This window comes from Actinocatenispora thailandica (assembly GCF_016865425.1).
In the GTDB taxonomy this organism is placed as follows: Bacteria; Actinomycetota; Actinomycetes; order Mycobacteriales; family Micromonosporaceae; genus Actinocatenispora; species Actinocatenispora thailandica.
Genome location: NZ_AP023355.1, coordinates 7,163,607 through 7,220,517, shown reverse-complemented (window position 1 = coordinate 7,220,517; position 56,911 = coordinate 7,163,607). Strand labels below are relative to the sequence as shown.

At 73.5% G+C, this 56,911-nt stretch carries 52 protein-coding genes and 2 pseudogenes (2 of these 54 only partly in view); 20 read left to right on the top strand and 34 right to left on the bottom strand.

The window, feature by feature from the left end:
* From Athai_RS32705 to Athai_RS32680, 6 genes are all read right to left on the bottom strand, one after another.
* Positions 1–363 carry the beginning of a methyltransferase domain-containing protein gene (locus Athai_RS32705; RefSeq protein WP_203965043.1) on the bottom strand. The gene continues 435 nt to the left of window position 1, outside the view, so 363 of the gene's 798 nt are visible here — the first part of the coding sequence; its start codon is at positions 361–363; its stop codon lies beyond the left edge, outside the window.
* A gap of 83 nt (positions 364–446) precedes the next feature.
* The gene (locus Athai_RS32700) at positions 447–2,828 is read right to left on the bottom strand and encodes a polysaccharide lyase 8 family protein (RefSeq protein WP_203965042.1); all 2,382 of its coding nucleotides are present in this window, start codon (positions 2,826–2,828) and stop codon (positions 447–449) included.
* Between the two features lie 256 nt (positions 2,829–3,084).
* Positions 3,085–3,822, bottom strand: coding sequence for an enoyl-CoA hydratase/isomerase family protein (locus Athai_RS32695; RefSeq protein ID WP_203965041.1), 738 nt, complete (start codon positions 3,820–3,822; stop codon positions 3,085–3,087).
* Between the two features lie 104 nt (positions 3,823–3,926).
* Positions 3,927–4,793, bottom strand: a complete 867-nt coding sequence (locus Athai_RS32690; RefSeq protein ID WP_203965040.1) for a 3-hydroxyacyl-CoA dehydrogenase family protein — start codon at positions 4,791–4,793, stop codon at positions 3,927–3,929.
* 161 nt (positions 4,794–4,954) lie between these two features.
* Complete coding sequence (locus Athai_RS32685) at positions 4,955–6,517, bottom strand: PrsW family intramembrane metalloprotease (protein WP_239157305.1); 1,563 nt, start codon at positions 6,515–6,517, stop codon at positions 4,955–4,957.
* The gene (locus Athai_RS32680; RefSeq protein ID WP_203965039.1) at positions 6,514–7,050 is read right to left on the bottom strand and encodes a hypothetical protein; all 537 of its coding nucleotides are present in this window, start codon (positions 7,048–7,050) and stop codon (positions 6,514–6,516) included. The genes Athai_RS32685 and Athai_RS32680 overlap by 4 nt, the downstream gene beginning before the upstream one ends.
* A gap of 276 nt (positions 7,051–7,326) precedes the next feature.
* On the opposite strand from Athai_RS32680, the gene Athai_RS32675 reads away from it, so the two are divergent.
* Positions 7,327–7,935: a nitroreductase family protein gene (locus Athai_RS32675; protein ID WP_203965038.1), complete on the top strand. Its 609-nt coding sequence runs from the start codon at positions 7,327–7,329 to the stop codon at positions 7,933–7,935.
* 239 nt (positions 7,936–8,174) lie between these two features.
* Here the strand turns inward: Athai_RS32675 and Athai_RS32670 are convergent, their stop codons facing one another.
* Both Athai_RS32670 and Athai_RS32665 read right to left on the bottom strand, forming a co-directional pair.
* Positions 8,175–8,384 (bottom strand): BldC family transcriptional regulator, encoded by a 210-nt coding sequence (locus Athai_RS32670; protein WP_030448411.1) that lies wholly within the window; start codon positions 8,382–8,384, stop codon positions 8,175–8,177.
* Positions 8,385–8,548: 164 nt separating this feature from the next.
* Complete coding sequence (locus Athai_RS32665) at positions 8,549–9,418, bottom strand: DUF8083 family protein (protein ID WP_203965037.1); 870 nt, start codon at positions 9,416–9,418, stop codon at positions 8,549–8,551.
* A 185-nt stretch (positions 9,419–9,603) separates the two neighbouring features.
* Between Athai_RS32665 and Athai_RS32660 the strand changes: the two genes are divergently transcribed.
* Together Athai_RS32660 and Athai_RS32655 are read left to right on the top strand one after the other, a co-directional pair.
* A complete protein-coding gene (locus tag Athai_RS32660) occupies positions 9,604–10,677 on the top strand; it encodes a Glu/Leu/Phe/Val family dehydrogenase (protein ID WP_203965036.1) in 1,074 nt (357 codons plus the stop codon).
* A 314-nt stretch (positions 10,678–10,991) separates the two neighbouring features.
* Positions 10,992–11,198 (top strand): DUF3073 domain-containing protein, encoded by a 207-nt coding sequence (locus Athai_RS32655; RefSeq protein WP_203965035.1) that lies wholly within the window; start codon positions 10,992–10,994, stop codon positions 11,196–11,198.
* 261 nt (positions 11,199–11,459) lie between these two features.
* Here the strand turns inward: Athai_RS32655 and Athai_RS32650 are convergent, their stop codons facing one another.
* On the bottom strand, positions 11,460–12,407 hold the full coding sequence (locus tag Athai_RS32650; protein WP_203965034.1) for a ferritin-like domain-containing protein: 948 nt from the start codon (positions 12,405–12,407) through the stop codon (positions 11,460–11,462).
* Between the two features lie 279 nt (positions 12,408–12,686).
* Here Athai_RS32650 and Athai_RS32645 point away from each other — a divergent pair, with 279 nt between their 5' ends.
* Both Athai_RS32645 and tgmB read left to right on the top strand, forming a co-directional pair.
* The gene (locus tag Athai_RS32645) at positions 12,687–12,950 is read left to right on the top strand and encodes a hypothetical protein (protein ID WP_203965033.1); all 264 of its coding nucleotides are present in this window, start codon (positions 12,687–12,689) and stop codon (positions 12,948–12,950) included.
* Entirely contained in the window at positions 12,947–13,948 is a 1,002-nt protein-coding gene (gene tgmB, locus Athai_RS32640; RefSeq protein ID WP_203965032.1) for an ATP-grasp ribosomal peptide maturase, read from the top strand. Before Athai_RS32645 ends, tgmB begins: the two co-directional genes overlap by 4 nt.
* Positions 13,949–14,217: 269 nt before the next feature.
* Here the strand turns inward: tgmB and purM are convergent, their stop codons facing one another.
* The 3 genes from purM to Athai_RS32625 all read right to left on the bottom strand — a co-directional run bounded on the left by purM (position 14,218) and on the right by Athai_RS32625 (position 17,598).
* The gene (purM, locus tag Athai_RS32635) at positions 14,218–15,378 is read right to left on the bottom strand and encodes a phosphoribosylformylglycinamidine cyclo-ligase (RefSeq protein ID WP_420829810.1); all 1,161 of its coding nucleotides are present in this window, start codon (positions 15,376–15,378) and stop codon (positions 14,218–14,220) included.
* A 41-nt stretch (positions 15,379–15,419) separates the two neighbouring features.
* Positions 15,420–17,012 carry an amidophosphoribosyltransferase gene (purF, locus tag Athai_RS32630; protein ID WP_203965031.1) on the bottom strand — a complete coding sequence of 531 codons (1,593 nt, stop codon included), beginning with the start codon at positions 17,010–17,012 and terminating at the stop codon, positions 15,420–15,422.
* Between the two features lie 214 nt (positions 17,013–17,226).
* On the bottom strand, positions 17,227–17,598 hold the full coding sequence (locus Athai_RS32625; protein WP_239157304.1) for a sterol carrier family protein: 372 nt from the start codon (positions 17,596–17,598) through the stop codon (positions 17,227–17,229).
* A 148-nt stretch (positions 17,599–17,746) separates the two neighbouring features.
* On the opposite strand from Athai_RS32625, the gene Athai_RS32620 reads away from it, so the two are divergent.
* A complete protein-coding gene (locus Athai_RS32620) occupies positions 17,747–19,663 on the top strand; it encodes a carboxypeptidase-like regulatory domain-containing protein (RefSeq protein WP_203965030.1) in 1,917 nt (638 codons plus the stop codon).
* A gap of 79 nt (positions 19,664–19,742) precedes the next feature.
* Here the strand turns inward: Athai_RS32620 and Athai_RS32615 are convergent, their stop codons facing one another.
* Both Athai_RS32615 and Athai_RS32610 read right to left on the bottom strand, forming a co-directional pair.
* Positions 19,743–20,513, bottom strand: coding sequence for a hypothetical protein (locus tag Athai_RS32615; protein WP_203965029.1), 771 nt, complete (start codon positions 20,511–20,513; stop codon positions 19,743–19,745).
* Entirely contained in the window at positions 20,510–20,821 is a 312-nt protein-coding gene (locus Athai_RS32610; protein ID WP_203965028.1) for a PadR family transcriptional regulator, read from the bottom strand. Before Athai_RS32610 ends, Athai_RS32615 begins: the two co-directional genes overlap by 4 nt.
* Before the next feature lie 130 nt (positions 20,822–20,951).
* Here Athai_RS32610 and Athai_RS32605 point away from each other — a divergent pair, with 130 nt between their 5' ends.
* From Athai_RS32605 to Athai_RS32595, 3 genes are read left to right on the top strand one after another with little or no spacing between them, the layout of a single operon-like run.
* Positions 20,952–21,929 (top strand): hypothetical protein, encoded by a 978-nt coding sequence (locus Athai_RS32605; protein WP_203965027.1) that lies wholly within the window; start codon positions 20,952–20,954, stop codon positions 21,927–21,929.
* Positions 21,926–22,657: an ABC transporter ATP-binding protein gene (locus Athai_RS32600; RefSeq protein ID WP_203965026.1), complete on the top strand. Its 732-nt coding sequence runs from the start codon at positions 21,926–21,928 to the stop codon at positions 22,655–22,657. Before Athai_RS32605 ends, Athai_RS32600 begins: the two co-directional genes overlap by 4 nt.
* Positions 22,644–23,441 (top strand): ABC transporter permease, encoded by a 798-nt coding sequence (locus Athai_RS32595; RefSeq protein WP_203965025.1) that lies wholly within the window; start codon positions 22,644–22,646, stop codon positions 23,439–23,441. Before Athai_RS32600 ends, Athai_RS32595 begins: the two co-directional genes overlap by 14 nt.
* A gap of 19 nt (positions 23,442–23,460) precedes the next feature.
* Here the strand turns inward: Athai_RS32595 and Athai_RS32590 are convergent, their stop codons facing one another.
* The 5 genes and pseudogenes from Athai_RS32590 to Athai_RS32570 form a co-directional block, all read right to left on the bottom strand.
* A complete protein-coding gene (locus tag Athai_RS32590; RefSeq protein ID WP_203965024.1) occupies positions 23,461–24,228 on the bottom strand; it encodes a 2-phosphosulfolactate phosphatase in 768 nt (255 codons plus the stop codon).
* A 711-nt stretch (positions 24,229–24,939) separates the two neighbouring features.
* Positions 24,940–27,276 carry a phosphoribosylformylglycinamidine synthase subunit PurL gene (gene purL / locus Athai_RS32585; RefSeq protein ID WP_203965023.1) on the bottom strand — a complete coding sequence of 779 codons (2,337 nt, stop codon included), beginning with the start codon at positions 27,274–27,276 and terminating at the stop codon, positions 24,940–24,942.
* A gap of 7 nt (positions 27,277–27,283) precedes the next feature.
* Positions 27,284–27,985 (bottom strand): phosphoribosylformylglycinamidine synthase subunit PurQ, encoded by a 702-nt coding sequence (gene purQ / locus Athai_RS32580; protein WP_203965022.1) that lies wholly within the window; start codon positions 27,983–27,985, stop codon positions 27,284–27,286.
* A gap of 236 nt (positions 27,986–28,221) precedes the next feature.
* Positions 28,222–28,455 (bottom strand): annotated as a pseudogene (gene purS / locus Athai_RS32575) (phosphoribosylformylglycinamidine synthase subunit PurS); the annotation flags it as partial.
* A 152-nt stretch (positions 28,456–28,607) separates the two neighbouring features.
* Positions 28,608–28,928 (bottom strand): annotated as a pseudogene (locus Athai_RS32570) (phosphoribosylaminoimidazolesuccinocarboxamide synthase); the annotation flags it as partial.
* 77 nt (positions 28,929–29,005) lie between these two features.
* Here Athai_RS32570 and Athai_RS32565 point away from each other — a divergent pair.
* Complete coding sequence (locus Athai_RS32565; protein WP_203965020.1) at positions 29,006–29,500, top strand: hypothetical protein; 495 nt, start codon at positions 29,006–29,008, stop codon at positions 29,498–29,500.
* On the opposite strand, the gene purB is transcribed toward Athai_RS32565, so the two are convergent.
* The 6 genes from purB to Athai_RS32535 all read right to left on the bottom strand — a co-directional run bounded on the left by purB (position 29,476) and on the right by Athai_RS32535 (position 36,966).
* Positions 29,476–30,951: an adenylosuccinate lyase gene (gene purB, locus Athai_RS32560; protein WP_203965019.1), complete on the bottom strand. Its 1,476-nt coding sequence runs from the start codon at positions 30,949–30,951 to the stop codon at positions 29,476–29,478. The genes Athai_RS32565 and purB overlap by 25 nt on opposite strands.
* 43 nt (positions 30,952–30,994) lie before the next feature.
* Complete coding sequence (locus tag Athai_RS32555; RefSeq protein ID WP_203965018.1) at positions 30,995–31,777, bottom strand: gamma-glutamyl-gamma-aminobutyrate hydrolase family protein; 783 nt, start codon at positions 31,775–31,777, stop codon at positions 30,995–30,997.
* A 246-nt stretch (positions 31,778–32,023) separates the two neighbouring features.
* Entirely contained in the window at positions 32,024–33,514 is a 1,491-nt protein-coding gene (locus Athai_RS32550) for a hypothetical protein (protein WP_203965017.1), read from the bottom strand.
* The gene (locus tag Athai_RS32545; protein WP_203965016.1) at positions 33,511–33,996 is read right to left on the bottom strand and encodes a SigE family RNA polymerase sigma factor; all 486 of its coding nucleotides are present in this window, start codon (positions 33,994–33,996) and stop codon (positions 33,511–33,513) included. The genes Athai_RS32550 and Athai_RS32545 overlap by 4 nt, the downstream gene beginning before the upstream one ends.
* Positions 33,997–34,317: 321 nt before the next feature.
* A complete protein-coding gene (purD, locus tag Athai_RS32540) occupies positions 34,318–35,580 on the bottom strand; it encodes a phosphoribosylamine--glycine ligase (RefSeq protein ID WP_203965015.1) in 1,263 nt (420 codons plus the stop codon).
* A gap of 99 nt (positions 35,581–35,679) precedes the next feature.
* On the bottom strand, positions 35,680–36,966 hold the full coding sequence (locus Athai_RS32535) for an adenylosuccinate synthase (RefSeq protein WP_203965014.1): 1,287 nt from the start codon (positions 36,964–36,966) through the stop codon (positions 35,680–35,682).
* 265 nt (positions 36,967–37,231) lie between these two features.
* On the opposite strand from Athai_RS32535, the gene Athai_RS32530 reads away from it, so the two are divergent.
* Positions 37,232–38,230, top strand: coding sequence for a diacylglycerol kinase family protein (locus Athai_RS32530; protein ID WP_239157303.1), 999 nt, complete (start codon positions 37,232–37,234; stop codon positions 38,228–38,230).
* A gap of 130 nt (positions 38,231–38,360) precedes the next feature.
* Positions 38,361–40,445, top strand: coding sequence for a MinD/ParA family ATP-binding protein (locus Athai_RS32525; RefSeq protein ID WP_203965013.1), 2,085 nt, complete (start codon positions 38,361–38,363; stop codon positions 40,443–40,445).
* Positions 40,446–40,447: 2 nt separating this feature from the next.
* On the opposite strand, the gene Athai_RS32520 is transcribed toward Athai_RS32525, so the two are convergent.
* Positions 40,448–40,792 carry a winged helix-turn-helix transcriptional regulator gene (locus Athai_RS32520; RefSeq protein WP_239157302.1) on the bottom strand — a complete coding sequence of 115 codons (345 nt, stop codon included), beginning with the start codon at positions 40,790–40,792 and terminating at the stop codon, positions 40,448–40,450.
* A 60-nt stretch (positions 40,793–40,852) separates the two neighbouring features.
* Between Athai_RS32520 and Athai_RS32515 the strand changes: the two genes are divergently transcribed.
* Positions 40,853–41,167 (top strand): putative quinol monooxygenase, encoded by a 315-nt coding sequence (locus Athai_RS32515; protein WP_203965012.1) that lies wholly within the window; start codon positions 40,853–40,855, stop codon positions 41,165–41,167.
* A 202-nt stretch (positions 41,168–41,369) separates the two neighbouring features.
* Here the strand turns inward: Athai_RS32515 and Athai_RS32510 are convergent, their stop codons facing one another.
* From Athai_RS32510 to fbaA, 3 genes are all read right to left on the bottom strand, one after another.
* The gene (locus tag Athai_RS32510; protein ID WP_203965011.1) at positions 41,370–41,801 is read right to left on the bottom strand and encodes a DUF3151 domain-containing protein; all 432 of its coding nucleotides are present in this window, start codon (positions 41,799–41,801) and stop codon (positions 41,370–41,372) included.
* 370 nt (positions 41,802–42,171) lie between these two features.
* Positions 42,172–43,281, bottom strand: a complete 1,110-nt coding sequence (locus tag Athai_RS32505) for a histidine phosphatase family protein (RefSeq protein ID WP_203965010.1) — start codon at positions 43,279–43,281, stop codon at positions 42,172–42,174.
* Positions 43,282–43,601: 320 nt separating this feature from the next.
* Complete coding sequence (gene fbaA / locus Athai_RS32500; protein ID WP_203965009.1) at positions 43,602–44,627, bottom strand: class II fructose-bisphosphate aldolase; 1,026 nt, start codon at positions 44,625–44,627, stop codon at positions 43,602–43,604.
* Between the two features lie 420 nt (positions 44,628–45,047).
* Between fbaA and Athai_RS32495 the strand changes: the two genes are divergently transcribed.
* Positions 45,048–45,284: a hypothetical protein gene (locus Athai_RS32495; RefSeq protein WP_203966812.1), complete on the top strand. Its 237-nt coding sequence runs from the start codon at positions 45,048–45,050 to the stop codon at positions 45,282–45,284.
* A gap of 127 nt (positions 45,285–45,411) precedes the next feature.
* On the opposite strand, the gene amrB is transcribed toward Athai_RS32495, so the two are convergent.
* Together amrB and amrS are read right to left on the bottom strand one after the other, a co-directional pair.
* The gene (gene amrB, locus Athai_RS32490; RefSeq protein ID WP_203965008.1) at positions 45,412–46,203 is read right to left on the bottom strand and encodes an AmmeMemoRadiSam system protein B; all 792 of its coding nucleotides are present in this window, start codon (positions 46,201–46,203) and stop codon (positions 45,412–45,414) included.
* Positions 46,200–47,417: an AmmeMemoRadiSam system radical SAM enzyme gene (amrS, locus tag Athai_RS32485; RefSeq protein WP_203965007.1), complete on the bottom strand. Its 1,218-nt coding sequence runs from the start codon at positions 47,415–47,417 to the stop codon at positions 46,200–46,202. Before amrS ends, amrB begins: the two co-directional genes overlap by 4 nt.
* Before the next feature lie 152 nt (positions 47,418–47,569).
* On the opposite strand from amrS, the gene Athai_RS32480 reads away from it, so the two are divergent.
* On the top strand, positions 47,570–48,562 hold the full coding sequence (locus Athai_RS32480) for a hypothetical protein (protein WP_203965006.1): 993 nt from the start codon (positions 47,570–47,572) through the stop codon (positions 48,560–48,562).
* Positions 48,563–48,695: 133 nt separating this feature from the next.
* Here Athai_RS32480 and Athai_RS32475 read toward each other — a convergent pair whose 3' ends face one another.
* Entirely contained in the window at positions 48,696–49,322 is a 627-nt protein-coding gene (locus Athai_RS32475; protein ID WP_203965005.1) for a TetR/AcrR family transcriptional regulator, read from the bottom strand.
* Between the two features lie 112 nt (positions 49,323–49,434).
* On the opposite strand from Athai_RS32475, the gene Athai_RS32470 reads away from it, so the two are divergent.
* Positions 49,435–50,427 carry an aldo/keto reductase gene (locus tag Athai_RS32470; protein ID WP_203965004.1) on the top strand — a complete coding sequence of 331 codons (993 nt, stop codon included), beginning with the start codon at positions 49,435–49,437 and terminating at the stop codon, positions 50,425–50,427.
* A gap of 89 nt (positions 50,428–50,516) precedes the next feature.
* Here Athai_RS32470 and Athai_RS32465 read toward each other — a convergent pair whose 3' ends face one another.
* The gene (locus Athai_RS32465; RefSeq protein WP_203965003.1) at positions 50,517–51,569 is read right to left on the bottom strand and encodes an esterase-like activity of phytase family protein; all 1,053 of its coding nucleotides are present in this window, start codon (positions 51,567–51,569) and stop codon (positions 50,517–50,519) included.
* Positions 51,570–51,757: 188 nt separating this feature from the next.
* Between Athai_RS32465 and Athai_RS32460 the strand changes: the two genes are divergently transcribed.
* The 4 genes from Athai_RS32460 to Athai_RS32445 all read left to right on the top strand — a co-directional run bounded on the left by Athai_RS32460 (position 51,758) and on the right by Athai_RS32445 (position 56,403).
* Entirely contained in the window at positions 51,758–53,110 is a 1,353-nt protein-coding gene (locus Athai_RS32460) for a CehA/McbA family metallohydrolase (protein ID WP_239157301.1), read from the top strand.
* Between the two features lie 94 nt (positions 53,111–53,204).
* A complete protein-coding gene (locus Athai_RS32455; protein ID WP_203965002.1) occupies positions 53,205–54,359 on the top strand; it encodes an ABC-2 transporter permease in 1,155 nt (384 codons plus the stop codon).
* A 131-nt stretch (positions 54,360–54,490) separates the two neighbouring features.
* The gene (locus tag Athai_RS32450) at positions 54,491–55,225 is read left to right on the top strand and encodes a DedA family protein (RefSeq protein ID WP_203965001.1); all 735 of its coding nucleotides are present in this window, start codon (positions 54,491–54,493) and stop codon (positions 55,223–55,225) included.
* A gap of 140 nt (positions 55,226–55,365) precedes the next feature.
* Positions 55,366–56,403, top strand: a complete 1,038-nt coding sequence (locus Athai_RS32445; RefSeq protein WP_203965000.1) for a hypothetical protein — start codon at positions 55,366–55,368, stop codon at positions 56,401–56,403.
* Between the two features lie 140 nt (positions 56,404–56,543).
* Here the strand turns inward: Athai_RS32445 and Athai_RS32440 are convergent, their stop codons facing one another.
* On the bottom strand, positions 56,544–56,911 hold the 3' portion of the coding sequence (locus Athai_RS32440) for an ArsR/SmtB family transcription factor (RefSeq protein WP_203966626.1). 1 nt of this gene lie beyond the right edge of the window; only the last 368 of its 369 coding nucleotides appear in the window; the start codon is cut by the window's right edge — 2 of its three bases fall inside, at positions 56,910–56,911; the stop codon is at positions 56,544–56,546.

The following is a 56,911-nucleotide window of genomic DNA, read 5'->3' as shown; positions in this document are numbered from 1 at the left end:
CACGTCGAAGCTCGCCGGGGCGAACGGCCCGGCGGTGTCACCCGGCGGCTCGCTCCACCGCGCGATGTCGTCGTGCAGCAGCGTGACCCGGTCGCGTACCTCCGCGGGTTCGGCGGCCAGCGCCGTCGCGAAGTCGGCCAGCAGCCGGTCGGACGCGTCGAGCCCGGTGACCCGGTGCCCGCGGCGGGCCAGCCGCAGCGCCTGGGTGCCCTGCCCGCAGCCGACGTCGAGCACCCGCCGCGGCGGCGTGTCCGGGATCTGCTCGGCGAGCTGCCGGGTGACGAGCTCCTGCCGTACCTCCTGGCGCAGCGTCCCGAGACGTTCCCGCCAGACCTGCTCGCCCTGTTCGAACCGTGTGCCCACCGTGCCTCCGCCGCGTCCCGCAGGGCGCCGGCGGCGCCCCGGTTCGACGGTACCGAGGCTCCGCCGGCCGACCCGGTCGAGGGCTACCGGTGAAACGTCACCGCATGGCTGGCGCCGTCGTGCGCGCTGGTGTCGACGCGGAACGTGAGCGCGCGACCGGTGGAGGTCACCGTGACGGAGTCGTCGGCCCGCCAGGCGGTGTAGCCGGCCGCGACGACCCGGACCGTCAGCCGGTCCGACCGGTGCGTCGGATCGGCGACGACGACGGTCAGCGCGTCCGCCGCCTGCCTGAGCAGGACCGCGGCGGGGCCGTCGACCGTCGTCGGCAGCGCTCCCTGGCCGCGTACCGTGCCCGGCCGGTACAGGTTGGCCGCGGTGATGCCGAGCCGCGGCACCCGGATCGCCTGGGCGCCGGTGTCGTTGGCCAGTACGAGGATGCCCGGCTGGGCGGCGACCCGGCTGGTGCGCGCGGCGGACGCGCCGGGCAGCAGCAGGTACGCGTACCGGCTGTCGCTCGGCCCGGTGCCGTGGTCGAGCCAGAGCGTCAGGTAGCGCCGGGTGATCGGATCGGTCGGTCCGCCGGCGTTGATGTCGCGCCACCGGCCGGTGCGCTCCTCCCGCTTGGCCGACAGCGACACCGGCCCGTCGAGGAACACGTACCCGGCGACGCCGGCCAGGTGCGCCCACCGGACCCCGTCGGCGACGGTCGACCAGCCCTGCCGGGACGGCTGCGCGGATCCGTCGAGCAGCAGGGTGTTCGTGCCGTCGGTGTGCAGGTTGCGGTTCTCCACGATCGTCTGCACCGCGGCGGTGCCGCCGGAGATGCCGGCGCCGAGCGCGACCACGTACTCGTCGAGGCAGAACCACGACTTGCGCGCGGTCATGGTCGACTGGAAGCCGGCGACGTCCTGCCCGACGACGGCGTACGTGCCGTCCAGCACCGCACCGCCGGCGTAGCTGGTCGACGGGGTCGCGCCGCCCCACGCCGGGCCGGCGCCGTCGGCCAGCGGCGCGGTGTCCACGGTGGTGCCGGGCAGCCGGTACGGGTCGACGGTCGGCCAGAACGCGTCGGTGAACTGGGCGTCGTCGGCATGGTCGTACAGGTAGCCCATGCCCTCGCCCTGGTGCCAGCCGTGCAGGTTCTCGCCGTTGCCGTGCTCGTAGTAGCAGATCCGCTCGGAGGCCATCGCGATCGTGTAGCACCAGCCGTCTCGCCGGTGCACCGCCCGGTCCATCTGCGCGAACAGGTCGTGCCGCACCGGCTCCGGCGCCGGGGCGACGGTGCCGTCCGCGCGCAGCGCCTTGATCAGCGCGATCTGCGGTACCGACATGGTGGCGAGCGGATTGTCGAAGTGGTCCCGGTCGAGCCAGCCGGCGCAGCGCGCCTGCCACCTGGCCGCGGTCGACGCGTCGACGCTCGGCGCGAGGGTCAGGATGTCGAGCACCGCGGTGTGCCCGTCGGTGTGCTCGCTCTCGGAGTAGCGGGAGACCGCGCGGCCCCGCACGCTGTCCATCATCTGATCGTCGAACACGACCGGCGCGTAGGTCCGCTCGACCGCGTCGAACAGGATCTGCCGGTTCGGGTCGGTCACCTCCCAGGTCGAGCCGGCCAGCAGGGACAGCAGCTTCGCCATCCCGCCCAGCAGCACCAGACCGTAGGTCCCGGTGTACGCCACGTGCGTGTGCTGCACGAACGAGCCGTCCCGGTAGAACCCGTCACCGCTGTCGACGTAGCCGAAGACGGCGGACAGCGCGTCCCGGGCCTGGGTGATCTTGTCCGCGTTCCGGTCCAGGATCCCGCGGATCAGCACGACCTGGCACTCGTCGACCCGGTTGGCGCCGGTCGAGGTCGTCTCGTTGCCGCCCGGCGCCATCTTCGTCGGATCCGGTACGAAGTGGTCGACGGCGGCGACCGTCTGCGCCAGCCGGTCGGCGGTCAGCTGGTCGTACAGCAGCACGGCGACGTCGTTGAGCAGCTTCGGCGCACCGATCTGCCAGTCCCACCAGTTGCCGTACATGGCCTGCGCGTCGTTGTACGCGCCGTCGTGCACGGCGGCCAGCCCGGCGGTGATGCCGGCCAGCAGCGCGGCGTCGCCGTGTTTCGCCGTACCGGGCGTCACGTACCCGGTGGCCATCGCGTGCAGCCGCCGGTAGGCGCTGGTCACGTGGGCCGAGTTCGAGCCCAGCGGCAGGTCGGTGAAGCCGCCCGTACTGTCCTGTGTGGACAGTGCTGCGTCCACGGCGGAGTCGATGGCGGCCAGCGCGGCGGCGTAGTCGGGATCGGTCGGGTCGACGTCGCCGCCGGTGGTCGCCGCGTACCAGGAGGCACGGAGCCGGTCGAACTCGTCCCCGCTGGAGTCCGACGCCGGTGCGGCGTCGGCGGCGGGGGGAGCGACCAGCGCACCCGCGGCGGCAGCGGCCACCGAGGCGACGAGGAAGGTACGGCGGTTCAGCTGAGGGGTCATCGCTTGCCTCCGGCGCGCGAAAGTGCTTGGTAACCGCTTTCCACATGCAGTGGTGGACAGCCTAGGCCGCCCGGGGCTCCGTACTCAAGACCGCCGTTCTCGATCGGAGCCACCGGAGGGCGGCCCCAGGCCGGAGGGCGGCCCCAGGCCGGAGGGCGGCCCCAGGCCGGAGGGCGGCGCCAGGCCGGAGGGCGGCGCCGGGCCGGAGGGCGGCGCCGGGCCGGAGGGCGGCGCCGGGCCGGAGGCCGCCGAAGGGTCAGCGGTCCAGGAACGCGGTCATCCGGCGGCGCTTCTCGTCGTCCTCGAACAGCACCGCCTGGGCCAGCTGCTCGACCTGCGGGTGCGCGTCGGCCGGCGCGTCCACGGCGAGCTTGGTCAGCCGCAACGCGAGCGGCGAGACCCTCGCCATCCGGTCCAGCAGCGCGTGCGCGGTCGGCAGCAGCTCGTCCGGCGCCACCACCTGCGACACCAGCCGTACCGCGAGCGCGTCGGCGGCGCTGAGCCGGCGCCCGGTGTACAGCAGCTCCTTGGCGAGCGACTCGCCGACCAGCTGCGGCAGCCGGTAGAGGGCGCCCGCGCCGGCAACGATGCCCAACCGCACCTCGGGCTGGCCGAAGAAGCTCCGGTCGGTACAGATCCGCACGTCGCAGGCGTATCCGAGCTCGGCGCCGCCGCCCAATGCCGGCCCGTCGATCGCGGCGACGCTGGGCATCGGCAGCGACCGGATGTGCTGCATGATGCCGTGGTTGATGCCGGCGAGCGCGTCGTACCGGTCCCGGTCGCGCAGCTGCGCGATGTCGGCACCGGCCGCGAAGATGCCGTCGGTACCGCCGGTCAGCAGCAGCAGCTTCGGCGCGCGGGTCAGCCTGTCGCACACCGCATGCAGCTCGTCGACCATCTCGGCGTCGATCGCGTTGCGCTTGTCCGGCCGGTGCAGCGTGACGACGACCCGGTCGTCCTGCTCCGCCACCAGCAGCGTCCGGTACTCAGACACCGGCGTCCTCCGTTCCCGTGCCGGGGCCGACGATGCCGGCCGGCCGGGCGTGTGCCACCCCGACCGTCGCCGCCGGCGGGCCGGCGGGGTGCGGCGCCGCGAGTTCAGTCATCCAGCACCTTCTTTCCGTCGACCCAGCGGTAGAAGCCCTGGCCCGACTTGCGGCCGAGCTTCCCCTCGGCGACCATCCGCTGCAGCAGGTCGGGCGGCGCGAACCGGTCCCCGTACGCCTCGCGCAGCGTCTCGGCGATCGCCAGCCGCACGTCCAGCCCGACCACGTCGGTCAGCTCCAGCGGCCCCATCGGATGCCGGTACCCGAGGGTCATCGCGGTGTCGATGTCGGCCGGGCTGGCGACCTTCGTCTCGACCATCCGGATCGCCTCCAGGCCGAGCGCCACGCCGAGCCGGGAGGAGGCGAACCCGGGCGCGTCGGCCACCACGATCGGCTCCTTGCCCAGCCGTACCGCGAGGGCCAGCGCCGCGTCCCTGGTGGCCGCCGCGGTGTCCGGGCCGACCACGACCTCCAGCAGCGGCATCGACCACACCGGGTTGAAGAAGTGCAGCCCGCAGAACCGGTCCGGGCTGGCCAGCACCGCGGCCAGCGCGCCGATCGCGATGCTGGACGTGTTGCTGGCCAGCAGGCTCGGCCGCAGCCGCTCCGCCTCGCGCAGCACCTGCCGCTTCAGCTCGACCCGCTCCGGTACCGCCTCGATCACCGCGGCCGGCTCGGGCGCCAGGTCGGCGAGCGCGGTCGCGGTGGCGAGCCGGTCGCGGGCCGCCGCGGCGTCGGCGGCGTCCTGCCGGCCGGTGCGCACCGCCTTGTCCCAGCGGGCCTCCAGCGCCGCGGCCGCGGCGCTCGCCCGATCACCGTCCACCTCGACCAGGGTCACCTGGTATCCGGCGTTCGCGGCGACGTAGCCGATCCCGATGCCCATCGTGCCGCCGCCGATCACCACCAGCCGCTCGGCCACCCGTACCTCCCACCGCTCGACGACGTTGTCGAGCCGACCCTACGGCCTGCCGCCCGCAGTCTCCAGGCAGCCGGGTTGATCATGGTGTCAACCGGTTGGCAAACGCTTGCCAACCGGGACGAGACCATGATCAACGCGGTGGGGCCGGGCGGGCGGGCGGGTCAGCCGCTGCTGAAGCCGTGCAGCAGGTAGACGACGATCCACAGGGCGGTGGCAAGGACCGCGATCGAACTCGCCATGCCGAGCCGGTTGTCCGGGCTGATCCGCTGCCGGCGCGCGGCCACGGTACCGATGCCGACCAGGATCAGCGCGACCACCGAGGCACCCGGTACCAGCAGGCCGGCGATCGCCAGCGCGCAGGACCAGCCGCCGAGTGCGGTGCGCTGCTCCCGGCCGTACCGGCCGGCCACCGGGATGCCGAGCGCGACCAGGCGCTGCCGGGCGAGCAGGATCTCCCGGACGCACCGTTCCAGCGCCGGTGTCCGCGGGTTCGGGTTGCGGGCCGCCTCCCAGTACGACGGGTACCCGCTGCGGCTGATCTCCACGGCCAGCCTCGCCTGGGCGCGCTGCAGTCGCCGTACGGTCCGGTCGGCGCGCAGGCCCGCCTTGGCCGCGGCGCGCTTCCGGGCGGCGCTCCGGCCCCGCGCGGTGACCAGCGCGTCCATCTCCTCCGGGTCGACCAGGATCGGCTCGATCCCGTTCAGCCGGCCCAGGTAGTACCCGGCCTCGTGCCGGCGGGCCACCCGCAGCATCAGCAGCACCGCGACGAACCCGGGGATGCCCTTGATCAGCAGGCCGCCGATCAGCCCGCCGACGCCGATGCCGAACCCGTCCCGCAGCAGCGGCGAGTTCCAGACGAAGTGCAGCGTCCAGGCGCCGAGGTAGGCGAGCACGGCGACGCCGACCCGGATCCGCAGCGACCGGTCGGTACGAACCACCGCATAGCCGACGCCGGCCCCCACCAGCGCGGTGAACAGCGTGTGGCTCCACAACCCGCCCAGGAAGCCGCGGACCAGGAAGGTCGCCACGACCGGGGTGACCGCGTCGCCGTTCCCGGCCAGTACCACCGAGTTGATCGAGTAGACGAAGTCCTCGACGACCTGGAAGCCCAGCCCGACGAGCGCCCCGTAGACGAAGCCGTCCACCACGCTGTTCACGTGCCGCTTGGCGAGCAGCACGATCGCGACCACCCCGAGCGCCTTCAGGGTCTCCTCGTTGGTCGGGCCGACGAGCGCCGGCGCCCAGCGGTCGGCGAAGCTCGGCGAGAACACCTTGGCGAGGATCTCCTGGGCAGCGGTGTTGCCGATGTTGGCCATCGCCGTCGCTACCAGCCCACCCCAGCAGAACGCGGTGGCGAGCAGCACGAACGGTTCCCGTTCCAGCCAGTCGACCTCGCGCACGACCCAGATGAACGGCACCGCGTACGCCGCGAACAGCACGAACGCGACCGCGGAGGCGCGCGGGTAGAGCCGGACCGCGTCGGCGAAGATCAGCCCGATCCGCCAGGCGCCGATCGCGACCAGCACCGCGACCATCCACACCGCGGGCATCCGCAGCTGGACGGCGGGGCCGGACGCGGCCGGCGGCGGCGCCACCGGCGGGCGCTCGGCGATGCCCGCCCGGTGTCGCCCGTCATGGCTGGACAGCGCGCGACGCGCACCGAGCCGTTTGGTGATCTTGCGAGTCGGCTCGGCACCGTCCTCGGGTACCGCGCCGGACGTCACGACGCACCGAACCGCACGCTGCGGATCATGCCGGTCAGGTCCGCGCCCTCCGTGCGCAGGTCCGAGCCGTCCCCGGCCATGCTGATCTCGACGCCGACGCCGTGGTGGCCGAACACCGCGTACGTCCCGTTGCGGCCCGGCGTGGAGTAGCTGCCGGCGAGTCCGGCGACACCCGTCTCGGTGGAGGTCGGATGTTCCTGCTGCGACGTCTGGTACCCGGGATTGCTCTGGATCTTGCGGCGCAGCCGCTCGCTCAGCCCGTCCAGCTTCCCGGAGTACCTGCTGGCCTCGACGACGACCCGGACGCTGCGCACCGAGAACACCAGCCGGTACAGCGACGGCTGCGTCTTGGTGACGTCCAGGACGGCGTCCGCCGGCGCGGCGAGGGACACGCCGAGGCCGACGTCGAGCCGTTCGCCGGCGCGCAGCGAGCGGCCGGCGGGCAGCGCGTCGTCGATCGTCGGCAGGCCGATCGCGATGGCGGCAACGACGGCGAGTACGGCGAGGCTGCCGTACAGATTCGGACGGAGCACGGCAATCCCCACCTCACTCTGAGTCGGTGGTGACCAGCTGAAATGTAGCGCATCGCGCCGAATGGTGCGGTCTCGCACCGCGCTCGGTGACGGCCCGGCTCCGCATCGCCCCACCTCCACCACCGCCGGCCGCGCCCGACGGCACCTCTTATGGTCCGTCCCCCGGCCCAGTTGATCAAGGCGTACCGGTGGGCAACTCCCCCATCGTGTTCGGCGGCGTGTGTCACAGAATGCACGCACCGTAGTCGTGACTCGGGAGTCGTAACCTGCGATGTCATGGAGTTCGCCGAAGTGGTCCGCCGTCGCCGGATGATCCGCAACTACGACCCCGACCGCCCGGTGCCCGCCGAGGTACGCGATCGGATCCTGCGGCACGCGCTGCGTGCACCGTCCGCCGGGTTCTCCCAGGGCTGGGCGTTCCTGGTGCTCGAATCGCCCGAGGACCGGGCCCGGTTCTGGGCCGCCACCGCTCCGGACGACTCGACGCCCGAGGCACCGTCCCGCTGGCTCGCCCGGATGTCCACCGCGCCGCTGATCGTGGTGCCGCTCGCGCACCGGGACGCCTACCTCGACCGGTACGCGGAGCCGGACAAGGGCTGGACCGATCGGGACGAGGCCCGCTGGCCGGTGCCGTACTGGCACATCGACACCGGGTTCGCCGCACTGCTGATGCTGCTCACCGCGGTCGACGAGGAACTCGGCGCGTGCTTCTTCGGCATCCCGCCGGAACGCACCGACGCGTTCCGTGCCGCGTTCGGGGTGCCGGGCCCGTACGCGCCCATCGGCGCGATCACCATCGGCTACCGGGCGCCGGACCCGCGCTCGCCGTCGCTGCGCCGCGGCCACCGCCCGTTCACCGACGTCATCCACTTCGGCCGCTGGTAACCGCCACCCCGGTACTGTTGATCATGGTCGTCGCGACGGGGAAGCGCCGTCTCCACGGATGACCCCAGGGTCGACAGGGGCTACCGGGTGGGATGCGAAAGGACGCACCCCGGTGGGGGTGCGTCCTGGTTGCGCGGTTTCTGCAGCGTGCCGCCGGTGCCGGGTCCTCCTCGCCGCCGCTCGGGGGTACGCGGTACCGGCCTCGCCACCATCCGCCGCCGTGGCGGCGGAACGTCGTGCTACTCGCCCTGTCGCTGCGTCGGGATCTGACCCTGCAGCAGAGCCCGAACCTCAGACTCGCGGTAGCGACGGTGGCCACCGAGCGTCCGGATGGCGCTCAGCTTGCCGGCCTTCGCCCACCGGGTCACGGTCTTCGGGTCGACCCGGAACATCGAGGCCACTTCGGCCGGGGTGAGCAGCGGCTCGGATTCGTGCGTACGCGATGCCATCGGTAATTCCTCCTGATTACTCTCAGCCATCGACCGGGGTCCCGCCGGCCGACGCTCTTCCATGGTCCGTCCTGTCCGCGATGTCCGACATGGGCCGAACGGATGAACTGGGCTGGACAACAGGTGGAGCTAAGTCCGATGTATCCCCATTAACTGGCCTGCGGTCAGTTGCGGCGTTCCCGCAGCTGCACCTTCCGCCAGCGTTCCAGCAGGTCGGAGTAGAGCTCGCCGGCGACGTCCGTGTCGCCACGGGCCAGTGCGGCGAGGGTGTCCGCCACCACCCGGGGCGAGTCGTCGTCCAGCAACTCACGGTCACCCATCAGGTAGACGAGACCGCCGTAATCCAGCTCGACTACCGAGCGTGGATGGAACTTCTCCAACCAGCGCGCGTCGTTCTCCACCGCCAGCGTCATCGGCGCGTGCTCGCCGACGGTCCGGCGCATCACCGCGAGCGCCCGGTGCGCCCGCCGCCGGGCCCGCGCCATCGACGTCCGGTACCGGACGTGCCGCTCCGTCGGGGCCAGTGCGGCGCGGCGCTCGTCGTACTCCACGAACGCGAACCAGCGGGCCGGCACCACCCAGCCGGACACCAGCTCGTGCAGCAGCTGGTCGTGCTCGGTCAGCGCGGCGCCGCCGGCCCGCAGGTCGCCGAGCGGGTCGGCAGCGGTCCGCCAGTCGGCCACCACCCGCTCCGCCACCGCGGTCAGCGCCGGCGGGACGAACGCGTCGGCGAGCGCCGCGGGCACCCCGCGACGCGCGGACAGCACCCCCTGCGCCACCTGAACCCGCAGGTCCCACGGGCAGACCAGGGTCACCTCGCCGTCGGTCACCGAGTACGCCTCGTCCGGCAGCTCGGGCAGCTTGGTCCAGCCGGCGCCCAGCGCCTCCAGGACCGTGCGCCGTTGCCGCGCCGGGCCCAGCGCCTGCGGTACGGCACGGTTCGCCGCCAGGTAGCGCCGCCAGTGCTGCTGGCGGGCACGCTCGAACGCGATCAGCGGTTCGTAGACGCGAAGGTACGACGCGAAGGGCGGCACGGCGCCGATCGTGCCACGTCTCGGCCCGCCGCGGCCGACGCGGTGTCCGCGAGTTGGGATGCACCGCACCTGTCGCCCCGTACCGGGCGAGCGCGCGCACTACGCTCAGTTGTACCGGCAGACCAGCCGGCAGCGCGCCGCCGCCCCACAAGGACGCGGCCGAGGACAAGTAGGAGTGACGAAAGATGGGCGTATTCACCGCCGACACCGGACATGAGCAGGTGGTCTTCTGCCAGGACAAACCGTCCGGGCTGAAGGCGATCATCGCGATCTACTCCACCGCGCTCGGTCCGTCCCTCGGCGGCACCCGCTTCTTCCCGTACCAGAACGAGGCCGACGCGGTCCACGACGCGCTCGAACTGTCCCGCGGCATGGCGTACAAGAACGCGCTGGCCGGGCTGGACCTCGGCGGTGGCAAGGCGGTGATCTGGGGCGACCCGAACACGGTCAAGTCCGAGGCGCTGCTGCGCGCGTACGGCCGGTTCGTCGAGTCGCTGGCGGGGCGCTACGTCACCGCCTGCGACGTGGGCACCTACGTCGCCGACATGGACATCGTCGCCAAGGAGACCCGGTACGTGACGGGCCGTTCGGTCGAGCACGGCGGCGCCGGCGACTCGTCCATCCTCACCGCGTACGGCGTGTTCCAGGGCATGCGCGCCGCCGCCGAGCACGCCTGGGGCAGCCCGACGCTGCGCGGCCACCGGGTCGGCGTGACCGGCGTCGGCAAGGTCGGCCGGTACCTGCTCCAGCACCTCACCGAGGACGGCGCGGACATCGTCGTCACCGACCCGAACGAGGCCGCCGTCGAGTGGGTGCGCACGACCTACCCGCAGGTCGACGTCGTCGCGGACACCGACGCGCTGCTCGCCGCCGACATCGACGTGTACGCGCCGTGCGCGATGGGCGGCGCACTGAACGACGAGACGGTCGGCGCGCTCCGCGCCAAGATCGTCTGCGGCGCGGCCAACAACCAGCTCGCGCACCCCGGTATCGAGAAGGTGCTCGCCGACCGTGGGGTGCTGTACGCGCCGGACTACGTGGTGAACGCCGGTGGTGTGATCCAGGTCGCGGACGAGATCGACGGCTTCAACTTCGACCGCGCCAAGTCGCGGGCCAGCCGGATCTTCGAGACGACCAAGGAGATCCTGACGCTGTCGGACACCGACGGGGTGCCGCCGGCGGTGGCCGCCGACCGGCTCGCCGAGCGCCGGATGGCCGAGTGCGGCCGGCTGCGCGGCATCCTGCTGCCCGGCCGCTAGCTGGTGCGGCTCGGCACAGCCGACCACGAGTTTGTCTGCGGCCGGTGCCCAGCCATCGCACGGCCGGCTCCCAGCGGGGGCCGGCCGCCAGCGCCGTTCGGTAGCGGCCGGTAACCGCCTGTACCCATTACCCGGCCCACCCCGGTGCGGCCCCGCGCCGGGGCCACTGTGTGGTCCGCCACCGACGTCTCACTCAGGGGTGGGGCGAGGTGCCGAATCCCGGACCGGCGCTGTACCGTATTAGCCACGAGAGATGCCTAAGTCACCGGGGTCGCCTCCGGCACCCCGTCATTACCGCGTGAGGGGGTCGAGCCATGGGGCGCGGCCGAGCTAAGGCCAAGCAGACAAAGGTGGCCCGGCAGCTGAAGTACCACACCCCTGATACCGACCTCGGGGCGCTTCAGCGCGAACTGGGGAGCGGTCCTTCCGATGGGGACGATCTCAACAGCGTGGACGAATACGGCGACTCGTACGACCCGTACGAGGAGGAGTCGGGGCAGCGCGCCGCCAACGGCCGCTGATCGCCTCGCCTTTCGTCCGCACCGACACGGGCCGGTCTTCCCGGCCACCTCGCCGGTCCTCACCCAGCTGTGAGGGCCGACCGCGTGCCAGCACGGTTCCGACGTGTGCCACCCGCCGTCGACCGTGTCCGGGTGCCGGGTCGCGAGGCACCGGTCGGTGATGTGAGATCGACAGCATGAACGGGCCACCCGGTCGACGAGGACCGGGTGGCCCGTTGTGTGCCTGCCTGTAGGCGCTCCGCGCCGGAGCCCGCCCGCCGATCAGGCGGTCGCGGTGTGCTCACCCGAACTCGGCGCCGACGGCGGGACCTCGATCGGACGGGTCAGCGCGCCGGCGACGGTGCGGGCCCGCGGTGCCGCCGCGGCACGCAGCCCGCTCAGCCGGTGCAGCAGCGACTGCTGCCGCTCCGCGACACCCGGACCGACGCCGAACTTCGCGACCGCCCGGCGGACCAGGTCCATCCCGCCGAGACCCGGCAGCTCGTCCATCTTGCGGTCGATCCGCTCGATGTGCTTGGCGCCCTCCGCGCCACCCAGCAGGTAGCTGAGCACGAACGCGGTCTCCCGCTTCGGCTCGATCGTGGAGCCGACCGGGCCCCAGAACGCCTTCATCGCGAACCGGGTCAGCTTGCGCGCCTTGGCGGAACGCTCCAACCGGTCCTTCGCCTGCGAGGCGTAGAAGGCCAGATGCCGGGTCTCCTGCTTCTGCACCCGCTTGAGCAGCTTGGTCAGCTCCGGGTGGTCCTCCCGCTGCATCATCCGCGCGTACGCGGCGTGCGCCGACCACTCGTTGATCGCGCCCCAGGACATGTGCACGGCGACAAAATCCTCCCCGATGATGTTCGCCGCGAGCGCCTGGTTGATCGGTGCCAGCCGGTCCTTGATGCCCTGCGCGAGCCGCACCTCACGAATGTGCGCGTAGTCGGCCAACACGCCGTGCACCCGCAACACCTCGTCGAGCGCCTCGCCGTGCCAGAACTCCTCGTACGCCCAGTGGGTGAGGAACGCGGTCACCTCCGGGTCCTTGTGCGAGGGGGTGACGAGCAGGTCGCGCAGATAGCAGATCGTGTGGCTCTCTACGTCGGACATGTAACGCAGAGTGCGCAGCGCCGCCGGGGTGAGCGGGCGTTCCCGGAACGAGTCGTAGTCGACGTCGTCGAACTTGACCCGCACCGAGTTGTTCTTGTAATTGCTGATGTCGAAGGCCACGTAGGTATTCGTATCCTGTACCGGCGCGGATCGCTAGCGGCGGAGCGTGCCGAATCTGACCGATCGCCCGCAAACCGTACCGTGAGCTTGACCAACTCACGGCCACCGCTGCGCAGCGTGAGCGGTACGACCGAGGCGGTTTACGCCCGGCTTGCCGGCGAGAGACACTGACGGGCGGATTGTTCGTCCGGCGCCGCGGAACCGTCTGTCACCACGCCGGAAGACCGCAGGGCACCACCGCATCCGCGACGGTGGCACACAGTGAGCAAGGGGTCTGGTATGGACAGCAGGGCAGTCATCGACGACGATCGGACCACTCCGGACGCGACCGGCACGCCGTTCGGACTCCGCTTCGCCCGCACGCCGCGCGCCGGCGTCGCGCTCGACCTCGACCACGTCCGCTACGACGAACACCGCCAGCGCTCCCTCGCCGCCGACGGCGACCGCTGGCTGCCGCTGATCGACCACCGGCTCGCCCAGACCCTGCAGACCAGTGGTGAGAGCCCCCGGGAGGACGAGATATTCGACAAGTCGTTCGCGTGACCGCGCCGGACACGGTGCTGGTGCTCACCGGCCGGCTGGACGCCACCGCCGACCTGGTGATCACCGAACTCGACCGCCGGGGCGTACCGGTGTTCCGGTGCGACCCGGCCGACTTCCCGGACCGGATCGCGGTGTCCGCGCGCTTCGACACCGCGGCCGGCTGGTCCGGCACGCTGCGCACGCCGTACCGGTCGGTCGAGCTGGGCCGCATCGTCGGCGCCTGGTACCGGCGGCCGGGACGGATCGCCGTCCGTACCGACCCGGCCACCGCAGACCAGCCCGAGGCGGCCGGGGTCGACACCGCGGGCGCCGGGGTCGACGAGTGGGCGAGCGCGGAGGCGCGCGGCGGCTTCGGCGGGCTGCTCGCCGCGGTGCCGCGCTGGCTCAACGATCCCGGCCGGATGGAGCACGCCGAGTACAAGCCGGTGCAGCTCGCCGCCGCGGCGCGGGCCGGCCTGGCGGCGCCGCGGACGCTGATCACCACCGATCCGGCGGCCGCCCGGGAGTTCGTCGCCGGGCTGCCGCACGCGGTGTACAAACCGTTCCGCGGGTCGCTGCGGGCGGCCGACGGCACCCGGTTCATCTACACCAGCGCGGTCACCGCCGCCGAGATCGACGACTCGGTCCGGTACACGGCGCACCAGTTCCAGGAGTGGATCGACAAGGACCACGAGGTGCGACTCACCGTCGTCGGCGACCGGTACTTCGCCGCCCGGCTCACCGCACGATCCGAGGCCGCGCGCACCGACTGGCGATCCGACTACGACTCGGTCGACTACGCCGTCACCGAGGTACCCGACGGGGTGCGCGCCGCGGTGGCGCGGATGCTCGCCGAGCTGGGGTTGCGGTTCGCGGCGATGGACTTCGTGGTGCGCCCGGACGGACGGTGGTACTTCCTCGACCTCAACCCCAACGGGCAGTGGGGCTGGATCGAACACCACACCGGCCTACCCATCTGCGCCGCCATCGCCGACGAGCTCACCGCCTCTGTGCGCTGAGGTGACCCCGAAGCGCTCGGGTCGGGCTGGGTTGCCGCCGGGGCACCGGAGACAAGATCCTGACCCCTTGAGCGTGGAGGGAGCGCGAGAGAGGAGCGGAGCTCTTCTCTCGCACGCACCCCACGGCGGGCGGCCGACAACCGTGAAGGGCGAAGCGAACCGGGACCAGACGACCCACGCCGTGCAAGGGGTAACCGCAACCAGGGCGAGCGCGTCGCAGTGAACGCAACCCACGCGAGCGACGGTGGCCGCGCCCGCACGGGGTGGCGTCAGCCGCGGGTGTGTTCGCCGAGCATCTGGACGCGCCCCTCGCCCTCCACGACCTCACCCAGCACCCAGGCGTTGACGTCGTGCGCGGCCAGCAGCGAGATCGCCCGGTCGACGTCGGCGGGCCCGACGATCGCGACCATGCCGACCCCCTGGTTGAAGGTCCGCTCCATCTCCTCGGCGTCGATCCGCCCCTTGGTGGCGATCAGGTCGAAGATCGGCTGCGGTCGCCAGGACGACCGGTCCACGATCGCGTCCAGGTCCTCCGGCAGCGACCGGACCAGGTTGCCGGGGATGCCGCCGCCGGTGATGTGTGCGAACGCGTGCACGTCGCACTCCTGGATCAGCGACAGGCAGTCCTGCGCGTAGATCCGGGTGGGTACGAGCAGTTCCTCGCCCAGCGAGCGCTGCTCGCCGAGGTCGTCCACGACCGTGTCGAGCTTCATCCGGCCGGCGCCCAGGAGCACGTGCCGGACCAGCGAGAACCCGTTCGAGTGCAGGCCGGACGAGCCGAGCGCGATCAGCGTGTCACCGAGCTGCACCCGGTCGCCGCCGAGCACCTTGTCGGCGTCGACGACCCCGATGCCGGTGCCCGAGATGTCGTACTCGTCCGGGCGCAGCATCCCCGGGTGCTCGGCGACCTCGCCGCCGACCAGCGAACACCCCGCGTACCGGCAGCCGTCGGCGATGCCGGCGACGATCTCGACGATGCGCTCCGGGACCACCTCACCGCAGGCGACGTAGTCCTGCAGGAACAGCGGTTCGGCGCCGCACACGACCAGGTCGTCGACCACCATCGCGACCAGGTCGACGCCGACCGTGTCGTGGATGCCCATCTGCTGCGCGATCAGCAGCTTGGTCCCGACGCCGTCGGTGGAGGAGGCGAGCAGCGGCTTGCTGTACTTCGTGGTGTCCAGCGCGAACAGGCCGGCGAAGCCGCCGATGCCGCCGACCACCTCGGGCCGGAAGGTCTTGTGCACCTTGCTCTTCATCAACTCGACGGCCTGCTCACCGGCCTCGATGTTGACGCCGGCCTCCGCGTAGCTGGAACCGCGCTTGCGGCCGCGGCCGGCGGAACCGGACCACGGAACGGTTCCCGCTCGCTGGCCGGTCTCGCCGGTGGCGCCGTCGGTCGTACCAGCTCGCTCGGTCACCTGGGTCACCGAATCTCCCCTCAGGTGGGCCGCCTCGCGACCCACGTCGTTCACGGACGCCGGAGGGCGTCCGCCCCACCCGGGCCGGCGGACACCGGGTCGGCGTCCGCTGCCGGTGGCCGCGCCTCGTTCGGGCGGCCGGAACCATCGTCGGCGGCCGGTGGGCCGGACGTGGCGGTCGAACTGTCGGCGCGGCGGCCGATGCCTTCCAGGACGTGCTTGCCGACCAGCGTGTCGGCCGGCAACTCGACCGGGTAGACCCCGTCGAAGCAGGCCCGGCAGAGCCGGTTGCGGGGCTGCTCGGTCGCGGCGATCAGGTTGTCCAGTGACACGTACCCGAGGGTGTCGGCGCCGACGGACCGGCGGATGCCCTCGGTGTCCAGCCCGTTCGCGAGCAGCTCGGCCCGGGTGGCGAAGTCGATGCCGTAGAAGCACGGCCACTTGACCGGCGGCGACGCGATCCGGACGTGCACCTCCAGCGCACCGGCCTCGCGCAGCATCCGGACGATGGCGCGCTGGGTGTTGCCGCGCACGATCGAGTCGTCCACCACCACGACCCGCTTGCCGCGGATCTGCTCGCGCAGCGGGTTGAGCTTGAGCCGGATGCCGAGTTGCCGGATCGTCTGCGACGGCTGGATGAACGTGCGGCCGACGTAGGCGTTCTTGACCAGCCCCATGCCGTACGGAGTGCCGGACTCGTCGGCGTAGCCGATCGCCGCCGGGGTGCCCGACTCCGGGCTGGGGATCACCAGGTCGGCCTCGACCGGGTACTCCTGGGCCAGCCGGCGGCCGATCTCGACCCGCGCCGCGTACACGTTGCGGCCGGCGATGGTGGTGTCCGGCCGGGCCAGGTAGACGTACTCGAACAGGCAGCCCTTGGGCTCCGGGTTGGCGAACCGCTCGCTGCGCAGCCCGTGCTCGTCGATCGCGAGCAGCTCGCCCGGCTCGACCTCGCGGACCACCGAGGCGCCGACGATGTCCAGCGCGGCGGTCTCGGACGCGACCACCCAGCCGCGTTCCAGCCGGCCGAGCACCAGCGGGTGGATGCCCTGCGGGTCGCGGGCCGCGTAGAGCGTGTCCTCGTCGCAGAACACGAAGCTGAACGCGCCGCGCAGGGTCGGCAGCAGCTCCAGCGCGGCGGCCTCGACGGACAGGTCGGGCCGGCTGGCGAGCAGCGTGGTGACCAGCGCGGTGTCGTTGGTGGCGCCGGCGTCCAGGCCGAGCTTGGCGGCCCGGTGCGCGAGGTCGACCGCGTTGACCAGGTTGCCGTTGTGGGCCAGCGCGATCGTGGTGCCCGCCGAGGTGGACCGCAGGGTGGGCTGCGCGTTCTCCCAGCCGGGGCCACCGGTGGTGGAGTAACGGCAGTGGCCGACCGCGATGTGCCCGTACAGGCTGGCCAGGGATGCCTCGTCGAACACCTGGGAGACCAGGCCGAGGTCCTTGTACACCACGACGCCGGAGCCGTCGCTGACCGCGATGCCGGCCGCTTCCTGGCCGCGGTGCTGCAGTGCGTAGAGACCGAAATAGGTGAGTTTGGCGACCTCTTCGCCCGGTGCCCAGACACCGAAGACGCCACATGCGTCCTGCGGGCCGGGGCCGTCCGGGTCGAGATCGTGGGTCAGCAGCCCGTCGCCTCGGGGCACTGCCGCTCCTCGCTAGCCGGGGAAAGCCGTCGCCGGCAAGTGTACGCGAGCCGACGGCGATGACATAGAGGCGTCGTTTGATCACTTCTGGTCATCATCGCCTGTCAGGCGGTGGTACGCGTGGCGTCCGCCGCTGCCCGACCCGGTGCGGCGAAGGTCCGGAACGCCCCGATCCGGACCGCCGCGCCTCTCACCGTGCGAGCGGCAGCTCGTGTCACCGTGCGAGCGGCAGCTCGTGGCTGAGGTCGGCCCGCACGCCGCTGGCCCGGACCGCGCCGGAGGCCACCGCGTCGGCCCAGACGACCCGTCCGGTGGCCAACCGCACCCAGGTCAGCGGGTCGGTCTCGATCACGTTCGGCGGGGTGCCACGGGTGTGCCGCGGGCCACCGATGCACTGGACCGCGCCGTACGGCGGGACGCGGACCTCGACCGCATGCCCCGGCGCCCGCTCGGCCAGCGCGTTCAGCAACACTCGGGTCGCGTCACGCAGCACCGACGCGGGCGGGATGGCGCCGGCATCCAGCTCGGCGACGGCGGCCGCGACGGCGGCCGGGTCCGGTCCGCGGGAACGAGTACGGGCGGTCACGGCCGGGACGATACCGTCACGGTACGACGCGACCGCCGAGAGACATCCGCAACTCGGTTGACAGGTCGGGTCGCCAACGCACAGGGAGACAAGGCATAGTTCCGGCGTTGGGACGGACGCAGCTCACAGTGCACCGGAGGCGGTGGAGATGGCAACGCCAGCGCGCACCCGCGGGCGTCGACACCGGGCAGGACTGGCCACGGCGGTCGGCGTCACCGTCGGCCTGCTGCTGGCCGGAGTCGCGGCCAGCCCGGCCGCGGCCGCACCCACCCTGTCCGTCAGCGCCAGCCCGGACACCGTCGACCTGAAGGTCGGCGGCGACAACCGGACGATCAGCATCAACATACAGGCCTCGGAGCCCGCGGAGAACGTCTCGGCGCTGGTGAGCGTGCCGCTCGGCGACTCCGGCGTGACGATCAAGGGTTCCCAGGGCACCGACTGCGTCGCCACCGGGCAGAACCAGCTGAACTGCCCGGTCGGCCACATGGACCCCGGCAAGGCGAAGGCGATCTACGTCACGGTCGCCGCCCCGCAGCAGAGCCAGATCGCGGCCGGCGACAGCCGCAGCGGTACCGGCCAGGTGCAGGTCACCGCGGACGGCGCGCAGCCCGGCTCGGCCTCGTTCAACATGACCCTGTCCAACGACGCGCCGCAGTCGGTCGGGCAGATCTCCGGCTCGGTGGTGTCCGCCAAGGACGGCTCCGCGATCCCGAACGCCAAGGTCACGCTGACCGACAGCGCCGGTACCAGCCGGCAGGCCACCACCAACGGCAACGGCGAGTTCAGCTGGACGCCGAGCAACGACCAGACGCTCGCCGAGGGACAGATCACCGCGACCGTCGAGGTCGACGGGTACAAGCAGGGCAAGCAGAGCCAGAACGGCACCAACGGTCAGCCGCTCGCGTTCCCGCCGTTCAAGCTGGACAAGATCGCCAAGCCGAAGCCGACGAAGACGCACGCCAAGGCGGCCTCGCCGACGCCGAGCGAGGCGCCGAAGGACGACGGCGGCGGGCTCGGCACGATCGTCTGGGTGCTGATCATCCTCGGCGCGTTGCTGGTGGTCGGCGGCATCGTCGCGATCGTCCTGCTGATGCGCAGGAAGGACGACGACGACGGGCCGGGCGGGCCTGGCGGTGACGGGATCCTGCCGTTCGACGACGGCCCGGAACCCACCGGGTACCCGCAGCGCGGCGCCGGTGAGACCTCGGTGATCAACCGGGTGCCGGGCGGCGACGACGCGCCGACGATGGTGCACAACGGGCCGCTGGTCCGCGACGACGGCTACCCGCCGTACGGCAACGCCGGCCAGACCCAGGTCTACGGCGCCGAGGCCGGGCCCACCCCGGGCTACGGCGCGGGGCCCGGGCAGACCCAGGCGTACGGCGCGGACGCCCCCGGCGGCGCGACCCAGGTGTACGGCGGGGAGACCCAGGTGTACGGGGCGCAGCCGCCCGCCGGTCCGCCGGCCGGCGACGCGACCAGCACGTACGGCAGCACCCCGCAGGGACCGACCCAGCCGTGGCAGCAGTCCGACCGCGGCGTCGGCGGAAACTACGAGGGCACCATGTACGGCCGCGGCTCCGGCGCGGCGCCCACCTCCGGTGCGGCCCCGGCCTCCGGCGCGCCGACCAGCGGGTACCCGGGTTCCGGCGCGGCTCCCACCAGCGGCTACCCGGGCGGGCAGCCGACCAGCGGCGCGGGTCCGGCGAGCGGCGGCGGGTACCCGCAGTCCGGCGGCGCGCCGGCCGGCGGCTACGGCCAGGGCAGCGGCTACGGCCCGCCGGCCGGGCAGTACGGCCAGCCGGCAGCCCAGCCGTACGGGCCGGGACAGCAGCAGTACGGGCAGCCGAGCGGCCCGGGCCAGCCGTACGGGGCGGGTCGACAGCAGTACGGCCAGCCGGGGCAGCAGTACGGCCAGCAGCGGCCGGAGCTGAACGAGCCGACCGGCGTCTGGCAGCCCGGCCAGCAGCAGCAACAGCCCCGGCAGCAGCCGCAGCGGCCGGCGCCGCCGTCCGGCGACGAGACTCGGCTGGACCGCAACGACGGCGTCGACTGGCTCGACTGAGCCCGGCTCGCCGCTCCCCGGCGGCCGGCCGATCGTGGCGCGGTCCCGGTGGGTCCACCGACCCGCCGGGCATCGGGGCTCAGCGGGACGCGCGGTGCCGGCGCAGGTCGTGGCCGGCGGTCAGGGTGCCGGCGGCCAGCACGGCGAGCACCACGGCCACCGCGATCGTGCTCGGGTGCACGCCGCTGCGAGCCTCGACGAGCAGGCTCTGCCCGGCGGCCAGGGTCAGCCCGAGGCCGAAGAACAGCAGGGCCACGGACAACCGGCGGGTGCTGGGCAGCGCGGTGGCACCGGAGATGCGGGCCACCAGGGTGCAGCAGCGGAGGGCGACGAACGCGAGCGTGCCCCAGTAGTAGCCGACCAGCACCCCAGCGGCGGGACCGGTGACGTGCCCGGCCACGCCGCTCCAGGCGAGCGCCAGCAGCGCGGCGACCGCGACGGCGGGCGCGGCCAGGGTGCGTACCGCGACGGCGGCGAGGTACCGCAGCGAGGCGGGCCGGAACCGGGGCAGCGGCGAGCCGAGGGCGATGCCGATCAGCAGCGGGACGAGCCACAGGCTGGTGGCCGGGCGGGACGGGTCGGCGGTCCACGCGGTCGACGGGGCGGCAGTACGCAGGGTGAGCACCGTGGCGGCGACGACCGCAAACAACGTGACGGTCAGTACCCGTCGGGTCTGGCCGGCGCGGGTCTCTCCCCAGTCGCTCGGGTGCAGCCAGAGCCGGACCGCGCCGACGAGGGTGTCCGGCCAGGACCGGATGCCCGCTGTGGACACCTCGTGGCTGATGTCGGCGCCCCAGCGTTCCTGGACGGCCGGCGGGTACAGCCGGGTGAGCAGCGTCGCGGCGCTCATGTCGGCGTCGCTCCGAGCGCCCGCAGGCCGGCGGCGGAGACGCGGGCCATCCGCTGGAGTTCGGTGCGCAGCAGGTCGCGGCCGGCGCCGGTGATCTGCATGGTGCGGTGCCGTTCGGTGCCGTCGCCGGCGTCGTCGAGCGGCTGGATCAGCTCGCGCGTCTCCAGCCGGGACAGCGCGCCGTAGAGGCTGCCGGGGCCGAGCCGGCTGCCGGTGAGCTGCTCGATCGCGGCGTTGATCGCGTACCCGTGCAGCGGCCGGTCGGCCAGCACCGTGAGTACGAGCAGCTGGGCGTCGTTGCTGTGCATGACCCTCCTCGGAGGCCCGGGCGGAGGGAGCTGTCGGGCCTCTCGTCCGTCACCCAGCATAGTACGACCCTCGTTGCTACTCGCCTCGTTGCTACTTGCTTCGTACTACGAGGCGCGTACTATGGCTGCCATGGAACCCGCGTACCGGAGGGACCGCGCCGCCGTGGCCGCGATCTGCGCCAGCCTGCTCGCGGCCGGCGCGTTCGAGGCACCGACCGTGCTGGCCACCCAGGACAGGACCGTGTGGGCGGCGAGCCCGTGGCGGGACGACCCGTACCACGCGGTGCTCGGGCTGGCCGAACTCGCCGTCCCGGCGCTCGGACTGCTGATCGTGCTGCGGCTGTTCGGGTGGCGCGCACCCGGCAGGTCCGACCGCGGCCAGCAGACGGTGCGCGCCGCCGGCACCATGACCGCGCTGGCCGGCGCCGCGCTGGCGTTCGAATGGGCCGCCGTGCTCGCCGGCGCGCACGCCGCCGCCCGGACCGGCTGGACGTCCCTGCTGATCGCCGGGCTGGTGGTGACCTCGCTGCTGACGGCCGCGGCCGGGGTGCTGCTCGCGCGGTGCCGCTGGCCGCGCGGGTCGGCCCGCCGGTGGCGGCACGACTGGCTCGGTGACGCCGCCCTGCTGTGCCGGTGGACACCCCTGCCGCGCCGCTGGATCGGCCCGGCCGCCGTCGCCGCCGTCCGCCGGCACGCGCTCACCGGGTTCGTCGCGGCGAGCGCGCTGGCCGCGGCCGGCGTCGCCGGCGCCCAGGCGATCGGCGAGCAGCTCACCGACCCGCTCCTCGTCGCCTGGTACTTCGTCGTCGAGGCGACCAGCCTGATCGCCTTCTGCCTGGTCAGCAACGCGATCGCGGGGTTCGTGGTGCGACCGGCGCGCGGCCGGGTCCGGCGGGCGGCCGAGGCGGCGCTGGTCACCGGCGGCCTCGCGACCATCCTCGCGGTGGCGTTCCGCGACGTCGCCCGGGCCGCGCTCGGCGCCGGCCCGGTCGCCTCGGTACCGACCCTGGTCGGGCTCACGCTCGGGGTCGGGCTCGGCGTCGCCGTGCTCACCACGGCCGTGCTGCTCGTCCGTACCCAAGACTCCAGCGAAAGGGCAACCGGATGACAGCCATGATCAGCGCCGAACACCTCACCAAGCGGTACGGGCGGCACCCGGCCGTCCGCGACCTCGACCTCGCCGTCGAGGCCGGGCAGGTCTGCGCGCTGCTCGGACCGAACGGCGCCGGCAAGACCTCCACCATGCGGATGCTGCTCGGTCTGTCCACACCGGACAGCGGTCGGGCCCGGATCCTGGGCGAACCGGTACGGCTCGGCGCCCCGGTGCTGCGCCGGGTCGGCGTACTGATCGACGGGCCCGCGTTCGTTCCGCACCTGTCCGGAACCGCCAACCTGCGGCTGCTGTGGTCGGCGGCGGGCCGGACCTGGCCACCGCCCGGCCTCGACGCCGCACTGGAGCTGGCCGGGCTCGGCGCCGCGCTGGACCGGAAGGTACGCGGCTACTCGATGGGGATGCGGCAACGGCTGATGCTCGCGCAGGCCCTGATGCGGCAGCCGGACGTGCTGATCCTCGACGAGCCGGCCAACGGACTCGACCCGGCCGAGGTCCGCGCGCTGCGCGAACACCTCGCCGCGCTCGCCCGGCAGGGCGCCGCCGTCCTCGTCTCCAGCCACCAGCTCGCCGAGGTGCAGCAGCTCGCCACCCACCTGGTGGTACTGAACCGCGGCCGGCTGGTGGCGGCCGGGCCGATGGCCGACCTGGTCGGCACCGCCGGATCGCTGGAAGAGGCGTTCCTGACCATGACCGGAGAAGAGGACGAGCGTGCTGCGCGTTGAACTGACCACCCAGCTGTGGCGCATCCGTACCCTGATCGCGCTGGCCTGCCTCGCCGCGGTACCGGTCGCGGCCGGGGTGGCGACCGCCGGCAACGCCGGGCACCGCAACGGCGGGTCGACCGGCCTGTTCGGCGCGGCCAGCTACTCCGCGCTCAACCACGCCGTCGCCAGCCTGGCGTTCCTGGAACCGTTGCTGCTGCCCGTCGTGGTCGCGCTGCTGGGCAGCGCGATCGGCGCCGCGGACCGGGACTGGGGGACGCTGCGCTACCTCTACGTCGCGCCGGTCAGCCGGCGGCGGCTGCTCACCGGCAAGCTCGCCGCGCTCGGCGTCGCCACCGCCGCCGCGACGCTGTGCGTACCGCTGGCGGGCCTGCTGACCGGCCTCGTCCTGTTCGGCTGGCACCCGTTCCACGTGGTCGGCGCGGCGAACCTCACCGCCGGCGAAACCGCGGTACGGGTGTCGATCGCCTGCGGCTACAACCTGCTCTGCATGCTGAGCATCGCCGCGATCGCGTTCGCGCTGGGCATCCTGCTGCCCCGCGGCGCCGAGGCGCTCGGCGCGTCCGTCGCCTTCGTGATCGCGGCCAGCGTCCTGAACGGCACCCACCTGCTGCGCGCCGTCCAGCAGGTGCTTCCGGTGCACTACTGGCAGCTGTGGACCACGCTGTTCGATCCGGCCGGCACCGCGCACCTCGGTACCGGCGTGCTGGTCCAGCTCGGCACCATCGTGCTCGCCGTCGGGGTCGCGCTGCTCGTCCTGTTCCGCCGCGACCCAGCCGCCTGACCACCGGCGACCGGCGGCCTCAGCGGGCGCGGGGGACCCGGCCGCCGGTGAAGACGCCGGACCGCAGCACCGGCACCTCGGCGCTGACGTCACGCTCGACCGCCAGCTCGACGTCGGCGCCGAAACCGTAGTCGGCCAGTTCCCGGCCGGAGGCACAGCCCCGGACGGCGGCCGGCACGTCCGGCATCCCGTACAGCACGGCGACCGCCGCGGCGGCCTCGACGGACAGCTCACCGCCGGTCAGCCCGTCCAGTACCGCGGCGGCGCCGAGCAGGTCCTCCACGCTCGGGCGGAGCGTGCCGTCCGGCCAGCGCTCCCCGGCGGCGATCACCCCGATCGGGGCGTCCGGCGTCCCGTACCCGTCGGAACGCAGCAGGTCGGCGACCGCACCCGCGTTGCGCAGGCACCCGGCGAGCACCGGGATGCCGCTGGACTGCGCCGCCGCACAGATGGTCGCGCCGTTCGGCGACGGCAGCACCAGATCGGGCACCACCGGCGCGGTACGCAACGCCGACGGCGACAGCGACCACGGGCGCTGCGGTGTCGTCGCCGAGCGGCCCACCGCGACCGCCGCACCGATCCGCTGCGCGTACTGCTCGGCCTGGTCGTTCCACGGGAACGGGTGCACCCGGAAGCCGCGCTCGACCGCGACGGTGACCGACGTGGTGAACGACAGCACGTCGACGACGACCAGCACCGCGCACACCCGGCTCAGCTCGGCCGCGCCCGCCAGCCCCCACTCGAACCGGACGCCCGCACCGGGCTGGGTGAACACCGACTCGGTCATGCCGCGAAATTACCGCCGGTCATGGGGGGTCGCGCGGGGATTTCCGGTGCCGTCGATCACGGGAGTATCCGTAGCTGGGGCTGCGGTGCTCCCGGGTGAACGCTCGCCGTCCCGCGGGTGGTGCGGTGGTGCGGCCACCTTCGTGCGCCGGGCTCCGGGGGTGCGGGTGTGAAGGCCACCTCTGTTCGCCGGGCTCCGGGGTGCGGGGGTGAAGGCCACCTCTGTTCGCGCTTTGACCCCGCGTGGGGGAGCGTGGGGAGGGGGACTTCGCCCCCTCCCCACACCCCTCCCCCGCTAAGGGGGCCGTCGCCCCCTTAGCGATCCCCCGCCGGACAAACAGAGACGAGATCCGGACCCCGCCTGGCCCGCTTCGGAAGGTCGGGGCCCGGTGCCCGGGGCCTGACCCCGCCTGGCTCGCTTCGGAAGGTCGGGGCGTGGCGGGTGGGGCGGTGGTGGGAATGCCGGACCGGACCCCGCCCTTGTTCGACGGTTGCTCGGCGGCGAGGGGCAGCCGTTCCGGGGGCTGGGTGGGGGATCGCCAAGGGGGCTTTTCCCCCTTGGCGGGGAAGGAGCGCGAGGAGGGGGCGAAGCCCTCTCCTCGCATCCCCCCACGCGGGGTCCAGCCGCGAACAGAGGTGGCCTTCACCCTCCAGCCACCAGCGAATCAACGCCAGTCGCCAGCGAATCAGCGCCAGTCGCTAGTCGCCAGCGTCAGTCGTCAGCAGCCAGCACGGCCGCCTCCGCCGCGGCACCGAACAGCGCCGGAAGCGTCCCCGACCAGGCGGTCCGCAGCTCCTCCAGCGGCACGCTGAACTGGTCCGCCACCGCGAGCGCCCGGCTCTCCGGGTCGATCATGCCGATGCCGGTCCACGGCACCCGATGCTCGGCGCAGAGCGCGGTGAACGCGGCCTGCATGCCCCGCGGTACCGACACGACCACCCGGCCGGACGACTCGGAGAACAGGAACACGAACGGGTTCGAGCCGTCGGTGAAGCCGTCCGGGAGCCGCACCTGGATGCCGGTGTCGTGCCGCAGGCAACCCTCGACGAGCGTCATCGCGAGGCCGCCGTCGGACACGTCGTGCGCCGCGGTGATCAGCCCGTGCGAGCCGGCGGAACGCAACAGCTCGGCGAGCCGCCGCTCGTGGTCGAGGTCGACGGTCGGCGGGGTACCGCCGAGGTGACCGTGCACGGTCGCCGCCCACTCCGAGCCGGACAGCTCCGGCTTCGTTTCGCCGAGCAGGATCAGCAGGTCACCGCGGCCGTCCGGGCTCGGCGCGAGCCCCATCGGGATGCGCTGCCGGACGTCCGGCAGCAACCCCAGCACGCCGAGAACCGGCGTCGGGTCGATCGGGGTACGCCCGGTCTGGTTGTAGAAGCTGACGTTGCCGCCGGTGACCGGGATGCCGAGCTGCTGGCAGCCGTCGGCGATGCCGCGGACCGCCTCGGCGAACTGCCACATCACCTCCGGGTCCTCCGGGCTGCCGAAGTTGAGGCAGTCGGTCACCGCGATCGGTTCCGCACCGGTCACCGCGACGTTCCGGTACGCCTCGGCCAGCGCCAGCTGCGCCCCGGAGTACGGGTCGAGCCGGGCGTAGCGCCCGTTGCCGTCGGTGGCGAGCGCGATGCCGAGGTTCGACTCCTCGGACAGCCGCAGCACGCCGGCGTCCTCCGGCTGCGCCAGCACGGTGGAGCCCATCACGTACCGGTCGTACTGCTCGGTCACCCAGGTCTTGTCCGCCAGGTTCGGCGCGGCGACCATCCGCAGCAGCGTGTCCCGCAGCTCGTCCGGGGTGGACGGCCGGGGCAGCGTCTCGGCCACGTCGGCGGTGAGCAGCACCCGGTCGGCCGGCTCGCGCAGCGGGCGCGCGTACACCGGGCCGTCGTCGGCGAGGCTGGCCGGCGGGGCGTCCACCACGGTCTCGCCGTGCCAGCGGATCGTCAGCGGGTCGCCGACGCCGGTGACGGTGCCGAGCGCGGTGGCGAGCACGCCCCACTTGGCGCAGACGGCGAGCACCGCGTCGAGCTTCGGCGGCTCGACGACGAGCAGCATCCGCTCCTGCGACTCGGAGGCCAGCACCTCGTGCGGGTCCATCGACGCCTCGCGCAGCGGCACCCGGTCGAGGTCGATCAGCATGCCGGTGTCGGCCGCCGCGGCGGTCTCGGACAGCGCGCAGGTCAGGCCGGCGCCGCCGAGGTCCTGGATGCCGGCGACCAGACCCGCGTCGTACAGCTCCAGGCAGGACTCGATCAGCAGCTTCTCCATGAACGGGTCGCCGACCTGCACCGACGGGCGGCGCTGCTGGCTGGTCTCGTCGAAGGTGGCCGACGCGAGCACCGAGACGCCGCCGATGCCGTCCCGGCCGGTCTTCGCCCCGACCAGCACGACGATGTTGCCCTCGCCCTCGGCTTCCTTGCGCTGCAACCGATCCACCGGCAGCACCCCGACCGACAGCGCGTTGACCAGCGGGTTGCCCTGGTAGCAGGAGTCGAAGACCAGCTCGCCGCCGATGTTGGGCAGCCCGAGGCAGTTGCCGTAGGTGGAGATCCCGGCGACGACGCCGGGCAGCACCCGGGCGGTGTCCGGATGGTCGGCCGCGCCGAACCGGATCTGGTCCATCACCGCGATCGGCCGGGCGCCCATGGCGAGGATGTCGCGGACGATGCCGCCGACCCCGGTCGCCGCGCCCTGGTGCGGCTCGACGTAGCTCGGGTGGTTGTGGCTCTCCACCTTGAAGGTGACGGCCAGCTCGTCGGAAACCCGCACCACGCCGGCGTTCTCGCCGATGCCGGCGAGCATCCGGGTGTTCTGCGGCGCCTTCTCGCCGAACTGTCGCAAGTGGACCTTGCTGCTCTTGTACGAGCAGTGCTCGGACCACATGATCGAGTACATCGCGAGCTCGGACTGGGTCGGCCGGCGGCCGAGGATCTGCCGGATCCGCTCGTACTCGTCGTCGGCGAGGCCGAGTTCCGCGTACGGCTGGGGCTGCTCCGGCGTGTCGGCCGCGTGCGGCACGGTGTCCAGCACGGGCTTCTCGCTGTCAGTCATCGTTCTCCTACCGCCGATCCCGACCCGCCGCGGGCACCGCCGCGCCGAGGTGCGCCAGGACGGCCGTGAAGAGGCCGAGGCCGTCGGTGGACGGGCCGGTCAGCGCCTCGACCGCGTGTTCCGGGTGCGGCATCAGGCCGACCACGTTGCCGGCCGCGTTGCGCACCCCGGCGATGTCGTGCTGCGAACCGTTCGGATTGCCCCGCAGGTACCGGAAGACGACCCGGCCGGTGGTCTCCAGCTCCTCCAGGGTGGCCGGATCGGCCACGTAGCAACCCTCGCCGTTCTTCACCGGGATGAGGATCTCCTCGCCCGGCTGGTACGCGTTGGTCCAGGCGGTGTCGGTCTGCTCGACCCGCAGCCACTGGTCCCGGTTGCGGAAGTGCAGGTGCTGGTTGCGGGTGAGCGCACCGGGCAGCAGGTGCGCCTCGCACAGGATCTGGAAGCCGTTGCAGATGCCCAGCACCGGCAGCCCGGCGTTCGCGGCGTCCACGATGGACATCATGGCCGGGGAGAACCGGGCGATCGCGCCGCAGCGCAGGTAGTCCCCGTAGGAGAAGCCGCCGGGCAGCACGACCGCGTCGACCCCGTGCAGGTCCGCGTCGTCGTGCCAGAGCGCGACCGGTTCGGCCCCGGACAGCCGGATCGCGCGCTGCGCGTCCCGATCGTCCAGCGAGCCGGGGAACGTGACGACCCCGATCCGGCTCACTGCCCGTCCCCGCCCTCGCCCTCGGCCGCGGCGGCCGGTGGTACGGCGTCCGCCGCGGCAGCGCCGTCGGCGGGTGCGGCCGCCCCGGCCGGCGCGGCGGCCTCGACCGGGCGGGCCGGCACCAGCGGGGTACCGGGGTCGAGCCGGCGCGGCGCGACCACCGCCGGCACGTCCGGCTCCACCGGGTCCAGGCCGGAGATCGCGTCGATGGCGCCGGCCGGTGCGGCCCGCCCCGCCTCCTCGACCCGGACGGTGAAGTCCTCGATCACCGGGTTGGCGAGCAGCGCATCGGCGAGCTGCCGGGCCTTCGCCAGGTCCGGCTCACCGGTGAACTCGATCTCGACCCGCTTGCCGATCCGCACCGAGGCGACGTCGGTGACACCCAGCCGGGGCAGCGCGCCCGCGACCGCCTGACCGGCGGGATCGAGAATCTCGGGTTTGAGCATGACGTCGACGACCACGCGAGCCACGCGACGCTCCTGTCGAAATAGTTGCCGGGCACGAGCGCGCTCAGCGTATCTCGCCGGCTACCTCGCCCCGTCGCCGGCCGACCCGGGAAACCGGCCGATACGGTGCGGCAACGCCGGAAACGCCGGGCCCGCCGCGGCGAGGGTCGGGCGGCTCACTCGGACCTGGCGCCGGTGATTCGCTCGAAACCGCCCACGTAGCGGTCCCGGGTGGCAGCGACGACCTCGTCCGGCAGTTCCGGCCCGGGCGCCTTCTTGTCCCATCCGGACGACTCCAGCCAGTCCCGCAACGGCTGCTTGTCGTACGAGGGCTGCGCCCGGCCCGGCCGCCACGTCTCGGCCGGCCAGAACCGCGACGAGTCCGGCTTCGGTACCTCGTCGGCGAGCCGCAGGGCGCCGTCCGCGTCGCCACCCCACTCGACCTTCGTGTCCGCCAGGATGATGCCGCGCGGCTCGCAGACCGCCGCACCGCGGCGGAGCCGTTCGTCCGCGTCTGTCCGATGTGTTGCGCCTCGCTGAGAGACTTGCCTGGACCCCGCGACGAGGAAGTGACATGGCACCGCTAAGAAACGAACTGACGGTTGCGGCGGCGTGGATCCGCGTGGCGTACGGGGTCGGCGCGGCCGGCCTGGTGACGCTGAGCTTCCGCCCGCCGTTCGGCCCCAGCGCGGAGCGGTTCGACGGCGAGGTCACGGTCACCCGGCATGGCAGCCTCTGGCACGACGCGCACGACCGGTACAGCTGGGCGGTGCCGATGCTGCTGTGCCTGCTGGCGGCGGTCATGTTGCTGGCCGTCGCGGTGCCGCGGCGGGCGCCGAACCGGGGTCACCTGGTGGCGATCCTGTTCCCGACCGGGTTTCTCGCCGCGATGCTCTTCGGCCGGGCCGGCACCTGGACCCTCGACGGCAAGTGGGCACCACTCACGCCCACCGGCGTGCTCACCGCGTTGCTGTCCAGCAGCCTGTTCGTGTTGGCGTTCGCGCACATCATGATCGTCTGGCGGCAGTCTGTGCGGGCGGAGCGTCAGAGGATCGGGGCGGGGGTGTAGGCGGCGGCCTCCGGATGCGCGTCGAGGATCGGCCGGACTCGCGCCAGTACCGCGTCGACCTGGGCGACCGCCGCCCCGGTGAACGCGGCCGGGTCGGCGACCAGCGCGTCGATGTCGGCGCGGGTGAGCGGCAGCCGGTCGTCCGCGGCGAGCCGGTCGAACAGGTCGTTGCTGCTCGCCTCGCCGCGCAGCGCGAGCGCCACCGCCACCGCGTGCTCCTTGATCACCTCGTGCGCCTGCTCCCGGCCGACGCCCCGGCGTACCGCGGCGACGAGGATCTTGGTGGTGGCCAGGAACGGCAGGTACCGGTCGAGTTCGCGGGCGACGACGGCCGGGTAGGCGCCCAGCTCGTCCAGCACCGTCAGCAGCGTCTGGAACAGCCCGTCGGCGGCGAAGAACGCGTCCGGCAGCGCGACCCGGCGCACCACCGAGCAGGACACGTCGCCCTCGTTCCACTGGCCGCCGGCCAGTTCCGCGGTCATCGAGGCGTACCCGCGGAGGATGACGGCGAAGCCGTTGATCCGCTCGCAGGAGCGGGTGTTCATCTTGTGCGGCATCGCCGAGGAGCCGACCTGGCCCTCCTTGAAGCCCTCGGTGACGAGCTCCTGGCCGGCCATCAGCCGGATCGTGGTGGCCAGCGACGACGGCGCCGCGGCGGCGTGCACCAGCGCGGACACCGCGTCGTAGTCCACGGAGCGCGGGTAGACCTGGCCGACCGAGTCGAACACGTGCGCGAAGCCGAGGTGCGCGGCGACCCGGCGTTCCAGCTCGGCGAGCTTGCCGGGGTCGCCGTCGAGCAGGTCGAGCTGGTCGGCGCCGGTACCGACCGGGCCCTTGACGCCGCGCAGCGGGTACCGGTCGAGCAGCTCGGTCAGCCGCGCGTACGCCCCGAGCAGTTCCTCGGCGGCGCTGGCGAACCGCTTGCCCAGCGTGGTGGCCTGCGCCGGCACGTTGTGCGAGCGGCCGACCATGACCAGCGTCTGGTACTCCGCGGCGCGGCGGGCCAGCCGGCCCAGCGCGGCGACGACCCGATCCCGGACCAGCGCGAGCGAGTCGCGCACCTGCAGCTGCTCGACGTTCTCGGTCAGGTCGCGGCTGGTCATCCCCTTGTGCACGTGCTCCAACGAGGATCGCGAGTCGCTGGTCGGCGACTCGCGACCCTCGCCGGCCAGCGCCACGAACTCCTCGATGCGCGCCTTGACGTCGTGCCGGGTGACCCGCTCGCGCTCGGCGATCGAGTCGAGGTCCACGTCGTCGAGCACCTTCTGGTACGCCTCGACGACGCCGTCCGGCACGCTCACGCCGAGGTCGCGCTGCGCCTTCAGCACCGCGAGCCAGAGCCGCCGTTCCAGCGTCACCTTGTACGCCGGGGACCAGAGCCGGACCAGCTCCGCCGACGCGTACCGCGCCGCCAGCACGTTCGGGACCTGGGGTTTCGCCGCTGAAGTCACGGCCCCATTCTCCCCGACCCGCGGGTCGCGCCGACGCCGGGAGTCAGTTCAGGGCGAGTACCTCGTCGGCGGCGACGGCACTGGCCAGCTGGTTCGCCAGCCACCGGAACGGGGCGATGCCGGCCTGGTCGGCGGCGGTGTGCATCTCGGGGTGCCACTGCACGCCGAGCAGTGGCCGGTCGACTCCGACGACCGCCTCGACCAGGCCGTCGGACGCGTGCGCGGCGACGGACAGTCCCTCCCCGAGCGCGGCGACGCCCTGGTGGTGGTAACTGTTGGTGCTGATCTGCTCGGCGCCGGCCAGCGCGGCCAGCGCCGGGTCGGTGATCGTGACCTCGTGGTACGCCGGCTGCCACATGTCGTCGGGGTGCCGGCGGCCGTCCCGGAACTCGCTGGAGTGCACCAGCTCCTCGGAACGTTCCGGCAGGTGCTGGTGCATCGAGCCGCCGAGCGCGACGTTGAGCACCTGCATGCCGCGGCAGATGCCGAGGATCGGCAGGCCGCGCTCGAACGCGGCGCGGACCAGCCCGAACTCGAACGCGTCCCGGTGCGGTTCCAGCTTGGCCAGCGGGTGCGCCGGCGCGCCGTACAGCTCCGGTCCGATGTCCGCACCGCCGGTCAGCACCAAACCGTCCAGCATGGACAGATAGTCGTCATGCAGTTGCTCAGAGTGCGCAGGAATCGGGACCGGCAGCATGCCGCAGTCGCGCACCCAGCCGAGATACGTACCGGGAGTGATGTCGAGGTGGCGCGGGCCGAAGCCGAGTTCGCGGGACTTCTGAGCCCCGACGGTGTATCCGGTGACCCCAACGACCGGCCGACGCACGGCACTACCTCCGACACCTGGTTCGATTTGTAGATAAGCAAAGCAGCGCCAGCGACGATACCGCGCCTGGGAAGATTCGCCACCCACACTCTGAGAACACTTCACCAGAACGTGGAAGGGCGGGGTGCGTCCCGGTCACCAGCGGAAATCTCCGGACACGAGTTCGTCACTCGACGTGATGCGGGAGACATGTTCGGGTCGCCCTTGGAGGTACCGGCAGGCAGGGGCCCAGCCCGCTCGCCGGGCTCAGGTTCGCAGCGCGGGATCGGTGACGACGCCGGCCAGGTCGGCCGCGGCGAACGGGAAGTCGACGCTGGCCAGCACCGACTCGGTCAGCAGCACCCGCGACCCGTCGGGGCGCAGCAGCGCCGCGGCTCGCTCCACCGCACCGCCGGCCGGCACCTCGTACGAGACCAGCTGGCCACCCTTCGCTTTCGCAGCGTGACAGTACGAGGTCGGGCCGGCGGCGGCGCACAGCTGCCGCGCGTCGAGACGGTCGCCGCCGGGCAGCGTCACCAGCAGCGCCAGCCGCGGCGCACCGGGCTGGCCGGGCACCGTCCAGTCCGCGTACCAGGCGTCCGCGGCGCCGGCCCGCGCGTCCGGCAGCCGGCTCGGCCCGGCCGCCGACACCGCCAGCGGCACCGGCGCCCGGTACGCCCGCAGCGCGGCGCCGCCGGGCAGGTCGGCCCGCAGCGCGGTGTCCAGTGCTGCCCGCCGGGTGCCCGCCGCTGGGCCGTGCCGGTGGGGCCGGGCCGACCGCAGCGCCGCCGGTACCGGCGCGGTGAGCGCGGCGCTCGTCGCCGCCCGGGTGAGCGCGGCGCGGTCGTAGCCGTACCGGCCGGTCGTGCTGCGGTCGCCGACCCGCACCGCGAGATGCGCGCCGCGCAGCTGCGTCGCCCACCGCGTGTCGCCGGCGGTGTAGGTCGCGACCCGCGTCCCGTACGGCCCGGGTGCGACCCGGCACCGCTGCCCGGCCGGGCACACCGGCAGCGGCCCGGTCGAGTAGGTCAGCGCCAGCCGGACCTCCTCGGTCCGGCCATCCACAGTGGACTCCCAGGTGCCGTACCAGGCGGTCGCCGAGCCGGCCGCGGTGGCCGGCAGCGCCGTGTTCCCGTCGGCCGGGTACAGACTGCGTAGCGTCAGACCCGATCCGTGCGGCAAGGCCGCCCGCAGCGCCGCGTCCAGCCGGTCCGCCGTCGAGCCGCCCCGCTCGGCCGGAGCCGGCCGGGACCCGGTGCGGTACCAGGTGCCGACCACCGCACCGGCCAGCACCAGCACCATCAGGGCGGCGGTGCCGACCAGCGCGCCGAGCCGGCGGCGCCGGCGGTCCCGCCGGCCGGCGACGATCAGGCTGGCGGAGCTGACCCGCATCGGCGGCTCGCCCGCACGCACGTAGTCGTCCAGCGCGTCCCGCAGCGGCTCGTCCCCGGCGGGCCAGGGTTCGCCGACGGCGTGCAGCGGCTCTGCTCCGGAGTACGACGGTTCACCGGCGGCGTCCGGCGGCTCTGCTCCGGAGTACGACGGTTCACCGGCGGCGTCCGGCGGCTCGGCCCCGAGGTGCAGCGTCGACCGCTCCTCCGCTGGGCGCCACCGGCTCGACATCCGGCCCGTCGGATGCCACCGGCTCGACATCCGGCCCGTCGGATGCCACCGGCTCGACATCCGGCCCGTCGGATGCCAGCTGCCCGGCGGCGGGTCACCGGCTCGGTCGTGCGGCAGGTCGTCACGCATCGTCATCGTCCGGACAGCACCCGATCACCGAGCGCGGTCCGCAGCGCCTGCACACCGCGCGCGGTCTGGCTCTTCACGGTGCCCTCGGCGACGCCGAGCAGCTCCGCCACCTCGGCGACCGACTGGTCCTCCAGGTAGCGCAGCACCACCATGGCGCGTTGCCGGGGCGACAGCAGCGCGAGTGCCCGCGCCAGGTCGATCCGGTCCTCGGTGCCCGGCGCCGCCGCCACCCGCTCCGGCACCTCCGGTACCACCTGCTCCCGCCACGCGCCGCGGCGGCGGGACAGGAACAGGTTGAGCAGGGTACGCCGCGCGTACGCGTCGACGGTGGGCCGGCGGATGGTGCGCCAGTGCCGGTACAGCCGGACGAACGTGGACTGCACGAGATCCTCGGCGGTGTGCCAGTCGCCGCACAGCGCGTACGCCATCCGGCGCATCGCCTGGCCGCGCGCGGCGAAGTACTCCGCGAACTCGCGCTCCGCGTCCACCGTCACCTCCCGCCGACGACGGCAGGCTACCGGGTCGGGCCGCCCGCCGGCATCCACCGACGGGTCCGCTACCGCGCGGCACCCTCGCCGGCGGGTACGACCCCGACCGCAGCCACGGCGTCGCCGGTCGACCGGCGACGCCGACACGCGATCTCGGCTCGACAGGGACCGGTGACTCGACGCGGGATCTCGGCTCGACGCGGGACGGGGACCCGACGCGGGATCTCGACTCGACGCGGGTCGGGTGACTCGACGCGGGATCTCGGCTCGGCACGGGACGGTGACTCGACGCGGGACGGGGACTCGACGCGGGTCGGTGACTCAGTGCGGGATCGTGACGGTGCCCTGCACGGCGGCCAGCGCGATGTCGGACCGGCGCTGGCCGCCCGGCATCGTCACCGACTCGGCCAGCCGGTACGCGGCGGCGCGGGCGGCGGCGAGATCCACCCCGGTGCCGGTCGTGGCAAGCACCCGACCGCCCGCCGACACCAGCGCACCATCGGCCCGCCGCGCGGTACCCGCGTGCACCACGCCGGGGGCGTCGGCGCCGCTGATCACCGCACCGGTCTCCGGGGTACCCGGGTAGCCGGCGGACGCCAGTACGACCGTCACCGCGGAGCCCTCCCGCCAGGTCAGCGGCGGATGCTCGGCGAGCCGGCCGGTGGCCGCGGCGTACAGCAGGCCGGCCAGCGGGGTGGTCAGCAGCGGCAGGACCGCCTGCGTCTCCGGGTCGCCGAACCGGGCGTTGAACTCGATCACCTTCGGGCCGTCCGCGGTCAGCGCGAGGCCACAGTAGAGCAGCCCGCTGAACGGGGCGTTGCGGGCGCGCAGCTCGCCGAGCAGCGGCTGCACCACGTCGCGCAGCACGTCGTCGGTGAGCGTCGGCGGCGCCCACGGCAGCGGCGCGTACGCACCCATGCCGCCGGTGTTGGGGCCGGCGTCGCCGTCGCCGATGCGCTTGAAGTCCTGCGCCGGCAGCAGCGGCATCGCGGCCGTCCCGTCGGTGACCACGAACAGCGACACCTCGGGCCCGGCCAGGTACTCCTCCACCACGACGCGGCCGTCGGCGGGCGCCAGGCAGCCGTCGGCGTGCTCCAGCGCCGCGTCCCGGTCGTCGGTGACCACCACGCCCTTGCCGGCGGCCAGCCCGTCGTTCTTCACCACGTACGGCGCGCCGAACTCGTCCAGCGCCGCCGCCACCGCGCCGCGATCGGCGCAGCTGCGGGCCCGCGCGGTGGGTACCTTCGCGGCGACCATCACGTCCTTCGCGAAGGCCTTCGAGCCCTCCAGCCGGGCCGCCGCGGCGGACGGGCCGAAGCAGGCGATGCCGGCCGCCCGGACCGCGTCGGCGACGCCGGCCACCAGGGGCGCCTCCGGGCCGACCACGACCAGGTCGGCGCGGACCTCGGTGGCCAGCGCGGCGACCGCGGCCGGGTCGGTCGCCGCGACCTCGCGCAGCTCCGCCACCTCCGCCATCCCCGGGTTGCCCGGGGCGCAGACCAGCAGTTCCACCGCCGGGTCGGCGGCCAGTGACAGCGCCAGCGCGTGCTCGCGCCCACCCGTCCCGATCAGCAGTACCCGCATGCCGGCAGCCTACGTTCCCGCCGCCGGCCCGATGCGCGCCGGGCGCACCACCGGGCCACCCCGGCGGGCGGGTCGGCACGGCGTTCCCGGCCGGACCCGTTACAGCAGGTCGTGGCGGACGATGGTCTGGTCCCGCCGAGGGCCCACCCCGACGATCGAGACGGGCGCCCCGGCGAGCTGCTCGACTCGCTCGACGTAGCGCTGCGCGTTCGCCGGCAGGTCCTCGAACTTCCGGATGTCGGCGAGATCCTCCCACCAACCGTCCAGGTACTCGTAGATCGGCTTGGCGTGGTGGAAGTCGGTCTGCGTCATCGGCATCTCGTCGTGCCGGGTGCCGTTCACGTCGTACGCCACGCACAGCGGCACCCGCGGCAGCCCGGACAGGATGTCCAGCTTGGTCAGCACCAGGTCGGTCAGCCCGTTGACCCGGGTCGCGTACCGGGCGACGACGGCGTCGAACCAGCCGGTGCGGCGCGGCCGGCCGGTGGTCACCCCGTACTCGCCGCCGACCTTGCGCAGGTGCTCGCCGTTCTCGTCGAACAGTTCGGTGGGGAACGGCCCGGCGCCGACCCGCGTCGCGTACGCCTTGGAGACGCCGACGACGCGGTCGATCCGGGTCGGCGGGATGCCGGAGCCGACCGCGGCGCCGCCGGAGGTCGGGTTCGACGAGGTGACGAACGGGTAGGTGCCGTGGTCCAGGTCGAGCATCGTCGCCTGGGCGCCCTCCATCAGCACCGTCTTGCCGGCGGTCAGCGCCTGGTCGAGCACCAGCCGGGTGTCCGCGATGTACGGGCGGAGCCGCTCGGCGTACTCCAGGTACTCGGCGCACACCGCGTCCGCGTCGATCGCCTTGCGGTTGTAGACCTTGACCAGGACCTGGTTCTTCTCCCGCAGCGCGCCCTGCAGCTTCTGCGCCAGGATGCCCGGGTCGAGCAGGTCCTGCATCCGGATCCCGATCCGGGCGATCTTGTCGCCGTACGACGGGCCGATGCCGCGGCCGGTGGTGCCGATGCGCTGCACGCCCAGGTACCGCTCGGTCAGTTTGTCCATGATCCGGTGGTACGGCATGATCAGGTGCGCGTCGGCCGACACGAGCAGGTTGTCGGTGTCGACGCCCCGGGCGGCGAGGCCGTCCATCTCCTCCAGCAGCGCCTTCGGGTCGACCACCACGCCGTTGCCGATGATCGTCACCACGCCGGGCGTGATCACCCCGGACGGCAGCAGGTGCAGCGCGAACTTCTCGCCGTCGGGAGTGACGATGGTGTGCCCGGCGTTGTTGCCGCCCTGGTATCGCACCACATAGTCGATTCGGTCCCCGAGCTGGTCGGTTGCCCGACCCTTGCCCTCGTCGCCCCACTGTCCACCGACGACAACGATCGCTGGCATGCGTCCGCCCTCCTGGCGCCTCCCGCTACACCGGAACCATAGAGGTCGCGGCCGAGTGCGCTGCCGGCGCCCACCGGCAGGACCAGGTGCTGGGCGGCCAACCGAGCGCTGGGCGGCAACCGAGCCCTGCGCCGGCAACGAAGCTTCGGACCCGCAACCGAACGCTGGGCCGGCAACCGACCCTGACGCCGGTCGCTCGCGCGTGGCCTGCCACCGTGGTACCGAGCGACAGCCGGCCCGCGGGCCGGCGTACGGGAGGAACGACGTGGGCGACCAGGTGGTACTGCTCGGCCTCGGCCAGGGCGACAACGCCGGCGGTGACTGCGACAGCTGCGGTACCGGCGCGGCGAGCTGCGACGCCGACCGGACGGGCGGCGACCCGGGCGCCGACGGCGCGGGCTGCGGATCCGGCGGCTGCGCCGGCCACGGCGGCGCCCCCACGCCGCGCGCCGCGGTGCTCGCCTGCCGGGACGCGCTGCGGGCCGGGGGAGCCGAGGTCCGGCTGGTGGAGGCGAACTCGGATGCCGAGATCGACACCGTACTGACCGAGACGGTGCTGGCCGACGGCAAGCTCGTGGTGGTCGGCAACGACGACGGCGAGGCGCGGGCGGTGGTGCGCCGGCTGGTCCGCCGCTGCGCGCCGCGGCCCAGCAAGCGCCCCGCCGACCTGCCCACCGACCGCACCCTGCCGGACCTGCCGCCGATCGGGCTGCTGTCGCTCGACCGCGGCGGTACCGACGATCTGGTCGCCCGGCTCGGCCTGCCCCGCGACCCGGCCGAGGTGGCCGCGGCGGTGCTGGCCGGGCGTACCGCCCGGTTCGATCTGCTGCGTACCGATGCCGGGTCGGTGACGCTGCACGGCGCGCTGCTCGGCGGCGCCGACGAGAGCGGCCGGCCGGTGTCCTGGCGTGCCGTGGTCAACGTGGACGACGCGGTGCTGTCCGACGGCACCGACCCGGTGCTGCTGTGCACGGTGGTCAACGCGCCGGGCTCCGGCTACGCGGAGGTCGACGGGCTGCCGCTGGTCACCGCCGCGGACCCGGCCGACGGCTCGGTCGACGTCGCGGTGGCGGTCCTGCGCTACGTGGGCCGGCGCTGGCTGGGCAACCGGCGCGCCCGGGTCGAGGTGCGCCGGGCCCGCGGCCGGGCGGTCGCCGTGACCCCGACCGAGGACGTACCGTTCGTCGACGACGCGGTGACGGGCACGCTGACCCGTAAGCGCACCTGGTGGATGGAACGCGGTGCGTGGGCGGTGTACCGATAGATCTGCTAGATCTGCACCACTCTGACTCGGCTACATCTGCATCGGTCGGACGAATGCCCGACAATATCGAGTAGTGCGCTCACCGTCCGCGACCACCCGTCGCGGACCGTACAGGTCACAGGGGGAACTGGTGGAGGATTCCCGCACCGGTCGGCAGTCGACCTCGTCGCCCGCGGATGACGGTGCCCGGACCACCGTCCCGCCACGCCGGGACGACGTCGCGGCATCCGGTGCGCCGAACGACGGCGCACCCGGGCCGTGGCCACCGGTACCGTCCGGCGGTGTCGCCGACGATCCGACCCCGACCGCGCAGCTGACCGACGCCGCCGGCCCGGCGGCCGGGCCGGATGCGCCGCCGGACGCGCCCTGGCCGCCGCCGGCGCCGGACACCGAGGGCTGGTCCGCCAGCGAGCCGGGCGACGCGGGCTGGCCGGTCGCCGACACCAACCCGTGGTCACCGTTCTCCGAGCCGGCCCCGGCCCACGGCGCCGGCACCGACTGGCCCGCGTTCCAGCCCGCCGACGGCCGGCCGAGCACCGCCGACTGGTCGCAGCAGCCGGCCGGCGGCGACACCGGCTGGCCGGAGCCGCCGGACGTCGACCCGTTCGCCGGCGCGGGCGCCGGGTGGCCGCAGTTCACCGGCCCGGCGGCCGCCTCGCCGCCCGCCGGGCAGCCCGACGCCCGGACCGGCCAGCCGGGTGGCGCGCCGCCCGCCGCCTCCACCGACCTGCCGTACGACCACGCGCAGGACGGCGTCTTCGACCAGCTGGCCCTGCCGCCGCTGCCGGACTCGCAGCCCGGCTCGGCCCGGAACCAGGGCGAGCCGGCGGGTCGAAGCCCCGACCAGGGCGTCGCGGGGGCACCGGCCCCGGGCCCCAACGGGTACGGCCCGAGCGCGGCGCAGCAGCCCGTCCTGCCCCCGGCCGCCGAGGGCGGGGGCGCACCCCTGCCGGGCGCCGAGGGCCTGGCCGGGTCGCCGCAGGCCGGCGGCATGGCCGCCCCGGGCCAGGGCACCCCGCTGCCGGGACCGGCCGGCCCGGCTCAGGGTGGGGTGTCGAACCAGGCCGCGGGCCCGCCGGCCGGCCCGGCGCAGCCGGGTGGGCCGCAGTGGCCGGCGGCACCGCAGCCGGCCCCGGACGCGTTCCCGCCGGACGGCTTCGCCCAGCAGCAGTGGGGCGCGGGCCCACCGGCCGGCCAGCAGTGGGACGCCGCCCAGCAGTACCCGACCGGCCAGCCCCCGCAGGCCGCTCAGCAGCCGCAGTACCCGATGCCGGGCGCGGACCACGCACCGACCGCGGACGACTTCGCGCAGCGGCGGGCCGCCCGCCCCAGCGATCCGGTCGCCACCCAGGGCGTCCGGCGGGCGATGCGGGTCGGTTCGTTCGGGCTGATGAAGCTCGGGCCGGGCCGCAAGGAGCAGGAGCAGCGGCACGCGGTGGAGATGGTGCGGCGCAACTTCGGCGGGCTGCGCCAGATCACCGTGATCAACCCGAAGGGTGGCGCCGGCAAGACCGTCGCGGTGCTGATGGTCGCGATGATGTTCGGCCAGAAGCGCGGCGGCTACGTGCTGGCCTGGGACAACAACGAGACCCAGGGCACCCTGGGGATGCGCGCCGCGCAGGACTTCCACAACCGGACGGTGCGTGACCTGCTCCGCGACCTGGCCCACTTCCGCGGCCCGACCGGCCGGGTCGGCGACCTCTCCCAGTACGTGCGGTCCCAGGGCGAGGCGATGTTCGACGTGCTGGCGTCGGACGAGTCGGCGACCGCCGGCGAGATGCTGACGGCGCAGGCGTTCCACGACATCCGCGAGGTGGTCAGCCGGTTCTACAAGCTGATCGTCGTCGACACCGGGAACAACGTGCGCGCGGCGAACTGGCAGTCCGCGATCGACGCGACCGACCAGCTGGTGGTGTGCATGTCGGCGCGCAACGACTCGGCCGAGACCGCCGCGCGGGCGCTGGACCACCTGGAGCAGACCGGGCGGCACGATCTGGTCCGGCGCGCGGTCACCGTGGTCTCGATGCCGGCGCACCGCAAGGACCTCGACCTGCCGGCGGTGCAGCGGCACTTCTCGGCGCGGACCCGGGCGGTGTTGCTCGCGCCGTACGAGAAGCTGCTCGACTCGGGTGAGCCGATCCGCTACGCGGGCCTGACGCAGTCCAGCCGGGACGCCTGGCTGAAGATCGCCGCGGCGGTGGCCGAAGGTCTCTGACCTCAGTTGATCGGGTCGAGCGGGATGGCGTGCCGGGCGGCGTGTTCGGTGCCCCAGTCGTACAGCGACTGCAGCACGGGGGCGAGGCTGGCGCCCTCGTCGGTCAGCCGGTACGAGACGGGCGCCGGCACCCCGTCGTGCACGGTGCGGGCGACGAGCCGGGCCCGCTCCAGCTCCCGCAGCCGCTGGGTGAGCATCTTCTCGCTGACGTCGGGCATCCGGCGGCGCAGCTCGCCGTAGCGGTGCACGCCCTCCTTCAGGTGCGCCAGGATCACCGCCGTCCACTTGTGCCCGAGGACGTCCATGGTCAGCTCGACCGGGCAGTGGTAGCCGCGCGCGGCGCTCACCGGGCACGCACCGAAAAGTGCGTTCTTGCGGCCGCGCCGGCGCGATGCTTCGCTGGTTTCATGATCATCGAGTACACCCGCTATCGGATTCCGGTCGGCGACGCCGAGGTGTTCGAGTCCGCGTACGCCCGCGCCGCGGTGCCGCTCGCCAGCGCACCGCAGTGCGTCGACTACGAACTGACCCGCTGCGACGACGACCCCGAGTCGTACGTCCTGCGCATCACCTGGACCTCCGCCGCCGATCATCTCACCGGCTTCCGCAGCAGCCCCGCCTTCCGGGCGTTCTTCGCCGAGATCAAGCCGTACGTCGCGGCCATCCAGGAAATGCGCCACTACACCCGGACCGCCGTGGCCGGCCGCGGCGCCGCCGCCTGACCCCCCGTACCTGCGCCAAGCGCCCCCTTCCCGGCGCCCAGGAGGTTGCCGTTCGGTTGGGTTTTCGGGGTTGGGTCTTCTCTCGGATCAGCTGAATCCGCCGGCTCAGGGCGACGCTGGCAAGGCGGAGCGGGGCGCCGTGTGCGTAGTTTGCACACAAGTCCCGCGACAACGCCGCCAGCGTCGTCCTGAGCCGAGCGGATCAGCCGTCGAGGGCGTCGGCGGCGGAGGGATCGCAGTCGCGCAGGAAGGTGGCGCAGCGGGCCGCCTCGTCGGACTCGCCGATCTGGTCGGCGGCCTGCCCGAGCGCGTGCAGGCAGCGCAGGAAGCCGCGGTTCGGCAGGTGCGACCACGGCACCGGGCCGAACCCCTTCCAGCCGTTGCGGCGCAGCTGGTCGAGGCCGCGGTGGTAGCCGGTGCGCGCGTACGCGTACGCCGCGACGACCTCGCCGTTCCCGAGGGCGCGCTCGGCCAGCTCGGCCCAGGCCGCGCTGTACGCCGGGAAGTGCGCCGCGACCGCGGTGACGTCACCGCCATCGCGCACCGCCGCGTCCAGTTCGGCGGCCGGCTCGGGCTCCTCGGCCAGCAGGGTCGCCGGCGGCTCGGGCATCAGGTTCTGGTGCGACACGCTCATCCCGCCAATCGAAACGACATCTCCGGGCAGTCAAACGCTACCCGCCGGGCCGGCCCGATCTGCCGGCACCGGACCACCGCCGGCCGGCGACCACCGCGCGGCAGCGTGCCGGTACCGACGGCGAAGGTTCCCGCCGCCTGTAACGCGCGGCCGGGGACACCCGACGTACCAGGTGTCCGGAGCCTCCCCAGGACCCGGTACGACGGTGGCTCGTCGCAGCAGCGGCGGGCCACCGTCCTCGTTGTCCGGGCGCTCGGCTCGATGCGGCGCTCGGCTCGTCGGAGCGCCCGGTTCGACGCGGCGCTCGGCTCGTCGTTCGACGAGGCGCTCGGCTTGCCGAGAGGCCGGCTTGCCGGGGTGCTTGCCGGGATCAGGAAACGCGGATCCGGCGGCGCGGTTCGGAGCCGGCGGCCGGCACCCCGAGCAGGGCGTTGTGCCCGTCGACGTTCGCGAGCACCACGTGCGGGTCGTCGAAGCCGAAGTCCAGCCCGCTGATCAGCCACCGACCGTCCGGGTCGCCGTCCTCGACCAGGTCCAGCAGCCGCAGCGGATGCCCGACGGCCGGGCCGAGCGGTGGCAGCACGTCGGCCCGCCAGCACAACCGCAGGCTCTCGTCCCCGGCGTCGACCGGCTCGGTCGGATCGAGATCGTCCCAGCTCAGCGAGCATTCGCCGGTACGCCGGTGGCAGGCGGTGAGCCGCTCGCCGGCGAACTGGAAGACCACCGGCCCCTCGCTGTACCACTCGTCGAGGTCGCGGTCCCACAGCACCCAGGTGTGTTCCAGCGGCCGGCCGGCGAGCCGGGACAGCCGCTCGCCGTGCACGTCCAGGATCTCCCGGGCGGTGTAGAGCCAGCGCGGCCGGTACCCGCCGACCTGGTGGGTGAACGCGCCGGTCGGCGCCTCCGGCGCGGACAGGTGCCGGTCGTCCGCGAACCGTTCGAGTTCCGGTGCGGCCCCGTCGAACCGCACCGTGGTCAGCGAGCAGGGGGACACCCCGCGGGCGAGCAGTTCGGGTCGGCCGGCGAGCGGCTCGTCGCCGAACAGGGTACGAACCAGGTCGACGGTGACGCCGCCGTGCGAGACGACCACCGTGTTCCCGCGGTCCTCGGCGTGCTCGCGGAGGAACCCGGCGATGCGGTCACCGGCGTCCCGGGAACTGTCGCCCCACAGCGGCCGGTAGTCGCGATCGGCGGTGGAGCGTTCCCACTCGCGCTGGAAGACGTCGAACGGCTGGCTGCCGTCCCAGCTCATCCGCTCCCGCAGCCGCGGGTCGGTCTGCACCGGCAGGCCGAGCACGGCGGCGATGATCTCCGCGGTCTCCCGGCTGCGCCGCAGCGGGCTGGACCAGACCTGGGTGATGCCCTTGCCTCGCAGGCACGACCCGGTCCACAGCGCCTGGGCGCGCCCGGTGACGGTCAGTCCCGGGTCGCCTCCCCTGCGTTGTTTCTCGCCGTGCTGGACGAGGTGGACGGTGCTCATCCCTCCAGAAAGCCAGTCTCGCTCACGACCACGCGACCCCATTCCGTATCACGAAAGATCACCATGCCCGGGTGGACCGCCTCGACGCCCGATCGCGCCCGACGCCCGCGCCCCGAACGGCCCGTCGGCGCGCCGACGGCCGGCTGCGGCGAGGCTCCGGGCAAACCCGGGCCTGTCCCCACGCCTCGCCGGCAGGCGGCGGCGCCGAGACAGACCCTAGGTCCGACCGAGTGCCGTTCGTACCACACATTCGGTTGTGTTGGCGAGTCGGTGTGTGACGCTCGTTACGCAACCCGTGTCCGGCGTTTCCGGACCGCTCGTCACTTCGCCAGCGTCGTACCGCGGGAGCGCAGCGCCTCGCAGGCCGCCTGGACCCGCTCGGCCATGCCCTGCTCGGCAGCCTTGCCCCAGGCCCGCGGGTCGTACTGCTTCTTGTTGCCCACCTCACCGTCGATCTTCAGCACGCCGTCGTAGTTGCGCAGCATGTGGTCGACCACCGGCCGGGTGAACGCGTACTGGGTGTCGGTGTCGATGTTCATCTTCACCACGCCGTAGTCGACCGCCGCCCGGATCTCGTCCAGCGTCGAACCGGACCCGCCGTGGAACACCAGGTCGAACGGGCGCTGCCGGCCGACCTTCGCGCCGACCTCGTCCTGGATCTGCTTCAGGATCTCCGGCCGCAGCTTCACGTTGCCCGGCTTGTACACCCCGTGCACGTTGCCGAACGTCAGCGCGGTCAGGTAGCGGCCGTTCTCGCCGGTACCGAGCGCCTCGACGGTCTTCAGCCCGTCCGCCGGCGTGGTGTAGAGCTTGTCGTTGATCTCGCCGACGACGCCGTCCTCCTCGCCGCCGACCACCCCGATCTCGACCTCCAGGATGATCCTGGCCTGGTGCGCCTGGGCCAGCAGTTCCCGGCCGATCTCCAGGTTCTCCGCCAGCGGCACCGCCGAGCCGTCCCACATGTGCGACTGGAACAGCGGCTCCTCGCCCCGCGCCACCCGCTCCGCCGAGATCGCGAGCAGCGGACGCACGTACGAGTCGAGCTTGTTCTTCGGGCAGTGGTCGGTGTGCAGCGCGATGTTCACCGGGTACTGCTTCGCCACCTCGTGCGCGTACCCGGCGAGCGCGACCGCACCGGTGACCATGTTCTTCATGGTGGGGCCGGACAGGTATTCGGCGCCGCCCGTGGACACCTGGACGATCCCGTCGCTGCCGGCCTCGGCGAAGCCGCGCAGCGCGGCGTTCAGGGTCTGCGACGAGGTCACGTTGATCGCCGGGTACGCGAAGCTGCCCGCCTTCGCGCGGTCCAGCATCTCGGCGTACACCTCGGGCGTGGCGATGGGCATGAGCGCTCCTTGAGCTGAGTCGTCTTCTCGGTCGAGTCTCCCGGGTGCGACCCCGGCGTGGGGTCGACACCGGAAGATGGTGCGTGCCGGACGCCGCTGTCCCCGGCACGCCGGTCCTGCACCGGCCGTGCCGCGCCGTCGAGTATCCCGCACATTCGGGGCCGGGGTGACTTTCGGTACCGGCCTGCCCGCCGGTGGCCGGGTCGCTGTCGGCCGGCATGCCCGCCAGGGGTGGCTTTCGGTACCGGCGTGCCCGGCCGGGTCCGGACGTCCCATCGGTACCTCGGGTTAGCTCCTGCGAGCCGCCGGGTACCCGGTTACGGTTGAGGCGCACACGCAGCGACAGGGGCGGCGGCCCGGCCGGCCGCCCACGAGCCGGTGCGGTACGGCACCGGCGATCCGATCTGCGGAGGTGACACGGTGACCGAACCGGAGCTGGCCCCGGACCAGGAACGCGATCCGAGCGAGTACCGCCCGGGCGAGACACCCGACACCGCGCGGATCGAGGCGCCGGACGTCGACTCGCCGGACGAGGAGCGGCCGAGCGAACCGGCCGACGAGGCCGAGCAGGCACCGGAGATCGGCCTGGAGACACCGGTGGACGACACCCTGGAACAGTCCCACGCGGTCCCCGAGGATCCCGACGACTACCGCTGACCCGAGCGGGTCGGCCCGGGGCCGCCGGGCGCCGGGCCATCAGCCTGGCACGTCGGTCGGCGGGCCACCGGGCAGCGGCCGCCGTTCGACGTGCCACCGGGCAGGGATCGCGGAGCCGCCGAAGCTCTCAGGACAGGGCGAAGGCGGCGTAGCCGACGACGCGGTCGGGCGGTCCGATCGTGTCCGCGGAGGTCGCGTAGCCGAGCAGCCGCGGGGTCCAGCCGGCGCGGGCGGCGAGGGTGGTGAGGCCGCGCAGCCCGAACACGCCGCAGGCGTCCCGGACCCCGATCCGGTCCGGCGAACGCTCCAGCACGGCGCGGATGGTGGCCGCGTCCTGCGCGCGGGCCGCGGCGTCCGGGTGGTAGTGCGACAGGTCGGTGGAGCAGAGCAGCACGGTGCCGGGACGGCGGATACCAACGGCGAGCAGGTCGGCCACCGCGTCCGCGTTCGCCGGCCCGGCCGCCACCGGCAGGATCGGGGTGCCCGGCGTGAGCACCGCCTGCAGGAACGGGACCTGTACCTCCAGCGAGTGCTCGGGTTGGTGCGGCTCGTCGTTCGCCTCGGCCGCACCCGCCTCGACCAGGGTGTTGCGCCCGATCGCGTCCAGTGGGACCTCGCCCAGCGGGGTCGCCCATCTGTCTACTGTGGAGACTGCGCAGCCGGCGAGGCGGACGAAGTGCGACGGGCCGATCAGCAGCACCCGGGCAATCCGTTCGGCGTGCGCCGCCAGCCGCGCGTACACCAGGGCGGCGGTGGGGCCGGAGAACCGGTAACCGGCGTGCGGGACCACGTACGCCGGGGCGAGCGCCTCGTCGACCGGCACCTCGACGTCGGCCAGCAGCGAGCCGACCAGGGTGCGCAGGGTGTCCGGATCGCTCGGATAGAACTTCCCGGCCACCGCCGGCTCGCGCACCGTCACCGGGCACCGTCCGCGGTGACCGGGGAGGTGCGCCGGTCGTGCGGGCCACGGCCGCCGCGCTCCACCAGCCGGACCGGCTGCCGCCGGGAACCCCACTCGCCGGGCGGGCCGGCGAACACCCCGGCGACGGACGCTCCACAGTGGACGCAGTGGCCGTCGTCGGTCAGGCGGTACTCGCCCAGCACGTACCAGTCCCGGACGATCACCGGTTTCCCGCAGGACGGGCAGTAGGTGGTCTGGCCGTCGGCGTCGTGCACGTTGCCGGTGTAGACGTGGTGCAGGCCGCGCTCCCGGGCGAGCTGCCGGGCCCGGCGCAGCGTCGCCGGCGGGGTGCGCGGGATGTCGCGCATCTTGAAGTCCGGATGGAACGCGGTGAAGTGCAGCGGCACGTCCGGGCCGAGATGCTCGGCGAACCAGTCGCACTGCTTCGCGATCTCGTCGTCCGAGTCGTTCTGCCCGGGGATCAGCAGCGTCGTCACCTCGAACCAGACGTCGGTCTCCCGGAGGTGGTCGAGCGTGGCCAGCACGTTGTCCAGCTTGCCGAACGTGACCTTGCGGTAGAACTGCTCGCTGAACGCCTTGAGGTCGATGTTCGCCGCGTCCATGTGCGAGTACAGATCGCGGCAGGCCGCCTCGTTGATGTAGCCGGCGCTCACCGCCACCGCCTTGATCCCGCGCTCCCGGCAGGCGTCCGCGACGTCCATCGCGTACTCCAGGAAGATCGTCGGGTCGTTGTAGGTGAAGGCGATCGAGCGGCAGCCCAGCTGTTCGGCGGCGCGGGCCAGCGCCTCCGGGCCGGCGGCCGAGGCCAGCGTGTCGATCTCGCGCGACTTGGAGATGTCCCAGTTCTGGCAGAACCGGCAGGCCAGGTTGCAGCCCGCGGTGCCGAACGACAGCACCGGCGTGCCCGGCAGGAAGTGGTTCAGCGGCTTCTTCTCGATCGGGTCGACGCAGAACCCCGAGGACCGCCCGTACGACGCGAGCACGACCTGGTCGTCGACCCGGCCGCGGACGAAGCACAGCCCGCGCTGCCCCTCGTGCAGCTTGCAGGCGCGCGGGCACACGTCGCACTGGATCCGGCCGTCCGGCAGCGGGTGCCAGTAGTCGGTGGGCACCGTGAACGGGTCGTCCAGGCTGAGCCGGTCGTCGCCGGCCGAACCGGCTCGCTCCGGCCGCCGGCGCGGTGGGTCGACGTCGACCTCGGTGCTTCCCATCGGTCCACCTCCGAACACCCCACGCTAGTCCGCCGCCGCCACGCCGGCCAGGCAGGACATTTGTCCCGGCGGAGTCCGGATCGACGGCTCTGCCGGGGATCGGTGCCGCGGCGGGAGGCTGGGCCCGATCGTTTCGGCGGAGGGTGATCGAGATGTGGCGACGAATCGCACCGGCCTGGGTGCTGGTCCTGCTGGCCCCGTTCGTGGGCGAGTTCCTGCTCGGGAACACGACCCTGAGCGCGGCGTTCGCGTACCCGGTGGACGCCGCCATGTACGGCGCCGGGGCCGTGCTGGTGCGCGAGGTGACCCGGCGGGCCGGCCGCGGCTGGCCGACGATGCTGGCGCTGGCCGCGGCGTACGGCCTGGTCGAGGAGGGGTTCGGCGACATGAGCCTGTTCAACCCCCGGTTCGCCGGCCTGCACCTGCTCGCTCCCGGCAACCTGGACGGGATCGGCTGGACCTGGTGGCTGTTCGTCCTGACCCTGCACGTGGTGTGGAGCATGGGTGCCTCGATCGCGCTCACCGAGGCGCTGTACGCGCGGCGCGGTACCGCGCCCTGGCTCGGCCGGGTCGGGCTGACGGTGACCGCGGCGGTCTTCGTCGTCGGCGTCGCCGTCATCCACTGGACGTTCCGCGGCGGCCTGCCGGGCTTCCCGGCGTACGAGCTGTCCGCCGGCCAGGCGCTGCTGACCGCGGTCGGGACGGTGCTGTGCATCGTGGTCGCGTTCCTGTTCCCGCGGGTCGGCCGGCGCCACCCCGCCGGTACCGGCCGGGTGCCGGCACCGTGGCTGGTCACGCTGCTCGCGGCGGCTGCCGGGGCGGTGTTCGAACTCGCGAACCACGGCCTGCCCGGCGGCTGGCCGATCCCGGTCGACCTGGTGCTGTACGCCCTCGCCGCAGTGCTGCTCGTCGGCTGGTCCCGGGGGCGCGGGTGGACGGCGCGGCACGCCTTCGCACCGGCCGCCGGCGCGCTGCTGGTGTACTGCGTGGTCGGCTTCGCCGCGCAGCCGAAACACGGCATCGATCTGGCCGGGCAGGTCGGGTTCGTGGTCCTGACACTGGCGCTGACCGCTCTCGCGGTGCGCAAGACCGCCGTGGGCCGGGTCCCGGCGCCGGCGGCGCCGATGACGCCCGCGGCGGGGTAGCCGACGGGACGAGCCGACGCGGGGCGGGCACTCGGCCGGCCCCGCGGCACCGGGACCGCGGGGCCGGCTCTCGGCTGGCCCCCGTGAACCGGTCACGGCGGGGGAGGGCTCCCTGGCTGCCCCGCTGCGCCGGTCAGCTGGGCGTTCGCACGGCGCCGAGGAGGGCGACGAGCCGGTCGGGGTAGTCGGCGGTGAGCGGATCGCCGCTGATCAGCAGGCGGTAGTAGAGGGCGCCGTAGAGCATGTCGAGCACGGCGTCCGGATCGGCGCCGGGGGCCAGTTGCCCGGCCCGGATCGCCTCGGTGACCAGCTCGCGAGCGGCGTCCCGGCGGGTGGCGATGAACCGGTCCCGCAGCGCCGCGGCGAGCTCCGGGTCGTGCTGGCTGGCCGCGACGAGCGCCACGAACGGCCGGCGGGCGCCGGGATCGTTCATCAGCCGCGCCACCCGGCCGAGCTGGTCCCGCAGCCGGCCCAGCGGGTCGCCACCGGCCGGGAACGTCATCCGGGCACCGACCAGGTCGGTGAACGCGTCCATCAGGATGGCCGCCTTGGTCGGCCACCAGCGGTAGATGGTGGCCTTGCTGACCCCGGCGCGGCCGGCGATGTCGTCCACGGTCAGGCCGGGCAGGCCACGGTCGGTGATCAGGTCGCGGGTCGCGGCCAGGACCGCCTGCCGCGCGCGCTCACTGCGCGGGCGACCCGGCCGGGCGGGATCTGCCCGCACCTCGTCGCCGACGCCACTGTTCGGTCCGGTCTCCATAACGATACTGTACGATCAGTTTCGTTATTGGTCGAGCCCGGGTACCGCCCGCGCCGGCCCCGGCGGCCGGACCGCGGTCGCCCGCACCGCACGTACCTGAAGGGTTCACACCGTGGAGTACACGCAACTGGGCCGCACCGGCCTGTCGGTGTCCCGGCTCGTTCTCGGCACCATGAACTTCGGCCCGGAGACGTCCGAGCAGGACAGCTTCGCGATCATGGACCGGGCCCACGAGCACGGCATCAACTTCTTCGACACCGCCGACATCTACGGCCGGGTGCTGGGCGAGGGCGTCACCGAGCAGATCATCGGCCGGTGGTTCTCGTCCGGTGGTGGCCGCCGCGACCGGACGGTCCTGGCGACCAAGGTCTACGGCACCATGGGCGAGTGGCCGAACACCTCCCGGCTGTCCGCGCTGCACATCCGCCGCGCCTGCGAGCAGTCGCTGCGCCGGCTGCAGACCGACCACCTCGACCTGTACCAGATGCACCACGTGGACCGGGCGACCCCGTGGGACGAGGTCTGGGAGGCGTTCGACGTCCTCCGCCAGCAGGGCAAGGTGCTCTACTTCGGCTCGTCCAACTTCGCCGGCTGGCATCTCGCCCAGGCGCAGGAGGCCGCCCGGTCCCGGCACTTCCTCGGCCTGGTGAGCGAGCAGTCGCTGTACAACCTGATGGCCCGGTGGATCGAGCTGGAGGTGCTGCCGGCCGCCCGGGAGTACGGCATCGGCGTGATCCCGTGGTCCCCGCTGCACGGCGGCGCACTCGGCGGGGTGCTGCGCAAGCAGCGGGAGAACGGCGCGCGCCGGGGCGGTTCCGGGCACGCGGCCGACGCGCTGGCGCAGCACCGCGACACGATCGAGGCGTACGAGAAGCTGTGTGCCGAGATCGGTGAGGACCCGGCGCACGTCGGGCTGGCCTGGCTGCTCGCCCAGGACGGCGTCACCGGACCGATCACCGGGCCGCGGACGATGGAACACCTGGACGGCTCGCTCCGCGCCCTCGACATCACGCTCGACGCCGAGGTGCTCGCCCGGATGGACGAGCTGTTCCCGCCGCCGGCGCCGAACGGCGCGCACCCCGCGCCCGAGGCGTACGCCTGGTAGCGGGGAGCGGCGCGCGGGCCGCGGCCCCGGACGGGCGGCGGCCCGCGGTCAGGACCGCACCGCCGCCCGTCCGGGTCTCCGGCAGACGGTCAGACGCGGACCGCGAACGAGTACAGCCGGGTGATCTGCTCGTCGGACAGGTTGTCGTCGGAGACCATCAGCAGCTCCCGCCGGTCGCCCCGCAGGTGCCGGCCGGTGAACACCATCCCCTCGATGTTGTCCAGCAGCGGGTTGGGCTGCGGCTGTTTGGCGGTCGCCCCGTCGCTCGGGCACGCGGCCAGGTCGGCGAGCAGCCTGCGGTGCACCTGCCGGACGGTCGTGTCGGCCAGGCTGGCGACACCGGTGACGTCCTGCGCACCGGTCAGATCCGCCTCGTACAGCCGGATCGTGTTGCCGTAGCCCTTCCGCCAGCCCCGCTCCAGCACCAGCAGCCGGTTCGGCGAGATCGCCTGGACGTCGGAGATCTGCAGCCCGGCGTCGACGGTGAACGCGTACTGCGCGGCGACCTCGAACCTGCCGTGCCGCCGGTCCCAGCGCAGGAACCGGTTGAGCCCGTTACCGTCGGCGTCCGTACCGTCGCCGGACAGCGGTGACTCCATCGTCGCGATGAGCGAACGGTCCCCGGGCAGCAGGGTCAGCCCCTCGAAGGTGGCGTTCTCCTCGGCCTCGCCGGCCGGTGCGACCCGGAACCGGCCCGGGACCGGCAGGCTGCCCAGCACCTTCCCGCGCCGGTCGTACCGGCGGACCGACGGCTCGATCTCCGAGGTGATCAGCCGGGTGCCGTCCCGGTCGACGGCGATGGCCTCGGAGTCGATCGGGTCGCCGTGCTCGTCCGCCAGCGGTTGGTACCCGACGGGTTCGGTGCCGAGGCCGCGGGTGGGCCGGGTCAGCGTCCAGAGCGCCGACGTGTCGCTGACGGCCCGCAGGTGCGAGCCGTCGTACTGCAGCCCGGACAGCTCGCCGATCTGCGCATCGCCGAACTTCCGCTTGTCCAGCGCGTCGGAGAAACCGCGCAGCGACACGTAGCGGGAGCAGGCACCGGCGTCGTGGCGGCCGGGCGCGGGATGGGCGACCGCCGGCGTGGCAGCGGCCACGGTACCGAGTGCGGTGGCGGAGGCAACGACGAGCGCTCGAATTCGCATGCTTCGGATCATGCCGGAAACCTCCGTCCCGCGGTCGATCGGTGCACGAACGCCGCCGTGCGGGCAGGTGACAGGGTTGCGGCGCGACCGGGACGGCAGGGTTGCGGCGCGACCGGGACGGCAGGGTCGCGGCGCGACCGGGACGGCAGGGTTGCGGCGCGACCGGGACGGCAGGGCAGACTGGCGCGGTGCAGAAACGCGCGTACACCGGGCATCTCGACCCCGGCGCCGCCGACTACGTGTACCTGCCGGTCGACGTCCCGGCCGGCACCACCCGCCTCGCGGTGCGGTACTCGTACGACCGGCCGGCGCTGCCCGCCGGCACCGTCGGCAACGCCTGCGACCTGGGCGTCGTCGACCAGCGCGGGGTCGAGGCGGGCTTCCGCGGCTGGTCCGGCGGGGCGCGGGACTCCTTCGAGATCTCCGCGGCCGACGCCACCCCCGGGTACCTGCCCGGGCCGATCGAGCCGGGGCGCTGGCACGTGGTGCTCGGGCCGTACACGGTCGCCCCGGGTGGACTCGACTACACCGTCGAGGTGACGCTCGACGACGCCCCGGTGACCGGCGAGCCGACGGTGCGGTACCCGCCGGCGACCACCGGGCGCGGCCCCGGCTGGTACCGCGGCGACTGCCACCTGCACACCGTCTACTCCGACGGCGGCCGGACCCCGGCGCAGGTCGCCGCGGCGGCGCGGGCCCGCGGCCTCGACTTCATCAACTCCAGCGAGCACAACACCCCGGCGTCGCACCGCGTCTGGGGCGAGTACGCCGGCGACGACCTGCTGATCCTCACCGGCGAGGAGATCACCACCCGCAACGGCCACTGCCTCGCCATCGGGCTGCCGCCCGGGTCCTGGATCGACTGGCGGTACCGGGCCACCGACGGCGTGTTCGCCGATCACGCGGCGCGGGTGCGCGCGCTGGGCGGTCTCGTGGTGCCGGCCCACCCGTACGGGCAGTGTGTGGCCTGCTCGTGGAAGTTCGGCTACCAGCAGGCCGACGCGGTCGAGGTGTGGAACGGGCCGTGGTCGCTCGGCAACGAGGCGGCGCTCGCCACCTGGGACGGCATGCTGGTCGCCGGCCGGTTCGTGCCGGCGATGGGCAACAGCGACGCGCACCGGGACGGTGACGTGGTCGGCCTGCCGCAGACCGTGGTGTACGCCGAGTCGCTGTCCGCCGCCGGGGTCAAGGCCGGCCTCGCCGCCGGCCGGGCGTACCTGGCGGACGATGCCGCGGTGACCGTGTCGCTGACGGCGACCGCCGACGGGCGTACCGCCGGGATCGGCGAGCGGCTCGCGGTGGCCCCGGACACGCCGGTGACGGTACGGCTGGAGGTCGCCGGCGTGCCCACCGGCACGGTGCGGCTGGTCACCGACCGTGGCCTGGTCCACGCCGCGCCGCTGCCCGGACCGATCGAGTGGCGCAGCACCGCCCGCTACACCGGCTACGTCCGCGCCGAGGTGCGACACCCGGACGCCGGCGAGCCCATGCCGTACGGGTCGATGGCGGCCCTGACCAACCCGATCTTCCTGGACTGCTGAACCACCGAACGGCCGGCTCTCTGGGCAAACCGCGCACACGCCGCGTACCGACGGGAGAAACTGCGGAGAACATCCGCATTCCGGAAGGGCGGCCGTGGACGAACACGACGGTACGAACGACGGCACGCCCGAGCAGCCGGCCGGCGGCCACCCCGAACCCGGCGCCGAGCCCACCGGCGGTGGCGCCAGCAGGCACCGGGACCGGGCCGCGCTACGCGACTGGAAGGACGCGGTCACGCCGCGCTCGGCGCTGCTGTGCGTCGGGGTGTTCCTGCTGATGCTGGCGTTCGCACTGTCCTACATGGGCGCGCTGCACAACCCGAAGCCGCACCACATCGACGTCGCACTGGCGGCGCCGAGCCAGGCCGCCGGACCGCTGCTCCGGCAGCTCAACGGGCTGCCCGGCGAGCCGGTCAAGGCCCGTACGGTGCCCGACGCGGCGACCGCCCGGCATCAGGTGACCACCCGGGACGCGGACGGTGCACTGCTGGTCGCCCCGGCGGCGGGCGGCGGCGGTACCGCCCGGCTGATCGTGGCGAGCGCCGCCGGGCCGTCGATGTCGCAGGCGCTGGAGCAGGTCATGCGGCGGGTGGCGCCGCGCGCCGGGCTGCGGCTGTCGGTGGTCGACGTCAAACCGCTGCCGGCCGACGACTTCGAGGAGTTGAGCTCGTTCTACCTGGTCGTGGCGTGGAGCGTGGGCGGCTACCTGGTGGCGTCGATGCTCGGCGTCTCGGCCGGTACCCGACCGGCGAACCTGCGCCGCGCGTTCATCCGGCTGCTCGCCATGGCGGTGTACTCGATCGCCGCCGGGCTGGGTGGCGCGATCATCGTCGGCCCGGTCCTGCACGCGCTGCCGGCGTCGGTCGGCCAGCTGTGGTGGATCGGCGCGCTGCTGGTGTTCTCCGCCGCCGCGTTCACCATGGCGATGCAGGTACTGGCCGGGGTGATCGGCATCGGCATCGCGATCGCGGTGTTCGTGGTGCTCGGCAACCCAAGTTCCGGCGGGGTGTTCCCGTGGCCGATGCTGCCGGCGTTCTGGCGGGCCGTCGGGCCGTGGATCAGCACCGGCGCCGCCACCCAGACGGTGCGCAACGTCTCCTACTTCGGTTCGCACCACATCACCACCCACCTGCTGGTGATCTGCGGGTACCTGGTGTTCGGCGTGCTGGTGGCCCTGCTGGTACCGGGGTTGAAGGCGCGGCGGCCCCGGCGTGTGGGATCGCCCGCACATCTCGCGGCCGAGGCGTGATCCGATCTTCCCGCCGGGTAGCCTCGGCGAGGTGGGGTGCATCGGGGTGGGAAACGCCAGGCTGACCGGCGGGGCATCGAGGGTCGTACCGCTCAGCTCGATGTCGGCGACGCGTCGGTAGCGTGCACCACATGGGGGATGTCGAGTCGGTCCGGGCGGCGAGCGAGCCGCTGGCGGTCAACCTGCTCGATCCGAAATCGCTGATCGACACGTTCGGGCTGGTCGGCGTCTATGCGGTGATCTTCGCCGAGACCGGGTTGTTCTTCGGATTCTTCCTGCCCGGCGACACCATGCTGTTCATCGCCGGCATCGCCAGCTCGGCGGTCGCCCAGCACCTGCTCGGTACCCAGCTGTCGCTGCCGGCGCTGCTGGTCGGGGTGCCGATCGCGGCGATCGCCGGCGCCCAGTTCGGCCACTTCCTCGGCGCCCGGTTCGGCCGGGCGATGTTCGACCGGCCGGCGTCGCGCCTGTTCAAGGCGCAGTACGTCGACAAGGCCGAGTACTACTTCAACAAGTTCGGGCCGGCCAAGGCGGTCGTGCTGGCCCGGTTCATCCCGGTGGTCCGCGCGTTCCTGAACCCGGTCGCCGGCATCCTGGAGATGCCGTGGCAGAAGTTCCTGCTCTGGAACGTGGTCGGCGGCGTGGTCTGGACCGACGGCATCATCCTGCTCGGCAACCGCACCGCCGGCGTGATCCCGCCGAGCATCATCGACAAGTACCTGCTGCCGATCATCGCGGCGATCGTGCTGATCGCGCTGCTGCCGCTGCTGCGTGAGCTGGTGAAGCGGCTGCTCGCGCGGCGCCGCGGCCCCGCCGAGCAGGCCAGCGACGACGACACCGACTCGCAGCCCGCAACCCGCCGGTGACCGTGGGCGAACGGCGCCCCGGCCGCGCGCCGGCCGGCGCCGGATCCGGCCGGGTACGCTGAGCCGGACCGGAGCTCGCGGCCCGAGACGGTGCGTCGGGAACGAGCCGCAGACTCACCCTCGGTACGCCGGAGAAGCCGATGGATCCCACAGGACGCGACGTCGGTCCGTTCCGTGGCGTGACCACCGTCCGGGTGCACGGCGGGTTCGAGATCTGCCGCGGCAAGGACGACGACGGCCGGGCGGTCACGATCCTGACCATGGGCCCGTCCGCGGTGCACGACGACTCGCTGCGCGGTGCGCTGACCGAGGCGTACCAGTGGGCGCGCTCGCACGCGCCGGCCGGTGAGGACTTCGCCGGCGTCGAACTGTCCGGCGAGCAGCCGTGGGTGGCGAGCCTCGACGCACCCGGCACCGTCGGGGTGCGGAGCGTGTTCGACCGGCTGGTGAGCATCGTTCGGCCACCGGCACCGGGCCGGCACACCGGGAACATCGCCACCCGTACCGACACCGGCTCGATCCCGCGAGTCGGCTCGGACGGCCGACCGATCACCGCCGACACCGGCTCGATCCCGCGAGTCGGCCACGACGGCCGACCCCTCACCGCCGACACCGGCTCGATCCCGCGCGCCACGACGGACACCGGGTCGATCCCGCGGGCCGGTGCGATGCCGCCCGGCTCGGCGCCGCCGCCCGGCTCCGCGGCGCCGCCCGGATATCGCACACCGGCACCGGCCGTCGGCCGGCACACCGGGCAGCTGCCCCGCATCGTCGAGTCGCCGACCAACCCGCTGCCACCGGTTTCGGGGCCGGCGCGGCACACCGGCCAGATTCCCCGGGTGGCCGCCGCGCACACCGGCCAGCAGCCCCGGGTCGATCACACCGGCCGGCCGATCGAACCGGCCGCACACACCGGGCAGTTTCCCCGAATCGACGTGCCCACCCACCAGACCGGGCAGCTGCGCCCACCCGGACGGCCGGTCCGGGAGCTGCCCCCGATGCCGGCGTACCAGGGACGGCCGTACACCGCGGCGCCGCGGCCGATCGCCGCACCGCACACCCGGCGGGTCCCGGTCGGCGGCGGCCGGGCGCTGCCGATCCTGCTGATCATCATGGCGCTCGGCGCGATCGGGGTACTCGCCCTACTCGTCGCCGCCTACCTCGCCGTCCGGTCCTGACCGCGGCTCCACTCGCCGCCTACCTCGCCGTCCGGGACCACGGCTCCGCCATGCGCCGGCCGGTCAGGCTGGTCGCGGGCGCCGCTGCGGGCAGCGAAACCCGGGCCGGCGCCCCCACCGGCCCGGGAAGGTCGAACGGCTCAGGACGCGGTACGCGGGCGCGGGCTGCGGCGCCGGCGCGGCGGCGCGATCAGGCTCGCCACCGTGCTCAGGTTCGGCGACACGATCCGGTAGTACGCCCAGACGCCTCGCTTCTCCCGTTCCAGCAGGCCGGCCTCGGTGAGCACCCGCAGGTGGTGGCTGACCGTCGGCTGACTCAGCCCGAGCGGACCGATCAGGTCGCAGACGCACGCCTCGCGTCGCGGCGCCGCCTGGATCAGGCTGAGCAGCCGCAGCCGGGCAGGGTCTGCGAGTGCCTTGAGCAGCCCGGCGAGGCGGTCTGCTTCGGCCGCCGCCAGCGGCTCGCCGGTGAGCGGCGAGCGAGCGGTCGGTTCGATCTCGGTGAGCA

Bases quoted from the DNA above. Each gene is read 5' to 3' on its own strand.
- Athai_RS32700 (WP_203965042.1), bottom strand. From the start codon at position 2,828: ATGACCCCTCAGCTGAACCGCCGTACCTTCCTCGTCGCCTCGGTGGCC.
- Athai_RS32675 (WP_203965038.1), top strand. From the start codon at position 7,327: ATGGAGTTCGCCGAAGTGGTCCGCCGTCGCCGGATGATCCGCAACTAC.
- Athai_RS32670 (WP_030448411.1), bottom strand. From the start codon at position 8,384: ATGGCATCGCGTACGCACGAATCCGAGCCGCTGCTCACCCCGGCCGAA.
- Athai_RS32660 (WP_203965036.1), top strand. From the start codon at position 9,604: ATGGGCGTATTCACCGCCGACACCGGACATGAGCAGGTGGTCTTCTGC.
- Athai_RS32655 (WP_203965035.1), top strand. From the start codon at position 10,992: ATGGGGCGCGGCCGAGCTAAGGCCAAGCAGACAAAGGTGGCCCGGCAG.
- Athai_RS32645 (WP_203965033.1), top strand. From the start codon at position 12,687: ATGGACAGCAGGGCAGTCATCGACGACGATCGGACCACTCCGGACGCG.
- Athai_RS32620 (WP_203965030.1), top strand. From the start codon at position 17,747: ATGGCAACGCCAGCGCGCACCCGCGGGCGTCGACACCGGGCAGGACTG.
- Athai_RS32615 (WP_203965029.1), bottom strand. From the start codon at position 20,513: ATGAGCGCCGCGACGCTGCTCACCCGGCTGTACCCGCCGGCCGTCCAG.
- Athai_RS32610 (WP_203965028.1), bottom strand. From the start codon at position 20,821: ATGCACAGCAACGACGCCCAGCTGCTCGTACTCACGGTGCTGGCCGAC.
- Athai_RS32605 (WP_203965027.1), top strand. From the start codon at position 20,952: ATGGAACCCGCGTACCGGAGGGACCGCGCCGCCGTGGCCGCGATCTGC.
- Athai_RS32600 (WP_203965026.1), top strand. From the start codon at position 21,926: ATGACAGCCATGATCAGCGCCGAACACCTCACCAAGCGGTACGGGCGG.
- Athai_RS32590 (WP_203965024.1), bottom strand. From the start codon at position 24,228: ATGACCGAGTCGGTGTTCACCCAGCCCGGTGCGGGCGTCCGGTTCGAG.
- purL (WP_203965023.1), bottom strand. From the start codon at position 27,276: ATGACTGACAGCGAGAAGCCCGTGCTGGACACCGTGCCGCACGCGGCC.
- Athai_RS32565 (WP_203965020.1), top strand. From the start codon at position 29,006: ATGGCACCGCTAAGAAACGAACTGACGGTTGCGGCGGCGTGGATCCGC.
- Athai_RS32550 (WP_203965017.1), bottom strand. From the start codon at position 33,514: ATGACGATGCGTGACGACCTGCCGCACGACCGAGCCGGTGACCCGCCG.
- purD (WP_203965015.1), bottom strand. From the start codon at position 35,580: ATGCGGGTACTGCTGATCGGGACGGGTGGGCGCGAGCACGCGCTGGCG.
- Athai_RS32535 (WP_203965014.1), bottom strand. From the start codon at position 36,966: ATGCCAGCGATCGTTGTCGTCGGTGGACAGTGGGGCGACGAGGGCAAG.
- Athai_RS32515 (WP_203965012.1), top strand. From the start codon at position 40,853: ATGATCATCGAGTACACCCGCTATCGGATTCCGGTCGGCGACGCCGAG.
- Athai_RS32510 (WP_203965011.1), bottom strand. From the start codon at position 41,801: ATGAGCGTGTCGCACCAGAACCTGATGCCCGAGCCGCCGGCGACCCTG.
- Athai_RS32505 (WP_203965010.1), bottom strand. From the start codon at position 43,281: ATGAGCACCGTCCACCTCGTCCAGCACGGCGAGAAACAACGCAGGGGA.
- fbaA (WP_203965009.1), bottom strand. From the start codon at position 44,627: ATGCCCATCGCCACGCCCGAGGTGTACGCCGAGATGCTGGACCGCGCG.
- amrS (WP_203965007.1), bottom strand. From the start codon at position 47,417: ATGGGAAGCACCGAGGTCGACGTCGACCCACCGCGCCGGCGGCCGGAG.
- Athai_RS32480 (WP_203965006.1), top strand. From the start codon at position 47,570: ATGTGGCGACGAATCGCACCGGCCTGGGTGCTGGTCCTGCTGGCCCCG.
- Athai_RS32475 (WP_203965005.1), bottom strand. From the start codon at position 49,322: ATGGAGACCGGACCGAACAGTGGCGTCGGCGACGAGGTGCGGGCAGAT.
- Athai_RS32465 (WP_203965003.1), bottom strand. From the start codon at position 51,569: ATGCGAATTCGAGCGCTCGTCGTTGCCTCCGCCACCGCACTCGGTACC.
- Athai_RS32450 (WP_203965001.1), top strand. From the start codon at position 54,491: ATGGGGGATGTCGAGTCGGTCCGGGCGGCGAGCGAGCCGCTGGCGGTC.
- Athai_RS32445 (WP_203965000.1), top strand. From the start codon at position 55,366: ATGGATCCCACAGGACGCGACGTCGGTCCGTTCCGTGGCGTGACCACC.